At 70.4% G+C, this 57671-nt stretch carries 52 protein-coding genes, 3 tRNA genes and 2 pseudogenes (1 of these 57 running past the window's edge); 18 read left to right on the top strand and 39 right to left on the bottom strand.

The annotated features are described in order from the left end of the window. A protein-coding gene (locus tag JX575_RS00270) for an MMPL family transporter (RefSeq protein WP_241005271.1) crosses the window boundary here: on the top strand, positions 1 to 954 show its end. It extends 1218 nt beyond the left edge of the window; 954 of the gene's 2172 nt are visible here — the last part of the coding sequence; its start codon lies off the left edge, out of view; the stop codon is at positions 952 to 954. Positions 955 to 1253: 299 nt separating this feature from the next. On the opposite strand, the gene JX575_RS00265 is transcribed toward JX575_RS00270, so the two are convergent. Next, positions 1254 to 2633, bottom strand: coding sequence for an NAD-dependent malic enzyme (locus JX575_RS00265; protein WP_186339729.1), 1380 nt, complete (start codon positions 2631 to 2633; stop codon positions 1254 to 1256). A 154-nt stretch (positions 2634 to 2787) separates the two neighbouring features. Here JX575_RS00265 and JX575_RS00260 point away from each other — a divergent pair, with 154 nt between their 5' ends. The 4 genes from JX575_RS00260 to JX575_RS00245 all read left to right on the top strand — a co-directional run bounded on the left by JX575_RS00260 (position 2788) and on the right by JX575_RS00245 (position 5554). Continuing rightward, positions 2788 to 3360: a potassium channel family protein gene (locus tag JX575_RS00260; protein WP_206054464.1), complete on the top strand. Its 573-nt coding sequence runs from the start codon at positions 2788 to 2790 to the stop codon at positions 3358 to 3360. Beyond that, positions 3357 to 3740, top strand: coding sequence for a hypothetical protein (locus JX575_RS00255; RefSeq protein ID WP_186339728.1), 384 nt, complete (start codon positions 3357 to 3359; stop codon positions 3738 to 3740). Before JX575_RS00260 ends, JX575_RS00255 begins: the two co-directional genes overlap by 4 nt. A gap of 71 nt (positions 3741 to 3811) precedes the next feature. Continuing rightward, entirely contained in the window at positions 3812 to 4270 is a 459-nt protein-coding gene (locus JX575_RS00250) for a DUF350 domain-containing protein (RefSeq protein WP_186339727.1), read from the top strand. Between the two features lie 18 nt (positions 4271 to 4288). After that, entirely contained in the window at positions 4289 to 5554 is a 1266-nt protein-coding gene (locus tag JX575_RS00245; protein WP_186339726.1) for a glutathionylspermidine synthase family protein, read from the top strand. Between the two features lie 9 nt (positions 5555 to 5563). On the opposite strand, the gene JX575_RS00240 is transcribed toward JX575_RS00245, so the two are convergent. From JX575_RS00240 to JX575_RS00205, 8 genes are all read right to left on the bottom strand, one after another. After that, positions 5564 to 6556, bottom strand: a complete 993-nt coding sequence (locus JX575_RS00240) for a right-handed parallel beta-helix repeat-containing protein (protein ID WP_186339725.1) — start codon at positions 6554 to 6556, stop codon at positions 5564 to 5566. Then, entirely contained in the window at positions 6553 to 7053 is a 501-nt protein-coding gene (locus JX575_RS00235) for a glutathione peroxidase (protein WP_186339724.1), read from the bottom strand. The genes JX575_RS00240 and JX575_RS00235 overlap by 4 nt, the downstream gene beginning before the upstream one ends. A 39-nt stretch (positions 7054 to 7092) precedes the next feature. After that, complete coding sequence (locus JX575_RS00230; protein ID WP_186339723.1) at positions 7093 to 7401, bottom strand: biopolymer transporter Tol; 309 nt, start codon at positions 7399 to 7401, stop codon at positions 7093 to 7095. A gap of 46 nt (positions 7402 to 7447) precedes the next feature. Continuing rightward, positions 7448 to 10318: a cation-translocating P-type ATPase gene (locus JX575_RS00225; protein ID WP_186339722.1), complete on the bottom strand. Its 2871-nt coding sequence runs from the start codon at positions 10316 to 10318 to the stop codon at positions 7448 to 7450. Between the two features lie 321 nt (positions 10319 to 10639). Then, complete coding sequence (locus JX575_RS00220; protein ID WP_186339721.1) at positions 10640 to 11119, bottom strand: hypothetical protein; 480 nt, start codon at positions 11117 to 11119, stop codon at positions 10640 to 10642. A 123-nt stretch (positions 11120 to 11242) separates the two neighbouring features. Beyond that, on the bottom strand, positions 11243 to 11851 hold the full coding sequence (locus JX575_RS00215; RefSeq protein WP_186339720.1) for a signal peptidase I: 609 nt from the start codon (positions 11849 to 11851) through the stop codon (positions 11243 to 11245). Between the two features lie 4 nt (positions 11852 to 11855). Further along, positions 11856 to 12401, bottom strand: a complete 546-nt coding sequence (locus JX575_RS00210; protein WP_186339719.1) for a hypothetical protein — start codon at positions 12399 to 12401, stop codon at positions 11856 to 11858. Positions 12402 to 12668: 267 nt separating this feature from the next. Further along, positions 12669 to 13559 (bottom strand): LysR family transcriptional regulator, encoded by an 891-nt coding sequence (locus JX575_RS00205; RefSeq protein ID WP_186339718.1) that lies wholly within the window; start codon positions 13557 to 13559, stop codon positions 12669 to 12671. 72 nt (positions 13560 to 13631) lie between these two features. Between JX575_RS00205 and JX575_RS00200 the strand changes: the two genes are divergently transcribed. Beyond that, entirely contained in the window at positions 13632 to 14534 is a 903-nt protein-coding gene (locus tag JX575_RS00200) for an EamA family transporter (protein ID WP_186339717.1), read from the top strand. Positions 14535 to 14674: 140 nt separating this feature from the next. Here the strand turns inward: JX575_RS00200 and JX575_RS00195 are convergent. Continuing rightward, positions 14675 to 14761, bottom strand: a tRNA-Leu gene (locus tag JX575_RS00195). A 207-nt stretch (positions 14762 to 14968) separates the two neighbouring features. On the opposite strand from JX575_RS00195, the gene JX575_RS00190 reads away from it, so the two are divergent. The 7 genes from JX575_RS00190 to pknB are packed head-to-tail and all read left to right on the top strand — an operon-like array spanning position 14969 to position 23696. After that, entirely contained in the window at positions 14969 to 15688 is a 720-nt protein-coding gene (locus JX575_RS00190; RefSeq protein WP_186339716.1) for a DUF3662 and FHA domain-containing protein, read from the top strand. Further along, positions 15681 to 16169 (top strand): FHA domain-containing protein, encoded by a 489-nt coding sequence (locus JX575_RS00185; RefSeq protein WP_186339715.1) that lies wholly within the window; start codon positions 15681 to 15683, stop codon positions 16167 to 16169. Before JX575_RS00190 ends, JX575_RS00185 begins: the two co-directional genes overlap by 8 nt. Next, on the top strand, positions 16169 to 17416 hold the full coding sequence (locus tag JX575_RS00180) for a protein phosphatase 2C domain-containing protein (protein WP_186339714.1): 1248 nt from the start codon (positions 16169 to 16171) through the stop codon (positions 17414 to 17416). The genes JX575_RS00185 and JX575_RS00180 overlap by 1 nt, the downstream gene beginning before the upstream one ends. A gap of 13 nt (positions 17417 to 17429) precedes the next feature. After that, positions 17430 to 18836, top strand: a complete 1407-nt coding sequence (locus tag JX575_RS00175; protein ID WP_186339713.1) for an FtsW/RodA/SpoVE family cell cycle protein — start codon at positions 17430 to 17432, stop codon at positions 18834 to 18836. After that, positions 18833 to 20293, top strand: coding sequence for a penicillin-binding protein 2 (locus tag JX575_RS00170; protein WP_186339712.1), 1461 nt, complete (start codon positions 18833 to 18835; stop codon positions 20291 to 20293). Before JX575_RS00175 ends, JX575_RS00170 begins: the two co-directional genes overlap by 4 nt. Beyond that, positions 20290 to 21867 (top strand): serine/threonine protein kinase, encoded by a 1578-nt coding sequence (locus JX575_RS00165; protein ID WP_186339711.1) that lies wholly within the window; start codon positions 20290 to 20292, stop codon positions 21865 to 21867. The genes JX575_RS00170 and JX575_RS00165 overlap by 4 nt, the downstream gene beginning before the upstream one ends. Continuing rightward, entirely contained in the window at positions 21864 to 23696 is a 1833-nt protein-coding gene (pknB, locus tag JX575_RS00160; protein ID WP_186339710.1) for a Stk1 family PASTA domain-containing Ser/Thr kinase, read from the top strand. The genes JX575_RS00165 and pknB overlap by 4 nt, the downstream gene beginning before the upstream one ends. Positions 23697 to 23745: 49 nt before the next feature. Here the strand turns inward: pknB and JX575_RS00155 are convergent, their stop codons facing one another. Beyond that, the gene (locus tag JX575_RS00155) at positions 23746 to 24498 is read right to left on the bottom strand and encodes a DUF881 domain-containing protein (protein WP_186339709.1); all 753 of its coding nucleotides are present in this window, start codon (positions 24496 to 24498) and stop codon (positions 23746 to 23748) included. A gap of 90 nt (positions 24499 to 24588) precedes the next feature. Between JX575_RS00155 and JX575_RS00150 the strand changes: the two genes are divergently transcribed. After that, positions 24589 to 25041 carry a cell division protein CrgA gene (locus JX575_RS00150; RefSeq protein ID WP_186339708.1) on the top strand — a complete coding sequence of 151 codons (453 nt, stop codon included), beginning with the start codon at positions 24589 to 24591 and terminating at the stop codon, positions 25039 to 25041. A 279-nt stretch (positions 25042 to 25320) separates the two neighbouring features. On the opposite strand, the gene JX575_RS00145 is transcribed toward JX575_RS00150, so the two are convergent. Then, positions 25321 to 26265 (bottom strand): rhomboid family intramembrane serine protease, encoded by a 945-nt coding sequence (locus tag JX575_RS00145; protein WP_186339707.1) that lies wholly within the window; start codon positions 26263 to 26265, stop codon positions 25321 to 25323. Between the two features lie 51 nt (positions 26266 to 26316). Continuing rightward, positions 26317 to 26829: a peptidylprolyl isomerase gene (locus JX575_RS00140; protein ID WP_186339706.1), complete on the bottom strand. Its 513-nt coding sequence runs from the start codon at positions 26827 to 26829 to the stop codon at positions 26317 to 26319. A 203-nt stretch (positions 26830 to 27032) separates the two neighbouring features. On the opposite strand from JX575_RS00140, the gene JX575_RS00135 reads away from it, so the two are divergent. Further along, positions 27033 to 27845, top strand: coding sequence for a hypothetical protein (locus JX575_RS00135; protein WP_186339705.1), 813 nt, complete (start codon positions 27033 to 27035; stop codon positions 27843 to 27845). Positions 27846 to 27962: 117 nt separating this feature from the next. On the opposite strand, the gene JX575_RS00130 is transcribed toward JX575_RS00135, so the two are convergent. From JX575_RS00130 to JX575_RS00095, 8 genes are all read right to left on the bottom strand, one after another. Continuing rightward, entirely contained in the window at positions 27963 to 28979 is a 1017-nt protein-coding gene (locus JX575_RS00130) for a 1-acyl-sn-glycerol-3-phosphate acyltransferase (RefSeq protein WP_241005270.1), read from the bottom strand. Then, on the bottom strand, positions 28976 to 29806 hold the full coding sequence (locus JX575_RS00125; protein ID WP_186339704.1) for a patatin-like phospholipase family protein: 831 nt from the start codon (positions 29804 to 29806) through the stop codon (positions 28976 to 28978). Before JX575_RS00125 ends, JX575_RS00130 begins: the two co-directional genes overlap by 4 nt. A gap of 19 nt (positions 29807 to 29825) precedes the next feature. Beyond that, on the bottom strand, positions 29826 to 30206 hold the full coding sequence (locus JX575_RS00120) for a DUF3817 domain-containing protein (protein WP_206054463.1): 381 nt from the start codon (positions 30204 to 30206) through the stop codon (positions 29826 to 29828). A gap of 10 nt (positions 30207 to 30216) precedes the next feature. Next, positions 30217 to 30945 carry an SURF1 family protein gene (locus JX575_RS00115; RefSeq protein WP_186339703.1) on the bottom strand — a complete coding sequence of 243 codons (729 nt, stop codon included), beginning with the start codon at positions 30943 to 30945 and terminating at the stop codon, positions 30217 to 30219. 25 nt (positions 30946 to 30970) lie between these two features. Continuing rightward, positions 30971 to 32164, bottom strand: a complete 1194-nt coding sequence (locus tag JX575_RS00110; protein WP_241005464.1) for a sigma-70 family RNA polymerase sigma factor — start codon at positions 32162 to 32164, stop codon at positions 30971 to 30973. 93 nt (positions 32165 to 32257) lie between these two features. Further along, on the bottom strand, positions 32258 to 32590 hold the full coding sequence (locus tag JX575_RS00105; RefSeq protein ID WP_186339701.1) for a YciI family protein: 333 nt from the start codon (positions 32588 to 32590) through the stop codon (positions 32258 to 32260). Between the two features lie 118 nt (positions 32591 to 32708). Continuing rightward, positions 32709 to 33380: a leucine efflux protein LeuE gene (gene leuE / locus JX575_RS00100; protein WP_186339700.1), complete on the bottom strand. Its 672-nt coding sequence runs from the start codon at positions 33378 to 33380 to the stop codon at positions 32709 to 32711. A gap of 280 nt (positions 33381 to 33660) precedes the next feature. Further along, positions 33661 to 34206, bottom strand: a complete 546-nt coding sequence (locus JX575_RS00095) for a relaxase domain-containing protein (protein ID WP_241005269.1) — start codon at positions 34204 to 34206, stop codon at positions 33661 to 33663. 222 nt (positions 34207 to 34428) lie between these two features. On the opposite strand from JX575_RS00095, the gene JX575_RS00090 reads away from it, so the two are divergent. Together JX575_RS00090 and JX575_RS19535 are read left to right on the top strand one after the other, a co-directional pair. Continuing rightward, positions 34429 to 36066, top strand: a complete 1638-nt coding sequence (locus JX575_RS00090; RefSeq protein WP_186339699.1) for a hypothetical protein — start codon at positions 34429 to 34431, stop codon at positions 36064 to 36066. A gap of 715 nt (positions 36067 to 36781) precedes the next feature. Further along, a pseudogene (locus JX575_RS19535) lies at positions 36782 to 37102 on the top strand (very short patch repair endonuclease); the annotation flags it as partial. Between the two features lie 9 nt (positions 37103 to 37111). On the opposite strand, the gene JX575_RS19530 reads toward JX575_RS19535, so the two are convergent. Both JX575_RS19530 and JX575_RS19740 read right to left on the bottom strand, forming a co-directional pair. Beyond that, complete coding sequence (locus JX575_RS19530) at positions 37112 to 37381, bottom strand: hypothetical protein (protein ID WP_241005466.1); 270 nt, start codon at positions 37379 to 37381, stop codon at positions 37112 to 37114. A 323-nt stretch (positions 37382 to 37704) separates the two neighbouring features. Next, complete coding sequence (locus JX575_RS19740; protein ID WP_260988504.1) at positions 37705 to 37836, bottom strand: hypothetical protein; 132 nt, start codon at positions 37834 to 37836, stop codon at positions 37705 to 37707. A 262-nt stretch (positions 37837 to 38098) separates the two neighbouring features. On the opposite strand from JX575_RS19740, the gene JX575_RS00080 reads away from it, so the two are divergent. After that, positions 38099 to 39490, top strand: a complete 1392-nt coding sequence (locus JX575_RS00080) for a DNA cytosine methyltransferase (RefSeq protein WP_186339698.1) — start codon at positions 38099 to 38101, stop codon at positions 39488 to 39490. Positions 39491 to 39502: 12 nt separating this feature from the next. On the opposite strand, the gene JX575_RS00075 is transcribed toward JX575_RS00080, so the two are convergent. The 16 genes and pseudogenes from JX575_RS00075 to dnaA form a co-directional block, all read right to left on the bottom strand. Continuing rightward, positions 39503 to 39784, bottom strand: coding sequence for a hypothetical protein (locus JX575_RS00075; RefSeq protein WP_186339697.1), 282 nt, complete (start codon positions 39782 to 39784; stop codon positions 39503 to 39505). Further along, positions 39781 to 40656 carry a hypothetical protein gene (locus tag JX575_RS00070; RefSeq protein WP_186339696.1) on the bottom strand — a complete coding sequence of 292 codons (876 nt, stop codon included), beginning with the start codon at positions 40654 to 40656 and terminating at the stop codon, positions 39781 to 39783. The genes JX575_RS00075 and JX575_RS00070 overlap by 4 nt, the downstream gene beginning before the upstream one ends. A gap of 3 nt (positions 40657 to 40659) precedes the next feature. After that, the gene (locus JX575_RS00065) at positions 40660 to 41766 is read right to left on the bottom strand and encodes a hypothetical protein (RefSeq protein ID WP_186339695.1); all 1107 of its coding nucleotides are present in this window, start codon (positions 41764 to 41766) and stop codon (positions 40660 to 40662) included. After that, complete coding sequence (locus JX575_RS00060; protein ID WP_186339694.1) at positions 41759 to 43807, bottom strand: Z1 domain-containing protein; 2049 nt, start codon at positions 43805 to 43807, stop codon at positions 41759 to 41761. The genes JX575_RS00065 and JX575_RS00060 overlap by 8 nt, the downstream gene beginning before the upstream one ends. Beyond that, the gene (locus JX575_RS00055; RefSeq protein WP_186339693.1) at positions 43800 to 44843 is read right to left on the bottom strand and encodes a sigma factor-like helix-turn-helix DNA-binding protein; all 1044 of its coding nucleotides are present in this window, start codon (positions 44841 to 44843) and stop codon (positions 43800 to 43802) included. Before JX575_RS00055 ends, JX575_RS00060 begins: the two co-directional genes overlap by 8 nt. A gap of 324 nt (positions 44844 to 45167) precedes the next feature. Then, a tRNA-Ala gene (locus JX575_RS00050) sits at positions 45168 to 45243 on the bottom strand. A gap of 27 nt (positions 45244 to 45270) precedes the next feature. Beyond that, complete coding sequence (locus tag JX575_RS19525; RefSeq protein ID WP_222129345.1) at positions 45271 to 45396, bottom strand: DLW-39 family protein; 126 nt, start codon at positions 45394 to 45396, stop codon at positions 45271 to 45273. Positions 45397 to 45431: 35 nt separating this feature from the next. Continuing rightward, a tRNA-Ile gene (locus JX575_RS00045) sits at positions 45432 to 45505 on the bottom strand. A gap of 70 nt (positions 45506 to 45575) precedes the next feature. Continuing rightward, entirely contained in the window at positions 45576 to 46121 is a 546-nt protein-coding gene (locus JX575_RS00040) for a DUF3566 domain-containing protein (protein ID WP_186339692.1), read from the bottom strand. 3 nt (positions 46122 to 46124) lie between these two features. Continuing rightward, complete coding sequence (gene gyrA, locus JX575_RS00035; protein ID WP_186339691.1) at positions 46125 to 48875, bottom strand: DNA gyrase subunit A; 2751 nt, start codon at positions 48873 to 48875, stop codon at positions 46125 to 46127. Between the two features lie 60 nt (positions 48876 to 48935). Then, positions 48936 to 51020, bottom strand: coding sequence for a DNA topoisomerase (ATP-hydrolyzing) subunit B (gene gyrB / locus JX575_RS00030; protein WP_186340360.1), 2085 nt, complete (start codon positions 51018 to 51020; stop codon positions 48936 to 48938). A gap of 572 nt (positions 51021 to 51592) precedes the next feature. Then, positions 51593 to 52189 (bottom strand): DciA family protein, encoded by a 597-nt coding sequence (locus JX575_RS00025; protein ID WP_186339690.1) that lies wholly within the window; start codon positions 52187 to 52189, stop codon positions 51593 to 51595. Further along, positions 52179 to 53315, bottom strand: a complete 1137-nt coding sequence (recF, locus tag JX575_RS00020; protein ID WP_186339689.1) for a DNA replication/repair protein RecF — start codon at positions 53313 to 53315, stop codon at positions 52179 to 52181. The genes JX575_RS00025 and recF overlap by 11 nt, the downstream gene beginning before the upstream one ends. 6 nt (positions 53316 to 53321) lie before the next feature. Beyond that, positions 53322 to 54305 (bottom strand): annotated as a pseudogene (gnd, locus tag JX575_RS00015) (phosphogluconate dehydrogenase (NAD(+)-dependent, decarboxylating)); the annotation flags it as partial. Between the two features lie 66 nt (positions 54306 to 54371). Continuing rightward, the gene (gene dnaN, locus JX575_RS00010; RefSeq protein WP_186339687.1) at positions 54372 to 55505 is read right to left on the bottom strand and encodes a DNA polymerase III subunit beta; all 1134 of its coding nucleotides are present in this window, start codon (positions 55503 to 55505) and stop codon (positions 54372 to 54374) included. Positions 55506 to 55949: 444 nt separating this feature from the next. After that, positions 55950 to 57416, bottom strand: coding sequence for a chromosomal replication initiator protein DnaA (gene dnaA / locus JX575_RS00005; RefSeq protein ID WP_186339686.1), 1467 nt, complete (start codon positions 57414 to 57416; stop codon positions 55950 to 55952). Positions 57417 to 57671 lie beyond the last annotated feature (255 nt).

Here is a 57671-nt window from a genome sequence, read left to right as displayed (position 1 = left end):
TCGCGGCGCCCGCGCACCTTCGTCGTCGCCACCATCGCGGGCCTCGCGGTGCTGGCCACCGGCACGGCGTCCATCACCACGGGTCTCGACCCGGCCGACCAGTTCCTGCAGCGACCCGAGGCGATCTCGGCCGCCGAGCGGCTCGGCGAGTCGTTCCCGGCGGGCACGAGCGACCCGGTCCAGGTCATCACCCGCGACGAGCCCGACAAGGTGCTCGCGGCCGTCGAGGAGGTCGATGGTGTCGACTCCGCGCGCATCACCAACGACGCCGACGGGATCGCCCGCATCGACGCCGTCCCCGACGCCGCACCGGGCAGCGACGACACCCGCGACATCGTGCTCACGCTGCGCGACACGGTGGCCGACTTCGACGACACCTACGTGGGCGGCGGCGACGCCGAGGCCATCGACGCCAGCGACTACGCCGCGAGCGACCGGCTGCTCATCCTGCCGCTGATCCTGCTGCTGGTGCTGGGCGCGCTGCTCCTGCTGCTGCGCTCGATCGTGGCCCCGCTGCTGCTCGTCGCCACCGTCGTCGCGACCTACGCGGCCAGCATGGGTGCCTCGTGGTGGCTCTTCCGGACGGTGTTCGACTTCGACGCGATGGACACCGGGGTGCCACTCCTGGCGTTCCTGTTCCTCGTCGCGCTGGGCGTCGACTACAACATCTTCCTCGTCACCCGGGCCCGGGAGGAGGCGCGCGAGCACGGCACCCGCACCGGGATGCTGCGCGCGCTGACGGCCACCGGCGGCGTGATCACCAGCGCGGGCATCCTGCTCGCCGCGGTCTTCGCGGTGCTCGGCGTGCTGCCGCTGGTCGTGCTCGCCCAGCTCGGCGCGATCATCTGCGTCGGCGTGCTGCTCGACACCCTGGTCGTCCGCACCGTGCTGGTGCCCGCCCTCGCCCTCACCCTGGGCGACAAGTTCTGGTGGCCCCGCAAGGTGACCGCCTGACCGGGCGCTCTTCCGGCTCGCTCCGTGTCGGAGTCCCCGCTCGAGCGGGTCGTCGGAGTCCCCGCTCGAGCGGGGACTCCGACACCTGGAGGCCGTTGCAACCCCCACGAAGTGTCGGACTCCCCCACCAAGAGGGCGGTTATGTCACGCGCCGCCACCACGCGCCCGCTCCCGGCCCCGCTCCCGGCCCCCGCGCCCGGCCCCCCGCTCCCGGCCCCGCGCCCGGCGCCCCCGCCCCGCGCCCCGCGCCCGGCGCCCCCGCCCGGCGCGTACGACGCCGCAGCGTACGCCGCCCGGGCTCAGGCCTCGCGGCCGCTGATCGCCGAGGCGACGCGCTTGGTGACGTCGGGGTGGAAGACGCTCGGGATGATGAACGCCGCGTGCAGCTCCTCGGCGCTGACGGTGTCGGCGATGGCCTGGGCCGCGCGGAGCAGCATGTCGGTGGTGACCTCGTCGGCGCCGGCGTCGAGGAGGCCGCGGAAGACGCCGGGGAAGGCCAGCACGTTGTTGATCTGGTTGGGGTAGTCGGAGCGGCCGGACGCCACGACGGCGGCGTAGCGGTCGGCCTCGGCCGGGTCGACCTCCGGGTCGGGGTTGGCCAGCGCGAAGACCACCGGCTTGGGCGCCATCGTCGGGATCCACTCCGGGTCGAGGATGCCCGGGGCGGAGACGCCGATGAAGACGTCGGCGTCGACGAGGACCTCGCGCAGCGACCCGCGGGCGCGACGGGGGTTGGTCGCCGCGGCCAGCTCGGCGTGGGACGCGGACAGCGACTCGTCGCCGGCGGCGAGCGCACCCGCGCGGTCGACCACGACCACGTCGCGCGCGCCGGCGGCGAGCAGCAGGGTCACGATGGCGGTGCCCGCGGCCCCGCCGCCGGACACCACGATCCGCACGTCGGCGAGCTCCTTGTCCACGCAGCGCAGCGCGTTGGTCAGCGCGGCGAGGACGACGATCGCGGTGCCGTGCTGGTCGTCGTGGAACACCGGGATGTCGAGCGACTCCCGCAGCCGGGCCTCGATCTCGAAGCAGCGCGGCGCCGCGATGTCCTCGAGGTTGATGCCGCCGAAGCCGGGGGCGATCATCTCGACGGCCCGCACGATCTCGTCGGTGTCCTGGCTGGCCAGGCAGATCGGCCAGGCGTCGATGTCGGCGAAGCGCTTGAACAGCGCGGCCTTGCCCTCCATCACCGGCATCGCCGCACCGGGGCCGATGTTGCCGAGGCCGAGGACGGCGGAGCCGTCGGTGACCACCGCGACCGAGTTGCCCTTGATGGTCAGCTTGCGGACGTCCTCGGGGTTGTCGTGGATCGCCATCGACACCCGCCCCACTCCGGGCGTGTAGGCCATCGAGAGGTCGTCGCGGGTGCGCAGCGGCACCTTGGACTCGACGGAGATCTTGCCGCCGAGGTGCAGCAGGAAGGTGCGGTCGCTGACCTTGTGGACCCGCACGCCCTCCACCTCGGCCACCGCGGCGACGACCTCCTGGGAGTGCGTCGCGTCGGAGGCCGAGCAGGTCACGTCGACGGTGAGGCGGTCGTGGCGCGACTCCGCGACGTCGATCGCGGTGACCACCCCGCCGTTGCGGGCGATCGTGGTGGCGACGGAGCCGACGACACTGTGGTCGGCTGCGGTGTACAACCGCATGGTGATCGAGTACGACGACGCGGTTGCTGCCATGCCCAGACCCTCCCGCCCCGGCGGGGTTACCGGCAAGTCGGCGGCGTCCTGGGCTCGCCACGTGGACACCCGCGCGGTCCCGGGGGGTTTGGCCGCTCCGGCGCCGGGGAGGCCCTATAGTCGCCGCGACGGCGCGGGAGACCGGGGGGTGCGCATGGCCGAGGGGGCCACGGGTGTCGATGGTGCCGACCGGGCCATCGCGAGCCGGCTCGGGTTCGTGTCGCGACCCGTCCGCGGGCTGGTCAACGCGCCGCACCTGCTGGTCCTGGTCGTCCTCGGGATCTGGGTGGCCTGCTCGCTGGTCTACGCCCTGCTCGAGGGCAAGGGGCCGATCGAGGGTCTCTGGTGGGGCATCGTGACCGGCTCGACCGTCGGCTACGGCGACTTCTATCCCGCGTCCACCGCCGGGCGCGCCGTCGGGGCGGTCCTCATCGTCTCGATGCTCGTCCTGGTGCCCATCGCCATCGGCCACGTGATCGCCAACCTCGTCTTCGACAAGGAGTCGCTCGCCGTGGCGACGGTGCTCGAGGACGTCCACGAGCGGATCGACCGGCTCGAGCACCTCACCCTCGCCTCGCTCGAGGCGCAGCACGGCCGCGAGTGGCTCGAGCAGCGGCTCGCCGAGCACGAGGCCGCCGACGCGGCCACCACCGACGTCGCCGAGCAGATGCTTGCGATGTTCACCGACAAGAACGACGTCCAGGACCCGCCCGGAGGCCTCCGATGACCACGCCCGCGCGCCGCATGCGCTCGACCAGCATCTCGCTCGGCATCACCGCGCTGATGGCGAGCACGCTGACCGGGTGCTCCTCGAGCGCCGACTACGCCGCGGTGTGCGTCGACCCCGACACCAAGGAGCGCGTCGCCGACGACCAGTGCGACGACGACTCCGACTACAACGGCGGCGGCTCCGGCTTCTTCTGGTACTACCTCGGCGCCAGCTCGCGGATCCCGGCGGTCGGCCAGACGACGACGGGCGGCACCTTCAGCGGCAGCTCGCTCAACGGCACGGTGCAGCGCGGCGGCCTGCCGACCACCGGCGGCTCCAGCGTCAAGTCCGCCACCACAAAGGGCGGCTTCGGCGGCAGCTCCCGCGGCTTCGGCTGAGCCGAGCCCCCATCACCCACCCACCGTCCACCGCCCCGACAGCCCGACAGCCCCGCTCCCAGGAGACACCCGTGACCGACCTGATCGACGCCCTGCTCCACGCCGTCGCGTACGCCCTCGTGGGCGGCGCGATGCTCGTCGCGGCCTACTACGTCCTCGACCTGGCGACCCCGGGCCACCTCGGGACCCACCTGCGCGGGGTCGACGAGAACGGCAACGAGTCGGTGCACGCCCACTCCAAGGGCGCCGGCCTGGTCACCTCCGCGTGGCTGGTGTCCAACGCGGCGGTGCTGTTCACCGCGATCTGGACCAACGGGGAGACCTCGCTCGGTTGGGCCCTGGCCTGGACCGTGTGCTTCGGGGTGGTCGGCATCGCCCTCAACACGCTGATGTTCTTCGCCGTCGAGGCGATCACGCCGGGCGACCTGCGCTCCATCGTCACCGCCCCGGGGCCGGTCCGCCCGCTGGCCCACGTCGCCGCCGCCGTCGCCCTCTCCGTCGGCGCCATCGTGTGCGCCAGCATCGCCTGAGCGGCGGGGCACGCACCGATGTGGCGACACCGGTCGCGGGCGCGTGAGGGCTGGCGCGACACCGTCGTGGAGCAGGGCCTGGTCTTCCCGACCACGAAGATGCCCGACGGCTCCGAGCTGCCCTACTGGAACGAGGACGCCTGGTACGAGGTGACGATGGAGGAGGTGGAGGCCCTCGAGGCGGCCACCGAGGAGCTGTGGGCGATGTGCCTGCAGGCCGTCACCCACATGGCCACGACGATGACCGACGAGCGGCTCGGCCTGCCGCCCGGCTCGCTGGGCGTCGTACGCCGCTCGATCGAGGCCGGCGACCCCGCCCTCTACGCCCGCTTCGACCTGGCCTACGGCGCGGACGGCTCGATCAAGATGCTCGAGATCAACGGCGACACCCCGACCGGCCTCGTCGAGACCGGGATCATCCAGTGGAACTGGATGGAGGACGTGATGCCGGAGATGGACCAGTGGAACTCCGTCCACGACCGCCTCGTCGCCGGCTGGCGCACCCTGCGGCGCTCGGGACACTTCGACGGCGACCGGATGCACTTCCTCTACGACCTCGGCGAGGAGGACTCCTACGACGGCGGCGAGATGGAGATGACGGTCCACTACCTGATGGACACCGCCGTCCAGGCCGGCTGGATGACGATGGCGCACCCGATGGCGGAGGTCGGCTGGAACCCCGAGACCCGCGACTACCGCGACGTGCACGACGAGCCGCTGCGCAACGCCTTCAAGCTCTACGCCTGGGAGGAGATGCTGGCCGAGCCGTTCGGCCGCCACGTCGTCGAGCAGGCCGAGGCGCGGCCCACGCGATGGATCGAGCCGGCCTGGAAGGTGCTGCTCAGCACCAAGGCGCTGCTGCCGGTGCTCTGGGAGCTGTTCCCCCGCCACCGGCTGCTGCTGCCGGCCTACTTCGACGAGCCGCGCGACCTCCAGCGTTGGGTCGCCAAGCCGCTGCACGGGCGCGAGGGCGACAACATCCGCGTCCACCTCGACGACATGCTGGAGGACGTCGTGATGCCCGGCGGCTACGGCGCCGAGGGCTGGGTCTACCAGGCCTACACCGAGCTGCCGAGCTTCGAGGGCAACCGCGTGGTGCTCGGGTCGTGGATCGTCGACGGCGAGGCCGCGGGGATGCTCGTGCGGGAGTCGGACGACCTGGTCACCGACTACTACTCCCGCGTGGCGCCCCACGTGATCAGCGACGGCCTCGCGCCGTCGGAGGAGCAGGTGGCGCAGTGGCTGGCCGAGCGCGTCGGGCCGGACGCGCCCACGCCGGCCTGAGCCGCCGGGTCAGCGCACGACCGAGTCGGTGATCGTGCGGCTCGCGCCGAGGAAGAAGATGCCCGGCAGGGTCTCGAAGCCGTCGCTGGGGTTGTCGGTGAGCCGCGAGCCGCGGACGGTCAACGTGCCGGTGCGGTCGTTGGAGACGAAGAAGATCGCCCCGCCTCCCTCGCGGGCCCGGTTGCCGCTGATCGTCGAGTCGTCCACCGTGAGGTGGATGTCGTTGCCGTCGAGGTAGACCGCCCCGCCCGACCCGCCGCCGGGCGTGCCCGGCCGCGCCGGGTTGGCGCCCCGGCCGACCGCCCGGTTGCCGGTGAACGTCGAGCGGCTGATCCGCCACGAGACGCCGATGCTGCTCAGCGCCGAGCCGTTGCTGCAGCGTCCGCCGGTGAAGGTGGAGCGGCGTACGACGACCGGGCGGTCGCGGTGCTGGTCGAGCACGCGCACCGCGGCGCCGCCGACGTCGGGACCGGTGCGGTCGCAGCGGTTGTCGGCGAAGGTCGAGTCGACGATCCGCAGCCGGCCGCCGCGCACGAAGATCGCGCCGCCGCCCCCGCCGTCGGTCGACTCCCCAACGCTGCTGCCGCGGACCAGGCTCATTCGCTTCACCACCAGCCGAGGCTCGGCCTGGTCGTTGCAGTGCGAGGTCGTCCAGACCTGCGCCCGGTCGCAGGTGTTCATATAGAGGATCCGCCGCTGGCCCGCACCGCTCAGGGTGACCAGGCCGCCGCCGTCGAGGACGACGCGGGCCGAGGTGTTGACCACCTTGGCCGTGCGAGTCATCTCGATCGTCACCGGCGCCGGACCGCAGTCGAACGTGATCACGCCGCCCTTCGCGACCGCGCGGACCACGGCGCGCGAGGTGCACGACGCCGGCGTGCCCGTGCCGACGACCACGTCGGCGCGCGCCGCTGCCCGCGTCGTGGGGGCGTCCGCCGTGGCCGGGGGTGCCGGCACCACCACTGCGGCGAGCACCGCCGCGGCGACGCCGGCGCGCCTCACGACGCCTGCCCGGGCGCGTCCTGCAGGGCCTTCTCGATGTCGCCGGCGAGCTTCTCGGGCTCGGTCTGCGGGGCGAAGCGGTCGATCACGTGGCCGTCGCGGCCGACGAGGAACTTGGTGAAGTTCCACTTGATCTTGCTGCCGAGCAGGCCGCCCTTGGAGGCCTTGAGCCAGTCGAAGAGCGGGTGCGCGTCGTCGCCGTTGACGTCGACCTTGGCGAACATGGGGAACGTGACGCCGTAGTTGCGCTCGCAGAAGTCGGAGATCTCCGCCTCGTCGCCGGGCTCCTGGTGGCCGAACTGGTCGCAGGGGAAGCCCAGCACGACCAGGCCCTGGTCGGCGTAGGTGTCCTGCAGCTCCTGCAGGCCCTGGTACTGCCCGGTCAGCCCGCACTGGGAGGCGGTGTTGACGACCAGCACCACCTTGCCGTCGTACTGGCCGAGATCGGTGTCGGTGCCGTCGATGGCGGTGGCCGAGAAGTCGGAGAGAGTGGTCATGGCCCGAGTGTGCCAGCGGTGCCGGCACGACCGCTCCCCTCAGGTGTCGAGGGCGTCGAGCTCCACCAGCGCCGACTCCCACCGCTCACGGCGCTCGGCGTCGGTCTGCTCCCACCACGGGGTGCCGCGCTCGCCGAGGCCGACCTTGGCCAGCCGGGTACGCCGTCGCGTCGCCGCGAGCTCGTCGTCCCCGCGGGCCGAGCGGACGCCCGCGCGTCCCCTGCCGAGGTGGGAGGTCAGGCGTTCGCGCTCGGCCGCCGGGATCGCGGGATCCGTGCGCCGCCACCGCCGGCCGTCGACGACCAGCCACTTCTCCGCATCGGTCGGGGAGTCGGTCGGCTCGGCCACGTGGCCAGTCTGCCCCGGTCGACCAGCAGCGGCTGGTGGTGCGCCGCTACCTGCGCTGACCCGACGCCGCCCCCGCCATCCGGTCCGCCGGTGCGTCCTCGACCGCGGGCGACGAGGCGGACCGTGCCCGGATGATCGCCTTGCGGACCTCGTCGTACCAGAGCACCACCGACGCCAGGGCCACGCACGCGCCCCAGTGGGCGAGGTCGAGGGAGTGGGTGCCGAAGGCGACCTGGAGGAAGGGCACCTCCACCACGGCGAGCTGGAGGACCGCGCCCAGCGCGATCGACGCCCACAGCCACGGGTTGGCGAACAGGCCGTGGAACGCGCTGGTGGTCTCCGAGCGGGCGTTGAGCGCGTTGAAGAGCTGGGCCAGCACCAGGGTGGTGAAGCCGGCCGTCCGGGCGACCTCGAACGTGTCGCTGCCCTCGACCAGGCCGCCGGGCAGGAACAGGTCGATCGCGAAGAGGGCCACCAGCGCCATCACCAGGCCGACCGTCACGATGCCCCCCCACATGCGCCCGTCGATCGCCCGCTCGGTCAGCCGGCGCGGCCGGCGGGCCATCACGTCGTCGATCTCGGGGTCGACGCCCATGGCGAGCGCCGGCGTGGAGTCGGTGACCAGGTTGATCCAGAGGATCTGCGTGGCGAGCAGCGGCAGCACGATCGCCTCGTCGCTCGCCGCGCTGAGGCCGAGCATCCCGGCGAAAACCACACCGAGGAACACGGTGAGCACCTCGCCCATGTTGGACGACAGCAGGTAGCGCAGGAACTTCTTGATGTTGTCGAAGATGACGCGGCCCTGCCGCACGGCCGCGACGATCGTGGCGAAGTTGTCGTCGGCCAGGATCATCCGCGACGCCTCCTTGGTCACCTCGGTGCCGGTGATGCCCATCGCGACCCCGATGTCGGCCGACTTCAGCGCCGGGGCGTCGTTGACGCCGTCGCCGGTCATCGCCACGATCTCCCCGTCGTCCTGCAGCGCGTCGACGAGCATGAGCTTGTGCTGCGGCGCCACCCGGGCGTAGACCGACACCTCCCGGATGACCTCGCGCAGCGCGTCGCCCTCGAGGCCGTCGAGCTCGGTCCCGGTCACCGCCCGCGCGCCCGGTCCGACGATGCCGAGGTCGGTGGCGATGCGCCGAGCCGTGGTCGGGTGGTCGCCGGTGATCATGATGACCCTGATCCCGGCGCGGTGCGCCTCGGCGATCGCCGCGGCCACCTCGACCCGCGGCGGGTCGATGATGCCGACCACCCCGACGTAGACGAGGTCGTGCTCCAGCCTCGTGTCGAGGTCGTCCGCGCCTGCCGATCCGTCGGGCGGCGCCTCGTCCGGGTCGTCGACGACGCGGTAGGCGACGCCGAGGGTGCGGAACGCCTCGCCCGAGAGGGCCTCGACCTCGGCGAGGCGCTCGGCCCTGGCCGCGTCGGTGAGGGGGACCGTCGTCGCACCCACCTGCTGGCGGGTGCAGTTGGCGAGCAGGACGTCAGGCGCCCCCTTGCTGAACAGCAGGCGGGTGCCGTCGGGGCGCTCCTCGTGCAGCGTCGACATCATCTTGCGCTCGGAGGTGAACGGGATCTCGGTGCGGCGCTCGAAGCGTTCCAACCGCTCGGTGACGCCCTCGAGCTTGCGCGCGGCCACCAGGAACGCCGCCTCGGTGGGGTCGCCCTGGATGGTCCACTCGCCGTCGCGCTCGCTCAGCTGGGCGTTGTTGGCGAGCGAGCCGGCGCCCAGCAGCAGCCGCGCCTCGGCCAGCTGTTGCTCGCTCAGGTCGCCACCGCCGGCCGTCACCGCCCCGTCGGGGCGATAGCCGACGCCGCTGACGTCCGCGCGGCCCGACGCCGTGACCAGGCGCTCGATCGTCATCTCGTTGCGGGTCAGGGTGCCGGTCTTGTCGGTGCAGATCACCGACGCCGAGCCGAGGGCCTCGACCGAGTCGAGCCGCTTCACCACGGCGTTGCGCCGCGCCATCCGCTGGACGCCGATCGCCAGGACGACCGACAGGATCGCGGGCAGGCCCTCGGGCACCGCGGCGACCGCGAGCGACACGCCGAGGAGCAGGACGACGACGAAGTCGCTCGCCGTGCTGACGCCCTGCACCACCACGATCACGGCCATCACGACGACGGCGATGACGACCACGATGATGCCGAGCATCCGGCCGATCCGGCCGACCTCGGTCTGCAGCGGGGTGGGCTCCTCCACGGTCGCGTCGAGCATCTCGGCGATCGCGCCGACCTCGGTCGACATGCCCACCCCGGTGACCACGGCGCGACCGACGCCCTGCGCCACCGCCGTGCCCTTGTAGACCATGTCCACCCGGTCACCGAGGGGGACGAGCCGCTCCAGCGTGGCCGGGGACTTCGTGACGGCCTCGCTCTCGCCGGTCAGCGACGCCTCCTGGACGCGCAACGCGGTCGCGCTCAGCAGTCGCCCGTCGGCGCCCACTGCGTCGCCCTCGTTGAGGACGAGCACGTCGCCGCGCACCAGCTCGGCCGACGGCACCACCTGGAGCCGCCCGTCGCGCAGCACCGTCGAGGAGGCCGCGGTCATGGTGCTCAACGCCGCGACGGCGTCCTCGGCCCTGGCCTCCTGGGTGTAGCCGAGCACCGCGTTCATCACCACGATCGCGGCGATCACGATGGCGTCGACCGGCACCCCCTCGCCGCCCTCGACGAACCACGAGATCGTCGAGATCGCGATGGCGGCCAGCAGCAGGTAGACCAGCGGGTCCTCGAACTGCGCCAGGATCTTGCGCCAGGTCGGGACCGGCTTCTTGGCCCGCAGCTCGTTGGGCCCGTCGCGGCGCAGGCGGCGCTGTGCCTCCTCGGTCGAGAGGCCGGTCGCCGGATCCACCTCGAGCCGGCCGAGCAGCACCTCGGCGTCGACCTGGGACGGATCGACCGGCTCCGGCATCACGACACCACTCGGCTCATCCGTCCATCATGCGCCTCCGGCGGCCGTCCCGGACGTGCCGGACGCCTCGGGGCGCACCCCGGACGGACGCGGATCGTCTGTCGAGTCGTCGCGTCCTGACACGGCTGACGCCAAGATGAGCCGACTCGACGGGTTCGGGCGGTCAGGATGCGCCGACTCGGCCTCGCTGCCGCCGGCTACGGGCGGTGCGGCTCCGGAGCCAGGCCGAGGTAGCCGCCGAACAGCCGCCGGAGCACGGCCAGCGCCTCGTCGGGGGTGAGCGGCGCCTCGGCCGGCGTGCCCAGGCCGCGCGCCAGGGTGTCAGGTGGGGTGGTTGTAGGTGCCGCTGAAGGGCGGGGCGCCCCACGGGTAGGTCGTGAAGGTGATGACGGGCGCCGACCAGGTGACGTCCTGGCCGCTGTCCATCTGCGCGAATCCTCGGGTGAAGTCCCAGTCGGAGCTGTGCTCCGACAGGTCGACGCTGACCCGGGCCACCCTGTCGCTGCTCGGCTGGAAGCCACCAACGGTCACGTAGAACCTGGTGCCGTTCTCCCACCCGGCGTCGAACCTCACGTCGTCGACGGTGCAGGTCCCGACGACCTCGCCGGTGGCGTTGTCCAACACCTCGCACGAGTCGCCGCCGGCGGTGGCCCAGGTGCCGGACGTGGCCCGGGTGGCGAACACCGCTCCGTCACTCCACGCCGCGACCGTCCGGTCCGCGGTCGTGGCGACGATCAGGGCGACCGCCACGAGGGTGCCCATCGCGGCGAGCAGACGCCGTCGCGTGGCGGGCCAGGTCATGCTGTGGCTCCTTCTCTCTCATCAGGTTGGCAGGGGTCTCGGCAGGGTCGTGGCAGGGTCGTGGCAGGGCAAGGGGTGGGACTGGGCGCGGTCGGGCCTGCGCCGGCCGCGCCCAGCAGGGCCCTAGCGGGCGTCGTGCGACGAGGCGGCGACCAGGTCGCGTGTCGCCTCGTCGTCGTGCGGGTCGCGTGCCGCGTCCTGCCGCCTCCCCGCCGGGACAGGGCCGGGGCGGGGCATCAGGCTGAGCGCGAGGATCGCCGCGACCGCGATCACGAGCGGCACGGCGACGCTCGGCTGGGTCAGCCGCAGCCAGGCATCACCCACGCCAGCGAACTGCCAGCGCGGGGACAGCACCGTGTCGTCGGTGACGACGTACTCCCCGGCGTCCGGGCTGTCGTTGGCGTCGCCCTGCATGCGGACGTGCCATGACCCGTCGTCGTGCTGCGCCACGTCGATGACGCGGTGCGTGACGAGCCGGTCCGAGACGTCGTTGTGCAGGGACAGCACGTCCCCGACCTCGACGTCCTCGATCGGCACCGGGGTGGCGACCACCAGGTCGCCGGTCATGATCTCCGGCTCCATGGACCCGGAGACGACGATGAGCGGCTTGATCACACCCAGCGTGGTCGCGCACCACAGCCCCAGGCTGAGGACCCCGATGACGGCGAGGCCCCAGACGAGGACGTCAGCGGCCGTGCGCAGGACGCGCACGGCCACCGCGCGGCCCGCCATCTCGTCAGGACTCTCCGGTGAACTGCAGGGTCATCGTCCCCTCGGTGCCCTGGTAGTCCTCGGGCCAGTCGTCAGGGGTGGTGACCTGCAGGATCACCGTGTCCGTGGCACCGGCGTCGAGCTGGGACGACGACGGGTCGTGGATGGTGGCCGTCGCCGGCGCGGTCCCCTCGAACAGGGCACCCTCCGTGGTCAGGACGCCCTTGCCGAGGGTCAGCGGAACGCTGCCGGCGTTCTTCAGCTGCAGGCTGAAGGTCTTGTCGGCGCCCTGGTTGAGGTCCTTGAACGCGTCGGCAGGGATCGACACGGCCTGGTTCTCCGTGTCTGCGTCGTACCAGGTGGTGCCACCGTCGACGCTGGCCTGCAGCTCGACGCTCTCGACGGCGCTCGCGCCGCCGTCGAACCATGCGTCGTCGGTCCACGTGGCACTGGTCAGGGCCGCTCCGACGCCCAGCACGGCGACGCTGGCCAGCGCGAAGCGGACGATCGCTCCGCGGCGGCGGCGCTTGTCGCGGTCCTGGTCAACGGCTACGACGTCGGTCGTAGTCATGTCTGCTCCTTTCTTCGGTTCGGCGTTCGCCGGATGACGGTCGGCGCGCGCCAGGACGTCCGGGCACGACCCGTCGACCACCCGCCCGGGTTCGCAGGCGGTCCTCCGCCGGCACCACCGGGGGAGGGAACACGACCGGGGCGGCGGAGCCGCGACCCGACGGTCGTCGTGGACGCTCGCCGACGGGAAAATTCTGACGGCCACCGAGCGAGCGCCCAATGCCGGCGGACGTGACGTTGGTCATCCCGTGGGCGGCGCGGCCGCCTCTCAGGTGGCGCCGAGGGCGTCGACGACTGCGCGGACCGCGGGCGACTCGGCCATCGACGCGCGGTGCACGACGGTGATCTCGCGCGACGGCACCGGGCGGTGCGCGGCCACCGCGACGACGTCGTCGGGCAGCGCGGACCTCCCCAGCCGCGGCACGAGGGCGATGCCGAGCCCGGCCCCGACGAGGGCGAGGTGGGAGTCGAACTCCATCGCGACGTGGGCGATGCGGGGAGCGCGGCCGGTGCCGTCGTACATCCGCCGCAGCCACTGCCGGCAGATCGACCCCTCGGGCGTGGCCACCCACGCCTCGTCGACGAGGTCGCGCGGGGAGACGCGGGTACGCCCGGCGAGGCGGTGGTCGCGCGGCACGATCACGTCCGCGACGTCGCGGGCGATGGTCACGCTGACGAGGTGGTCGGGCAGGTGGAGGGGCACGTCGCCCCACTGGTGCACGATGCCCAGGTCCTGCTGACCGGCGGCGACGAGGTCGACGGTGTCCCACGGCTCGCGCTCGGTCAGCGTCAGGGACAGCTCCGGGTGGCGGTCGAGGAGGTCGCGCACCGACGCGGCCACCAGCCCGCGCATCGCCGTCGAGAACGCGGCGACGCGCAGCCGGCCGGTGACTCGGCCGGCATCGCGCTGGAGCCCGGACTCGATCCTCTCGAGCTCGGTGAGGAGACGCGAGCCGTCGTCGACGAGGCGGCGTCCGTGCGCGGTGAGCATCACCCCTCGCCCGACCCGTTCGAGCAGCGCGACCCCGGTCTGCTTCTCCAGTCGCTTCACCTGCTGCGACACCGCACTGGGCGTGAAGCCGAGGGCGTCCGCGGCGCCCGCGACGCTCCCGTGGGTGTCGACGGCCCGCAGGCTGGTGAGAGCGGCGAGATCGATCATGCAGGAACGCTACCGCGTGAGGTGAACGATCGTTCGCTGGTGCTTCATGATTGCGCACCGCAGACTGAGGACGTGAACCTCCGCGACTCCCTGCTGGCCGCCCTCGTCGCCACGATCTGGGGATTCAACTTCGTCGTCATCGACTGGGGCATGGCCGACGTGCCGCCCTTGCTGTTCGTGGCGATCCGGTTCGCTGCCGTCGTGCTCCCGGCGGTGCTCCTCGTCCCGCGGCCCGACGCGCCGTGGCGGATCATTGCGGCGGTCGGCGTGTTCATGTCGCTCGGCCAGTTCGGGTTCCTCTACCTCGCGATGGCGGCCGGGATGCCGCCCGGCCTCGCGGCCCTCGTCCTCCAGGCACAGGTGGTCTTCACGATCGTCATCGCGGCCGGTGCGCTGCGCGAGGTCCCGACGCCGCTCCAGGTCGGCGGCGTCGTGGTCGGCACCGCCGGGCTCGTCGTGGTCGGGCTCGGTCGCGGTGGCCAGGTCCCGCTCGCCGCCCTGGTGCTGTGCCTGCTCGGCGCGCTCTCGTGGGGCATCGGCAACGTCGTCGCCCGTGCCGCGAAGGTGCCCGGCGGGTTGTCGCTCACGGTGTGGTCGGCGCTCGTCGTGCCGCTCCCCCTCCTCGCGCTCTCCCTCGTCGTGGACGGGCCGTCCGCGGTGGCCACCGCGCTGGCCGGCTTCTCGTGGCAGGCGGCGGTGTCCACCGTCTACACCGCCGGCCTCGCCTCGTTGGTCGGCTACGGCATCTTCAACGGCCTGCTCGCCCGCTGGCCGTCGAGCGCAGTGGTGCCGTGGGTGCTGCTCGCCCCTGTCGTCGCCATGGCGTCGGCCTGGGCGCTGCTCGACCAGCGGCCCAACGCGGCTGAGCTCGGCGGCGGTGCGCTGCTGCTCGTCGGGGTGCTGGTGGCGCTGCGTCCGTCCCGGGGCCGAGGGGCCGCGCGTGAGGCGGACCCCGCCCCCGAGCTCGTGCGGTGAGGTGAGGTGAGGTGAGGTGCGGTGAGGTGGCGCCCGCCCGGACCCACGTTGGACCAGAAAGGGCTCCTGATCTCGATCGAGGTCAGGAGCCCTTCTGCCACATGAGCGATCCGGGCTTCGACCCGAACCGCTCCTGCTCGTGGTGCGCGAGGGGGGAGTTGAACCCCCACGTCCTTTCGGACACACGGACCTGAACCGTGCGCGTCTGCCTATTCCGCCACTCGCGCCAGAAGCGGGCTCAGGCTACCCCACGGCCGAGGCTGGCTCCCAATCGGCCGGGAGGTCGTGCCGGACCGGCGCGGCGATCCCGGGCCGACCGGGGCGGCACCGTGGCGAGGGGGCGGGCGGCCGGTACGCTCGGCCGCACCGGCCGGGCGGTGGGTCATGCCTGCCCGCCCACGACGATCCGACCGAGCGCGACGAGAGGAGGCCCGATGCCGAACCCGCTGCAGCGCTTCGAGCAGCGGCTCGAGACCGTGATCTCCGGTGTCTTCGCCCGGGCCTTCCGCAGCGCCGTCCAGCCCGTCGAGATCGCCGCGGCCCTCCAGCGCGAGTGCGACAACAACGCCCAGGTGCTCAGCCGCCAGCGCCGGCTCGTCCCCAACGACTTCCACGTCGAGCTGTCGGCCACCGACCTCGAGCGCATCGTCGGCCTGGGCCGCGCGCTCGAGCAGGACCTCGTCGACCAGCTCCAGGACCACGCGGACGCCCAGGGCTACGTGTTCACCGGTCCCATCGGCATCGCCTTCGAGACCGCCGACGACCTGACGACCGGCCGCTTCCGCATCCGCTCCAAGGCGCAGGCGAGCGTGACCGACAACGACCAGCGCACCCGTACGCGCTCCTCGCACGCCACCCTCGAGGTCAACGGCACCCGGCACCCGCTGCGGCCCCCAGGCCTGGTGATCGGCCGCGGCACCGAGGCCGACCTGCGCATCAACGATCCCGGCGTGAGCCGGCGCCACCTCGAGCTCGTGGTGAGCATCGACGGAGTCGAGGCCGTCGACCTCGGCTCGACCAACGGCATCCTCGTCGACGGGTCGAAGGTGACGCGGGCCCGGCTGCGCGACGGCTCCACGCTCCGCATCGGCCACACCGACATGACGGTCCGCATCGACGGCGGTCGCGACGAGGCCGGGGGCTGGAATGTCTGAGCTGACCCTGTTCCTGATCCGGATGGCGTTCCTCGCGATCCTCTGGATCTTCGTGCTGTCGGCGATCTCGGTCATCCGCTCCGACATGTTCGGCGCGCGCGTGCCCGAGACCGCGCGCAACGGCGCGCCGGCGCCGAGCCGCAAGGCCAAGGCCACCAAGACCAAGGCGCCCCGCAAGCCGCGCCGCGGAGCGCCCACCCATCTCATCGTGGTCGAGGGGGAGAACGCCGGCGTGCGCGCCGAGCTCGCCGACGCCCCGCTCCTCATCGGCCGCGGCAGCGACGCCGCGATCAAGCTCGACGACGACTACGTCTCCACCCGCCACGCCCGCGTCGCCGCGAGCGGCGACGAGTGGTTCGTGGAGGACCTCGGCTCCACCAACGGCACCTATGTCGGCCCCGTCCGCATCACCCAGCCCACCACCATCGGCCCCGGCGTCCAGGTCCGCGTCGGCAAGACGATCCTGGAGCTGAGGAAGTGATGTACCTCCACTACTCCGCGATCTCCGACGTGGGCCGGGTCCGCCGGGAGAACCAGGACAGCGGCTACGCCGGGCCCTGGCTGCTCACGGTGTGCGACGGCGTCGGCGGCGCGGTGCGCGGCGACCTCGCCTCCAGCACCGCCGTGCAGGCGCTGCGCAAGCTCGACCAGGAGCCCGACGACGACATCCTCGGCCAGGTGGCGGGCGCGGTGCACCGCGCCGACGACCGCATCGCCGAGCTCGTCGAGGAGGATCCCGGCCTCAACGGCACCTCGACCACCGCCACCGTCGCGCTCTTCGACGGCCACCGCTTCGGCATCGGCCACATCGGCGACAGCCGCGCCTACCTGCTGCGCGACGGCGAGCTGCGCCGGCTGACCCACGACCACACCTTCGTCCAGTCGCTCATCGACGAGGGGCGGATCACCGAGGAGCAGTCGCGCACCCACCCGCACCGCAACCTCATCCTCAAGGCGCTCGACGGCGTGCGCCACGAGGAGCCCGACCTCTTCGAGGTGCCCGCCGAGGCCGGTGACCGCATCTTCGTCTGCAGCGACGGCGCGTGCGGCACGCTCACCGACGAGCGGATGGCCGACATCCTCTCCACCGGCACGCCCGACTTCGCCGCCGTCGAGCTCGTCCGGGCGAGCCTCGAGGCCGGCAGCACCGACAACGTCACCTGCATCGTCGCCGACGTCCTCGACGAGGCGCCGCCCGAGGACCTCGCCCCGCTGCTCGTCGGCGCGGCCGCCGACCTGCCGCGACGGCTCCCGCTCAGCGGCGCGGTCGGCGGGCTGTTCCGCGGCCACCGCTCCGGCGACACCGGCGAGATCCCGCCCGTGCCCGACGACGTGCCCGAGGGCGCCTACGTCGCCGACCCCATCGACCCCGAGGCCGCGCGCTACGCGCCCCGCGACCCCGGCCGCTACGCCTTGCTGCGGCGGCTGCTGGTCGCGGCCGTGCTGCTCGGCCTGGGCTGGGTGGTGCTCGCCGCCGCCTGGTCGTGGAGCCAGCAGCAGTTCTACGTCGCCGAGGACGACGGCAGGGTGACGATCTTCCGCGGCATCGACGCCGACCTCCCGGGCATCTCGCTGTCCCACCCCTACGAGGTCACCGACGTCGAGCTCACCCGCCTCAGCGACATCGACGCCGAGACGGTGCGCGAGGGCATCGAGGCCGACGACCTCGAGGACGCCCACCTGACCGTGGACAACTACGCCGCACGCCAGGACGTCGACCCAGGGTGACGGGACGAGTGCGATGAGTCAGACCGGGACCCTGATGGGCTTCGTGCACCGGCGACGCCGGGGTGCGGAGCTGTTCCTGCTCGTGCTGGCGCTGGTGGTCGGCATCGGCGCCTACGCGGCCGTGGGCCTCGGTGTCGAGGGCGTCGTGCCCGCCGACCTCGTCGGCTACGGTGGCTGGCTGACCGCGCTGATCGTCGGGGCCCACATCACCGTGCGCCTGGTCGCGCCCTACGCCGACCCGGTGCTGCTGCCGCTCGTCGCGGCCCTCAACGGGCTCGGGCTCGCGGTGATCCACCGCCTCGACCTCACCTACGAGGCGCTGGGGCGCCCCAACTTCACCTTCGCGCGCCAGCAGCTGATCTGGATGACGCTGGGCGTCGCGCTCTTCGTCGCCACGCTCGTGCTCCTGCGCGACCACCGGGTGCTGCAGCGCTTCACCTACACCGCCGGCCTGCTCGGCATCGTGCTGCTGATCCTGCCCTTCCTGCCCGTCATCGGCAGTGGCAAGAACGGCGCCAACATCTGGATCAACGTGGCCGGCTTCAGCTTCCAGCCCGGCGAGGTCGCCAAGGTGCTGCTGGTGATCACCTTCGCCGGCTACCTCGTGCTGCACCGCGACGCCCTCGCGCTCGCGGGGCGGCGGGTGGTGTTCATCGACCTGCCGCGCGGGCGCGACCTGGGCCCGGTCCTGGCGATGTTCGGCGTCTCGATGATGATCCTGGTGCTGCAGAACGACCTCGGCTCCTCGCTCCTCTTCTTCGGCCTGTTCCTGGTGATGCTCTACGTCGCCACCGAGCGGCCCGGGTGGCTCGTGGTGGGCGGGCTGATGTTCGCCGTCGGCGCGCTCGCGGCCTACACGTTCGTCGGCAACGTGCAGAACCGCTTCAACTTCTGGCTGCACCCGATGGACTACTACGAGTCCTCGCCGGGCAGCTACCAGCCGGTCGAGGCGATGTTCGGCATGGGCTGGGGCGGCCTCATCGGCCGCGGCCTGGGCAACGGCTTCCCCGAGCGGATCACCTACGCCGAGTCCGACTACATCGTCGCCGCGATCGGTGAGGAGCTCGGCCTGACCGCCGTCATGGCGGTCATCCTCTGCTACGGCCTCATCGTGGAGCGTGCGCTGCGCACCGCGCTGATCTCGCGCGACGGCTTCGGCAAGCTGCTGGCCGTCGGCCTCGGTGCGATCGTCGCGCTCCAGGTCTTCGTCGTCGTCGGCGGCGTCACCGGCCTGATCCCGCTGACCGGCCTCACCACCCCGTTCCTGTCCTACGGAGGCTCCTCGCTGGTGGCCAACTGGGTCCTGATCGCGCTGCTGCTGCGCATCTCCGACCAGGCCCGCCGTCCCGCCCCGCGCCTCGACCCGGTGGACGACGCCGGCGCCGACAGCGAGAGCACGCAGGTGGTGAGGCTGCGGTGAACAAGCCCATCCGGGTCTTCTCGGTCTTCTGCCTGGTCCTGTTCCTCGCGCTGCTCGTCAACGCGACCTACCTGATGTACGTCCGGGCCGACAGCCTGTCCGACGACCCGCGCAACCGCCGGATCATCACCGCGGCGTTCTCCCGCGAGCGGGGCGCGATCCTCGTCGGCAAGGACGCGATCGCACGCAGCGTGCCCTCCGACGACAAGTACAAGTTCCAGCGCACCTACTCCCAGCCGTTCAAGTACGCCCCCATCACCGGCTACTTCTCGTGGTACGGCCAGACCGGGGTCGAGCGCTCCCAGAACGCCGTGCTCGCCGGCGACGACTCGCGCCTGTTCGTCACCCGCCTCGTCGACATGCTGAGCAACACCGACCCCAAGGGCGGCAACGTCCAGCTCACCGTCAACCCGGCGGCCCAGGACGCCGCCTGGACCGGCCTGGAGAACCTCCCCGGCGACGCGCAGGGCGCCGTGGTGGCGCTCGAGCCCACGACGGGCCGGGTCCTGGCGATGGCGTCCACCCCGACCTTCGACCCCAACAACTTCGCCTCCCACGACTTCGGCGCGGTCGCCGAGCTCAGCGAGGAGCTCAACGCCGACCCGCGCGAGCCGCTGGTCAACCGCGCGATCGGCACGACGCTGCCGCCGGGGTCGACGTTCAAGCTCGTCACCGCCGCCGCCGCGATCGAGTCGGGCAACTACGACGCCGACTCGCAGGTGCCGGGCGGCTTCCGGTTCAAGCTGCCGCAGTCCACCACGACCGTCGGCAACTACGACGGCGGCAACTGCGGCGGGCGCCGGATCACCCTGACGCAGGCGCTGCAGGTCTCCTGCAACGTCACCTTCCTCAGCCTCGCCAACGAGCTCGGGGTCGAGGCGATGGCCGACCAGGCCGAGGCGTTCGGCTTCAACTCCACGTCGCTGGAGGACCTCGGCGGGCAGGCCGAGTCGCTCTACCCGCGCGACATGGACCCGCCGCAGACCGCCCTGTCCGGCATCGGCCAGTCCAACGTCACCGCGACGCCGCTGCAGATGGCGATGGTCGCCGCGGCGATCGCCAACGACGGCGACGTGATGCGCCCCTACGTCGTCGACGAGGTGCGCGCGCCCAACCTGTCGGTCCTCGACCGCACCGACCCGCAGAGCATCAGCAAGGCCGTCTCCAGCACCACCGCCGACGAGCTGACCAAGATGCTCGTCGCCACCGTCGAGTCGGGCACCGCGACCCCCGCGCAGATCCCGGGCGTGGAGGTGGCCGGCAAGACCGGCACCGCCCAGTCCACGGCGGACCGCCCGCCCTACGCGTGGTTCGTCTCCTTCGCCCCCGCCAACGACCCCAAGGTCGCCGTCGCGGTGCTCGTGCAGTCGAGCGACACCTCCCGCTCCGAGATCGGAGGCGGCCGCCTCGGCGGCCCGATCGCCAAGTCGATCATGGAGGCGGTGATCACCCGATGACCGTGCTCGCCCCGGGTGGCCACGTCGACGACGCCCACCGCTACGTCCTCGAGTCGCGCATCGCGACCGGCGGCATGGGCGAGGTGTGGTCGGCGCGCGACACCGTGCTCGACCGCGCCGTCGCGGTCAAGGTGCTCAAGGCCGAGTACGCCGACGACCCGCTGTTCCGCAGCCGCTTCGAGACCGAGGCCCGCAACGCCGCCGCGCTGCACCACCCCGGCATCGCGTCGGTCTTCGACTACGGCCAGGGCGCGCCCGGCGACGGCTCCGGCACCCCGCGCCCCTACCTGGTGATGGAGCTCGTCGACGGCCAGCCGCTCTCGGCGCTGCTGCGCCCGGGCGCGCCGCTCGACCCCGCCGCCACCCAGGACCTGCTGGCCCAGGCGGCCGACGCCCTCGGCGCCGCCCACGCGGCCGGCATCGTGCACCGCGACGTCAAGCCCGCCAACCTCATCGTGACGCCCGACCGGCGGATCAAGGTCACCGACTTCGGCATCGCCCGCGCCGCCGAGGGCATGGCGCTCACCCAGACCGGCGAGGTGATGGGCACGCCCGCCTACATCTCCCCCGAGCAGGCCGAGGGCGAGACCGCCACGGCCGCGTCCGACGTCTACTCCCTCGGCGTCGTCGCCTTCGAGTGCCTCGCCGGCCGCAAGCCGTTCGTCGCCGACACCCCGGTCGCCACCGCGATCGCCCACGTGCGCCGCCCGGTGCCGGAGCTGCCCGACACCGTGCCCGCCGACCTCGCCGCGGTCGTACGCCGCTCGCTGGCCAAGTCGCCCGGCGACCGCTTCCCCGACGGCACGGCCTTCGCCCGCGCGCTGCGCTCCCCCGCCTCCTACGCCGGCTCCTCTCCCGCGACCTCCTCCGACGCCTCGACGCCCGACGAGGACGCCACCGTCGTGGCGCCCGTCGCCGCCCCCGACCCTGACCGCGACCCGGCCAGCGACGTCGCGGCCACCCGGGTCGCCCCGGCCGCACCGCCGCCGGCCCCCACGCCCGCCGAGCCCGCGCCCACCCCCGGCAGCCGACGCACGACGCCGTGGCCGACGATCGTCGGGATCGTCGCGGTGGTGCTGGCCCTGCTGGTGGCGTTCTGGCTCGGCACCCGCGACGACGACTCGCCGTCGCCCACCGACGAGCAGACGACCTCGGGCGACCGGTCCCCCTCGCAGCAGCCCAGCGACTCCCCGAGCGAGCAGTCCGAGTCGCCCACCAAGTCGCCCACCCGGACCCCGAGCCCGTCGCCCAGCGAGACGGAGTCGGAGACCCCGACCGAGACGCCCACCGAGACACCCACCGAGACGCCCACCGAGACCGAGGCCCCCACGGTCGAGGTCGACCCGGGCGCCTACGTCGGCCGCGACCACGGCGACGTCGAGCAGGAGCTGCGCGACCTCGGCCTCGAGCCGGTGCCCGTGGAGCTGGACAACCCCGGGGAGCAGCCGGAGGGCACCGTGGAGTCGGTCGAGCCGAGCGGCACGCTGCAGGAGGGCGACCGGGTCACGGTCAGCTACTGGGGCGCGGCCGCTGCCGGCCAACAGAAGGACGACGAAGGGAACGACGAGGGATGACGCAGCCGGAGCCGACGCTGATCGGCGGCCGCTACGAGCTCGGTGAGCTCCTGGGCCGAGGCGGCATGGCCGAGGTGCGCAAGGGCAAGGACCGCCGCCTGGGCCGCACCGTGGCGATCAAGCGCCTGCGCACCGACCTCGCCAGCGACCCGACGTTCCAGGCACGGTTCCGCCGGGAGGCGCAGTCGTCGGCGTCGCTCAACCACCCCGCGATCGTGGCGACCTACGACACCGGCGAGGAGATGGCCACCGACGGGTCGGGCGTCGCGCAGCCCTACATCGTGATGGAGTGCGTCGAGGGACGCACGCTGCGCGAGATCCTGCGCGAGGGCCGCAAGATCCTGCCGGAGCGGGCGCTGGAGATCACCGCGGGCGTGCTGTCGGCGCTCGACTACAGCCACCGCGCGGGGATCATCCACCGCGACATCAAGCCGGGCAACGTGATGCTCACGCCGTCCGGCGACGTCAAGGTGATGGACTTCGGCATCGCCCGCGCGATGTCCGACGCGTCGTCGACGATGACCCAGACGGCCGCCGTGGTCGGCACCGCGCAGTACCTCTCCCCCGAGCAGGCCCGCGGCGAGACGGTCGACTCGCGCTCCGACGTCTACTCCACCGGCTGCCTGCTCTACGAGCTCCTCACCGGCAGGCCGCCGTTCGTCGGCGACAGCCCGGTGGCGGTCGCCTACCAGCACGTGCGCGAGCCGGCGGCCCCGCCGTCCGACCTCGACGACCAGCTCGACCCCGAGATCGACGCCATCGTGATGAAGGCGCTCGCCAAGCGCGTCGAGGACCGCTACCAGAGCGCCGCCGCGATGCGCGCCGACATCGAGCGCTACCTCTCCGGCCACCCGATCCAGGCACCGGCCGTCGCGCCGGCCACGGCCGAGACGGCCTACGTCCCGCCGGCCCCGCCGGCCGACGCGACCTCCACGATGGCGGCCTCCCCGCCCCCTGGGCGCGACGAGCGGGGCCGCGGCCGGGCCGCGTGGTGGGTGCTCGGCGGGATCCTCGTCGTCGCGCTGCTCGCCGGTGGCGCCTACCTGGTCAACGGGATGCTCTTCGACGACGCACCGGAGCGGAAGCCCGTGCCCAACATCGTCGGCCTCACCGAGGACGAGGCGCGCATCGCCATCGGCGACGCGGGCTTCAGCGTGGGTCGCATCACCCGCGAGACCTCCGAGACCGTCCCGGCCGACACCGTGATCCAGCAGGACCCCAACCGCGACGTGTTCGCCGACCCCGACACCTCCGTCGACTTCGTGCTGTCGCTGGGCAAGCCCGAGGTGGAGGTGCCGTTCGTGGTGGGCACGCTCCGCAAGGAGGCACGCGCCGCGATGCTGGCGCAGAACCTCAAGGTGCGCTTCCAGGAGGAGGACTCCGACGAGCCGCGCTTCCAGGTGCTGCGCACCGAGCCGCCCGCCGGCACTGCCGTGGCCGAGGGCACCACGGTGACCCTGGTGTTCTCCGACGGGCCCGAGCAGGTGCCCGACGTCCGCGGGCTGCCCCAGCGCCGGGCCGAGCGGCAGATCACCGAGGCCGGCTTCGTGCCGAGCGTGCGCATCGACGCCTCGTCGACCGAGCCCAAGGGGACGGTCGTCGACCAGATCCCCGCCGGCGGCACGGCCGACCAGGGCAGCACCGTGACGCTCTTCGTCTCCGACTACGAGGAGCCGGTCGAGACGCCGACCGAGACCCCCGACACCGAGACGCCGACGCCCACGGAGACCCCGACGACGGAGCCCCCCACCGAGACCCCGGAGCCGCCGACCGAGACGCCCGACGGCCGTCCTGCGGCGCAACGCCCCGAGGCACCGCGGCGCGACTGAGCACCGCGACCCGGAGCGCGGGACGTACGCCGGCTGCCGGGCCGGTCGGCTACTCCTGCATCGGGGTGGCGTAGGTGAGGTCGAGCAGCCCCTCGTAGGCCGGCGCGACGGCCGCGTCGAGGGCAGCCATGTCCCAGGTGACGCCGCCGCCGGGGATCGCGGTGTAGTCGCGGTAGATCCCCAGGATCGGGTCGGTGGTCAGCTGGGCCTGCATCGCAGCCGGGTCGCCGATGCCGACGATGACGTAGGGCGGGGAGTAGGGGATGCCGTGCAGCGTCACCTGGTTGCCCTCGCACTTGATGCCCGTGGTCGAGATCAGGCGCTGGCCCTGGATGGTGACGGCGACGGCCCCGGCGTTCCACATGGCGTTGGCGACCGCCTGGATGTCCTGCTGGTGCACGACGAGGTCGTTGGGGTCGCCCTCGTAGGAGGCGCGCGCCTCCTCGGAGGCGTCGTCGAGGGTGACCCGCACCGCCGGTCCGGCCCTCTCCGTCAGCCCGGCGGGGTCGACCAGCGTGGCGATCTCGTCCTGGACGCGGCCGACCGAGCGGTCGCCGAGCTCGGCGCTGAGCGCCTCGACCTCCGTGTTGAGCGCGGCCGCCCGGGCGGTCAGCTCGGCCGCCTCGTCGCGCTCGGCGCGGACGACGGAGGCCAGGTCGGTGAGGCGCCCGCCGCGCAGGTCGAAGCCGTCGGCCTGCTCGGCGCTCACGGCGAACAGCGCCCCGCTGAGCAGCACGACCACCGGGGTCGCCACGCGCCACGCGCGCCGGCGCCCGGGGGACGACTGGGGCGGGGGCGGCATGCCGACTACGCTAACCCCCCGTCGGGCGCCTGCCGCCCGCGCCCGGCGTTCCCACTCGCCGCGACCCGCACACCAGCCCCAGGAGAAGCAGTGTCGAAGTCCCCCACGATCACCTCTGCGGAGAAGACCTCGCTCTTCACCCCCAGGTTCCTGATCGCCCTGCTCCTCGTCGTCGTCGGCATCGCGTGGCTGGTCTTCTACTACGTCGAGGGTCGCGGCAACCCGACCGCGTTCCCCCCGGTCGAGGGCAGCCCGAAGGCGATCGCCGACCTCGGCAAGTGGAACTACGCGATCGGCTTCGGCCTGCTGATGCTCGGCTTGATGATCTCCGCCCACCCCTCGACCCCGCTCGGCCGCGGCCGGGGCGTCGTGGTCGGCATGCTGGGCTGCTTCCTGGTGGGCCTGCTGTGGATCTGCACGTTCTACGTCTTCTCCGACGACCTCTCCAAGCTGTGGATCCTCAACGACCTCGGCCAGTGGAACCTCGTCGTCGGCATCGCCTTCATGGCGGTCGGGTTCAGCTTCGCGACCAAGTGGGAGTAGGTTCTCCCCTGGCCCGGTGATCCGGGCCCCACGGCATCCGTCGCCTCGAGCGGTGGGTGAGGCGCCTTCCTGGGGAAGGGGAGGCGTCTCTCCCACCGCTCGAGTCGTTTTCGGGTCCGCCCGGTTCTCCACACTGTGGAGAACCTCTGTGGAGAATTACATCGGTGTAGTTATCCACAGGTGTGTGCACACCTGTGCACGACCGACCGTCCCGCGCCCGCACGCAGACGGCCCCCGCCACCGTCGTACGACGAGGTGGCGGGGGCCGGAGGCCGGCGCTCAGGTGAAGGAGGCGGCCCGGGCGAGCGAGACGGCGACGAGGGCGACGGCGAGGATGCCGAGCCCGGTCCACTGCACGAGCGAGCGGTGTGACTTCGGCGCGTAGGCGATGATCGCGGCGGCCGCGATGCCGCCGAGGAGGCCGCCGAGGTGTCCCTGCCAGGAGATCATCCGCCAGCCGACGACCGTGATCACGACGCCGAGCACGAGGTTCTGCACGAGCCACTGGGAGTTGAGCCGCGCCTTGCGGGCCGTGACGAGCAGCGCACCCAGCAGCCCGAAGATCGCGCCCGAGGCACCGACCGTCGAGCCGTACTCGAAGCTCAGCCACATCACCATCGCCGAGGAGGCGAGCCCGCTGACGAGGTAGACCGCGAGGAAGCGGCTGCGCCCGACGATGCCCTCGAGCGTCGGGCCGAGGATGAAGACCGCGAACATGTTGAGCGCCACGTGCCAGATCTCGACGTGGGTGAACACGCTGGTGATCAGCTGCCACCAGGCGCCGTCGGCCACCCCCGGCACCTCCCGCGCGACGGCGCTGGTGCACGCCGGGTGGGTCTGGTCGTAGATGTAGCCGTCGCCGGGCGCGCAGTAGCCGTCGGGCCGCAGCGCCAGCAGGTCGACCAGCCGGGAGCGGCTGCCGCCGGTGACCGCGATCGCGAGCCAGACGAGCGCGTTGATGCCGATGATGACGTACGACGTCAGCCGCGGGTCGGCGCTGCGCTCGCCGCCGTACAGGGCGCGGTTCTGGCGCGAGCCCTGGGCGGCCTGCTTGACGCAGTCGGGGCACTGGAAGCCCACGGCGGCGTCGCGCATGCAGTCGGGACAGATCGGCCGTTCGCACCGCTGGCAGCGGATCCAGGTCTCGCGGTCGGGGTGCCGGTAGCAGGTGGGCACCCCGGCCGCGGACTGGTCCGCAGCCGGCCCCTGGGGCGGCTCCGTCATGGCTGGGTCATGGCTGGGTCGTGTCTCGCGTCGCGGGCGGCGGCGGGCGGGTCAGCGCTCGATGACGACCGACTCGATGACCACCGGCTCCTGCGGGCGGTCCATCGCGCCGGTGGGCGTGGTGGCGATCGCGTCGACCACGTCGCGGCTGGCCTGGTCGGCCACCTCGCCGAAGATCGTGTGCTTGCGGTTGAGCCACGGGGTCGCGGCCACGGTGATGAAGAACTGCGAGCCGTTGGTGCCCGGGCCGGCGTTGGCCATGGCGAGCAGGTAGGGCTTGTCGAAGACCAGCTCGGGGTGGATCTCGTCCTTGAACGTGTAGCCCGGGCCGCCGGTGCCCGTGCCGAGCGGGCAACCGCCCTGGATCATGAAGCCGTCGATGACGCGGTGGAAGCCGAGCCCGTCGTAGTACCTCTCACCCGACCGGCCGGCGTCGTCGCGGTAGTCCTTGGTGCCCTCGGCGAGGCCGATGAAGTTCTCGACGGTCTCGGGCGCGTGGTGGGGGAACAGGTTGACGACGATGTCGCCCCGGTTGGTCTTGAAGATCGCCTTGGGGTCGGCCATGGAAGTGCCTCTCAGCTGTGGGTCTGGTCCTTCTGTGGTGGCACGGCAGTCGGCTGCCGCCCGACTCGATCCTGCCACGACGGGCCCATCCGACGACGAGGCGGGCGACCCCTGACAGTGCGCGTTCCCGCCCACCCGGCCGGGGCTGGTCGCCTCAGGGTCCCCGTGGTGAGATGGACCCACACTGACAGAGGAGGTCACGCATGCCTTTCGGCCGCAAGAAGTCCCTGATGGACCGCGCGCACGACTACGTGGAGCAGCTCTCGGAGACCGTCAACGACACCGTCATCCCCCAGCTGGAGTCGACCTGGGAGCAGGCGATGGACAAGGCCGGGCCCGCGCTGGCCGAAGCGCGCGAGAAGGCCCAGCCGCTGGTCGAGGAGGGACGCACCCGCGCGAGCGAGGCGGCCGCCGCCGGCGCCGCGCTGGCCGCCGTGAAGGCCGCCGAGGCGCGGGAGAAGGCCGGCCCGCTGCTCGCCGAGGCCAAGGTGAGCGCTGCCGAGAAGGCGGCCGCCGCCGCGACGCTCGCCGCCGAGCGCGCCGCCGAGGGACGCGACCTGGCGATTGCCAAGGTCAACGAGCTGCGCGGCGTGGAGCCCGAGCCCAAGGGCGGCAAGCTGAAGAAGCTGCTGCTCGTCAGCGGGCTGCTCGCCGTCGGCGGCTTGGTCTTCAGCAAGCTGCGCGCCAAGAAGGACGCCGACGCCAACTGGCAGTCGACCTACGTGCCGCCCGCTCCGCCGAAGCCGGCCTCGACCACGATGGCGTCCCCGCCGCCGACGCCCGCCTCCCCGGCGAGCACGTCGGCCGCCCCCGGTGGCGACCCGCTCACCGACCCGCTGCCCGACGACGTCACGGCTGACGACGTGGTGACCGCCGAGCCCCCCGCGACCGACGACGTCGGCGGCGGCGCCCCGGGCGAGGCGATCAGCGACTCGGTCGAGGAGGCGCACAGCCCCTCCGACCCCGACAGCCCTGCCGAGGTCATCGACATCGACGACGTGCCCAGGAAGGGCTGACACCCAGCCACACCAGCGCCGCACGGGCGGTGCGTGAGCGGAGCCTCCGACCGGGGGAGCCGCCCCACGCACCGCCCGTACGCGTCTCCGGAGCCGGGAGGCTCGGGACCGGCCGGCTCAGACCGGCTCGGGGCGGTTGTCCTCGATCCAGTCGTCGATGCGCTCCCACCAGTGGTAGAGCCACTCGATGCGCGCGTCGCGGTCGGCCGGGATCTCCTCGCGCGCGACCCGCCACCAGCGCATGGTGATCTGCTTGTCCATCGGCAGCTCGCGCCAGACGTCGGCGACGGTGAGCATGTGGTCGAGCCCGGTGTGGGCCACCATCAGCACGTCGGCCTCGGGTGCGGCCTCCAGCGCCGCCAGCACGCCGCCGGGCCGCGGGGCGAGCACGTGGGTCATCTCCTCCGCGCGCACCGCCATCCGCTCCAGTCCGAGCCGGCGCAGCCGGGCGATGGCGCGGTCGCGGCGGGCGGGGGTGAAGTTGCCGCCCTCGGGGAAGATCACGAACGCGTCGTTGACGTCGAGGCCCGTGGCGAGCGAGGAGATCTGCGACTCGAGGTCCTCGCCGGCGACCGGGTCGGGCGAGATGAAGCGCGCCGGGACCCGGTTGAGGATCACGTCGATGGCGGGGTCCCAGGCGAGGGTGTTCTTCAGCACCACCCGCGGCTCGCGGTGGTACCAGTGCAGCAGGGCGTACATGAGGATGAACGAGTCGCCGGGCCCGGCGTGGCGACACATCACCAGCACCGGGGCGTCGGGCCAGCGCGACGGGTGCGGCCCGTCGGTGCGGATGCGCAGCGCCAGCACCCGCCGGGCCTCGCGGAAGAACACGATGAGCGTGCCCTGCACGAGGTCGTAGTGGATCCCCGAGAAGTAGGGCGAGCGGATCCGCCAGCCGAAGCCGCTGGCCAGCCACAGCCCGAGCAGCACGGCGAGCAGCAGCGTCTCGAACGTGAGGTAGAGCAGCGCCAGCCAGAGCACGCGCAGCGCCCGCCACCGTCCCGGCAGCGCGGGCGAGAGCACGGCCGCCACCAGCAGCCACCCCGGCAGCGTCACCCACATGAGGACCGTCAGGCCGATCACGGCCGGGGCCACGACCAGGCGGCGCAGCGCCCAGACGAGGGGGCGCCTCACGACGCGCCGAGCTCGGCGTCGAGGTAGGCCCGCGAGGCGGCGTACGTGGCGTCGATGCGCGCCTGGACGCGGGAGAAGTCGCGGTGGGCGAGCAGCGAGTCGTCGCGCGACGAGGTGCCGCCCGCCGGCAGCACGTGCGCCTCGACGCCCTCGGGGATGGTGGCCATGTCGCGCGTGAAGCGGTGCCGGCGGGCCACCTCGAAGCTCACCCGGGCGACCTCCCACGGCCGGGTCGGCACGCGCAGCGGCCGGTCGATGCGGCCCACCTGGAGCACGAAGACGCGCGTCGCGCCGAGCTCGACGGCCCGGCCGACCGGGATGGAGTTGACCAGCCCGCCGTCGAGGAAGTGCTCGCCGTCGACCTCCGCGGGCGGCAGCAGGCCGGGCACGGCGGCACTGGCGAGGATCGCGGGCACGAGGGGGCCGCTGGTGAACCAGTGCTCGGCGGCCCGCTCGATGCTGGCGGCGCACACCTCGAGGTGGACGGGCAGGTCCTCGAAGCGGAGGTCGCCGAGCTCCTCCTCGAGCCGCGCGCGCAGCGGCTCCGAGGAGTAGATGTGGGTGCCGCTGGAGACGGCCCGCCGCACGGTGCGCAGCGGGCGGTCGCCGTAGACGTCGCGCCCGCGCGCGGTGGCCGCCCACAGCTCGGTCAGCCGGTCGACGACCGCCGGCTCGGGGCGCCTGGCCACCATCGCGCCGTTGAGGGCGCCGACGCTGGTGCCGAGGACCAGGTCGGGGACGATGCCGCGCTCGAGCAGCGCGCGCAGCATGCCGACCTCGACCGCGCCGAGGACGCCGCCGCCGCCGAGCACGAACGCGGTGACCATGGCACGACCCTAGTGAGGATCAGGCGATCTCGGGGTGCTCGGCGCGCACCCGCTGGGTGGCGCGGTGCTCGGCCCAGAACGACAGCACGGGGATCGTGCCGCACACGAGCGTCACCAGGGTGAACGGCAGGTCCCACCCGGCGCGACGGGAGAGCAGGAACGCGCTGAAGAGGAAGATCATGTAGAGCCAGCCGTGGGCCACGCCGAGGTAGGTCGTGATCAGCTCGCCGACGTGCTGGGCGTCGGAGCCGGGGGTGACCCAGGCGGGCGTGCTGTCGAACAGGCCCCACATGGGGGAGCCGTCGAAGTTGGCCAGCGGGACGCCGACCAGGCAGAGCACCACGAGCAGGACCCCCACGATGGAGGCCATGACGCGGTAGACGGTGAGGTTGCGTGACACGGCGGTCAACCTATCCAGCGCTCGGTGAGCGCATCTCGGGAGCGGTGGCGTCGCGGCGCCAGCGCCACCAGATGTAGGCGGCGAAGGCACCGAAGACCCACCACTCGGCGGCGTACAGGAGATTGCGGATGCCGGTCGAGCGGCTCGGCGAGGGCAGCGACTCGAGCTCGGCCTCCTCGAGCCCGGGGCCGGGCTCGTCGCTGATGATGAAGGCGGACCAGAGGTCGACGTCGACGCGCTGGACGGCGTCGGCGACGCGGATCTCGGGGAAGACGTCGTCGTCGGGGTCGTCGTCGGTGACGATCGTCGCCTCGGGCGCCTGCAGCCACCCGGTCACCTCGGCCTCGCCGGACACGGCGAGCAGGTCGGGGTCGGGCTCGGGGGCCCACCCGCGGACGACGAGCACGGCGGCGTCGCCGGTCTGCAGCGGCGCCACGGCCCAGTAGCCGGGCTCGCCGGACCCCTCGCGGTCGGCGACCCAGAAGCCGCCGTCGAGCCACCGGCCCGACACCTCGACCGGGCGGCCGAGGTCGGAGGCGCGGAACGGGTCGTCGTTGCCCATCACGTCGGTCAGCGGCACCGGCGCGACGTCGGTCAGGTCGCGTGCCTCGGCGGCGCGGTCTGCCTCGAAGGCGTCGTACTGCCACTTGCCGAGCATCCCGGCGATCCCCACCAGCACCAGCGCCAACGCCGCAGCCGCGACGTCGATCAACAGGCTGGGTCGGCGGGGGGCGGTCACGGCCTCGATTGTCCCAGCCGTCCGGTCACCCTCCCGCGGCGCCTGCCAGCTCGTCCCGCCTGCGAGTGAGGTACGCCATCTCGGCGCGATTGCCGGCCAGCTCGATCGCCCGGTCGTAGGCCTGCCGCGCCTCCGCGCTGCGGCCCATCCGGCGCAGCAGGTCGGCGCGGGCGGCGTGGAGGGCGTGGTAGCCGGCGAGCGCCCCGGCCACGGCCTCGACCTCGGCGAGGGCGACGTGCGGGCCGTCGAGCTCGGCGAGCGCGATCGCCCGGTTGAGCCTGACGATCGGCGAGGGGTCGAGGCGGGCGAGCTGGTCGTAGAGCGCCACGACCTGCGACCAGTCGGTGTCGCGGGCGTCGGCGGCGTCGGTGTGCACGGCGTTGACGGCGGCCAGGAGCTGGTAGCGCCCGGGCGGGCGACCCGACGCGAGCCGCTCCCGCACGAGGGCGTGCCCCTCCTCGACGAGCGCCCGGTCCCACGCGCCGCGGTCCTGGCGGTCGAGGGGGACCAGCTCACCGCCGGCCGAGACCCGCGCCTCACGGCGAGCCTCGATGAGCAGCATGAGGGCGAGCAGCCCGGCCACCTCGCCGTCGTCGGGCAGCAGCTCGCGCACCAGCCGCGTCAGCCGGATCGCCTCCCCCGTGAGCTCGGCGCGCACCGGCTCGGCGTCGGCGGTGGTGGCGAGGTAGCCCTCGTTGAAGACGAGGTAGAGCACCGCCAGCACCCCGTCGACCCGGGCGGGCAGGTCGGCGGCGTCCGGCACCCGCCACGGGATGCGCGCGGCGCGGACCTTGCCCTTGGCGCGGGTGATGCGCTGGGCCACCGTCGTCTCCTGCACGAGGAAGGCGCGCGCGATCTCCGCGACGGTGAGCCCGCCCACCAGGCGCAGGGTGAGGGCGACGCGCGCCTCCGGAGCGAGCGCGGGGTGCGCGCAGGTGAACAGGAGCCGGAGTCGCTCGTCCGCGACGGCGCCCGTGTGCTCCGGGGGATCGGAGAGCTGGTCGGACAACATGTGGGCCTGCCTCTGCTTGGCCTCGCGCCTGCCCTCGCGGCGCAGGCGGTCGAGCGCCTTGTTGCCGGCCGTCGTGGTCAGCCACGCGCCCGGGCTCGGTGGTACGCCGTCGGCGCGCCACCGCTCGACGGCGGTCGCGAACGCCTCGGCGGCGGCCTCCTCCGCGACGTCGAGGTCGCCGAAGCGCCGCGCGAGGGCGGCCACCACCCGGGCCCACTCGTCCTGGTGGACCCGGGCGAGGACGCCGTCGGGGTCGTCGCCGCGGCCGGAGTCAGGGTCGACGTCGGGCGGCGTCACGGATCAGGCGACGCCGCCGAAGGGGCGGACCTCGACCTTGCGGTGGCAGGCGCGCGAGGCGTCGGCCGACAGCGCGAGGGCCACGTCGAGGTCGTCGGCGGTGAGCACCCAGAAGCCGGCGAGGAACTCCTTGGACTCCACGAACGGTCCGTCGCTGAACACCGGCTCGCCGTCGCGGCTGTCCGTCACGGTGGCGTCGTCGGGACCGGTCAGGCCGCCGGCGAAGACCCAGCGGCCCTCGGCGCGCAACCGGTCGTTGAACGCGTCGATCGCGCCGGGCGCGGAGTCGTCGGCGGGGTTGTCGGTGTCGCCGATGACGCTGAGGAGGTAGTGCATGTCGTTCTCCTGTGCTCGGTGGCCGCCCCTGTCGGGCGGCCTCTCACCCCTACCACGAACGGCGTGGCCGGGATACGACACCGCGCGACGACGTCTTTCCTCCGGTCCCCGCCTGGCGTCAGGCGGAGGCGAGGGCGAGCTTGACGGCGAACCCGACGAACACCGCGCCGACGGCCGACGTGGCGCCCGCCGACAGCGCCCGGCGACGGCGGAACGCGGCAGCGAGGTGGTTGCCGGCGAAGATCAGCACGCTGAGGTAGGTCGCGCTGGCGAGCGTCGCCAGCGAGCCGAGCACGAGGAACGACACCACCGGGTGGGGGTAGGCGGGGTCGACGAACTGCACGAAGAACGCGACGAAGAACAAGATGGCCTTGGGGTTGAGCAGGCTGATCACCAGCGCGCGGCGGTAGGGCCGCTCGCCCCGGCCCTGCGGCTCGACGCCGGCCTCCTGCGCCGCGTCGGCGATCTGCTCGGCGACGGGCACGCGCGAGCGCCACGTCGTCCACCCGGTGCGGAGCATCCCGATCGCCAGCCACAGCAGGTAGGACGCACCGGCCCACTTCACCACCGCGAACGCTGCCGGGTTGGCCTGGAGCAGCGAGGCGACCCCCGCCGCCGACAGCGTCATCAGCACCGCGTCCCCGGTCCACACGCCCGCCGCGCCGGCGTACCCGCTCCGCACCCCGCGACGCGCGGCGACGGAGAGGATGTAGATCGAGTTCGGCCCCGGCAGCAGGATGATGAGGATGAGCCCGACGAGGTAGGTCGGGAGGTCGGTGATGCCCAGCACGGCACCAGTGTGCGACCTGGCCGGCGGTCGCGCCCAGCGGATTCCGCGCGGTGGAAGCGACGTCACCCCGGGCTGGGCGCAGTCCCGGCTGGAGGGTCTGGTCTGGTGGAGCCTAGGGACTCGAACCGGTAACCCCCTGCTTGCAAATTGCCTCGAAGCAGGCGCACTATGGCTCTGACCTGCGGAAACGCTGGACACGAGTGGACAAGATTCCCCCACAGAGGCCATTCTTCCCCCACCAGTCCCCCACAGGGACTCCCGTTGATAACCCAGCAGGGGGTTAGTAAATCGCGTGCGGAAGAAGGGTGCGGATGGCCAGGCGACGCGGGTTCGGCGAGGTCGAGGTGTGGTGACGTACGACGGCGGCTTCGACTTTCTCAACCGGGACCTGCACCTGCCGGCCACGTGGCCCGACCCGCGTGGTGGCGTGCTCGGCAACCCAGCCGATCACCTCACCAGCCGCACGGTCCATTGCCGCGTCGTACGCCGTCGCGATGTCCGGATGGAGTGCGGCGACGAGCGACCAGGACTTCGGCCCATTCACGACGACCTCGACGAACCGCAGTGCGTGGGCGTCATCGCGCAGACGTCCCTTGGCCGCTCCGGTCTCGACGTCGTAGCCGGCGACCCACCTCTCGTAGGCGTCACCATGCAACGTCCCCCCGCCCTGGACTGCGGGAACACTGCGTCCCCCCGCCGGGAGAGGCGTGGCGACGTACCGCTCGGCCACCCCGGTGCCCTCGGTGAGGTAGTAGTCGTCGACTCGCGAGCGGTCCGCCTCCACGTACGAGCGCGCGGCGGCAGCGGACCCGCGGTAGAACTTCACTCCACCGTGCATCGGCCCCGTCACCGCCCGTCACTACTCGTCACCCAGCATTGAAATGACGCTCGGCCCGCCCCGAGGGGCGGACCGATCTACGGACCTTCGTAGTATGCGTGCCGCTGGGTTTGAAGGCATCGAAAGCGTCTGAGCCATGTCCACGGCATCCGAGCCTGATCGGTTGATGACCTAGTCAACCCGAGGGGCGGCACCGCGAAACTCTGGTAAGTGTCGGTTGTCGAGGCGAGCTCCACCTATTGTTCCGAGAGCGGACTGCAGTCGGCAGAGCTAGTCTCGAGCGGCCGGGCATTGGATTACTCAAGGGAGCGCGAAGTGGTTGACTTTTTGACACAGATGCAGACCGTTCACGATACGACAGGCGCACAGTTTCCCGTCCTTGTCGGGTTGATGGCCGCGAACGCGCTGGAGCCCCTGTGTGAGGTACCCGCCTTCCAGGACTCGACCGACCACAGCGCGATCGCGTCAAACATCCTGAGCAGCCCAGTCAAGGAGTGGCAGCGCCCCAAGATTGCGGGCAAAGTCGACGAGATCGCAGAGCGATACGGCCAACCTGGCGAGCTGATGCCTAACCCTGTTCTGCTTGCGGCTAAGGACGGGTCTCTGACCACGCGGGTCGTGTACACCCACAGTGACGGCACGCAGGTCCTCGAGGCTTCAATTACTCCCCCAGCTGACGGCTCCAGGCCGCTGCTAATACTCGACGGTCAGCACAGAGTTGTGGGCATGTCGCAGTCCGCAGTACCGAACAACCCGCTTCCGTTCGTCATCTTGGCCAACCAGGGGACGCCGGTGTACAGCGAGTCAACCTACGCCCAGATCTTTGCCGAGGTGACAACCAAGTCAACGCAGTTGGAGCAGCTCCACGACGAGTGGCTCAAGTTCGCCTTCCGTCTGGACACGTACGACATGCGCGGACGCACAACCGACACTCCAGCCGTACAGGCGATGAAGACCGTCGTGCATTTGTGCTCTTGGAGTCCCCAAGTCCCCAAGGTCAACGTCTTCCGCAACAAGATCCAATTCAACCCGAAGAAGCAGGCAGCGGCCGCCATCGGAGGCGGGTTCGCGTTTGATGCGACGAACTTGCGGAAGATCGTCGAGAAGGGCTACTTCGCCAACTCCACTCGCGCGACGAATTTGGTGCCAACCGACGTGGCGGAATCCTTGTCCGAAGCGCTCATCGCACTCTCGCAGGTGATCACGACGCCCCTCAGTCGCAGCGTCTTCTTCGGAGACCCCGGCTACAAGCAACTCCCTGCCCAATACGGGCTCATGCACGGCCTCCTCGAGTACCTGGCGGTTCATGGCGTGCCATCAGCCGGGTGGCAGCCGGTTTTCAGGGACCTCAAATTCGACACGTCCAACTGGGACTTCAAGAGTTGGGTGAATCAGTTGGACGGAAACGTCGGCAATCGCTCACGAGACGTGGCCGCCCTGATCTTCCGAGAGTTTTTCGCCGCAGGAAGCCTGCCCAGGGGCGTGCGCGATATTCCAAGTTATCTACGGGGAGATGATGCTCGGCTGTTGTTCGAAGTACGCGAGGTTGGGCCTGGGGGTCGCATGCGCCGGAGTGGCACTCCGCACGAACTCGTTGTCGGGCGGCTCGGATACATCGCCGACCTCAGCGACACCACCAAGCTCTTGTACAAGGGGTGCACATCTAGCATCGCCAGAGTGGAACTGAGGGACCGCTCCGCGCCGTTCTCAAACCACTATTCGGTCGCGAACGTGAAGCGGGGGGCAGCAACGCCTCGGCCCCAAGGCGATTCAGCTGAGCTTGGTGCGGAAGTGGAGTTCTACGGCGGTGTCACTCAAGAGTTCAGAATCGACTTGAGTTGGACATAATCGCCTCAGTTGGTCAGCGGACGGCAGTCGCCAGCGAGTATTACTCAGCCTTGAGTCGCGCGTTCGACGACGGCTGGCCGAGGACGCTGCAGCGCTTCCAGGACTCCCATGAGTGGACTGTCGGTCTGGCACTCGTTCATCCAGACTGGTTCAACGAACTCGACCTTGATCCGAGGTCTCTTACGGCCGTCTACGGGGCGAGAGATTTCACGGACAAGCCCCTGTCAAGCGCCCGCTGTGAAAGTCGCCTCATTTGGGGGTACGACTGCCCCCTCCGCCAGGAGCTGCAGATTGATCACCTCTTCCCGTACGCACTTGGCGGAGCGACGCTGCCAGGAAACCGCATTCACCTGTGCCGCAATCACAACAACCTCAAGGGCGTGGACGTTCACGTCTACCCATGGGAGACCGTTGCCGAGCGTTGTGGGCTCTGGTGGCCAGGGGTGTTTGAAGTACTCCGCTACCGCATTGACCGAGCGCATCCTGGATTGATCCCGAAGGGCTGACGTCGCTGTGCGGCGGAACCGCCGTGATCGTTTTGCAAGGATTGTCGTGCGACGACCGACGCCGGAGCCATCCCTGATCGGCTCCACCGACCGAGCCGCAGTGCTCGAGGTTCTGCGCGTGCGACTCCCGAAGGTCTCCAGTCAATCAAGGCATCGTCCTCCCGACGTGCCTCGTGCAGAGCGCTTGGCCCTGTCGGCTCACAGAGGCGATGCTAGGCGGCATGGCTGGGTACGAGAGTTGGGCGAGCAGCACCGCGTCTCGCAAGGTCATGCAGGGCAACAGGTCCCGAGACACCACGCCCGAACTCGCAGTCCGACGCCGACTCCACGCAGCCGGCCTCCGCTTCCGCGTCGCCCATCGGCCGGAGCCTGGTCTCAACCGCACGGCCGACATCGTCTTCACCAAGCAGCGCATCGCCGTCTTCATCGATGGCTGCTACTGGCACGCCTGCCCGAAGCATCGGACCGTGGCGCGGACGAACGCGTCCTACTGGTCGGCGAAGTTGGCTCGGAACGTCGCCCGTGACGCCGACACCACCTCACGGCTGCAGGACGCTGGATGGACCGTCCTTCGCTTCTGGGAGCATGAGGATCCCGAGACGGTCGCGACGGCCGTAGCCGTGGCCGTCCGGAGTCAGCATCCGACTGAGGGCAGCCCACGATAGGTGTCGGGCGTGCTGAGTCAACGGGCCTGGCAGCCGGTAGTAGCCGGTGTCCACCTTGCCGTAGCGATACACGCGCCACAGCCGGTATGCGGGCCCAAGATCGATGGACGCCTCGACTTCGGTTCCGGAGATGTAGAAGGGCACTTCCTTGCCATACCGCGTGGTATTGACCTCGTGAAGACCGGCTCATCGGTCAGGCCTTGGAAGGACCGAATGTCGTAACCAGTCCGTCGCCGTCGACTACAGAGACATGGCGGACCTCCGCTGCCAGATCTGGGCGGCCCGCGGCAGCCAGCCGCCCGCGCTCGCAAGCAAGCACGGATTCCTCGCCTGCACGCCCGAGGGCTCTGTTGGATGACTCAATCGCCGCGAAGTCGAGTCCCAGGACGCCGACACGTGCGCCCCGGCCCGCTGGCCAGCCGGCGTTCGGCGCGGCGACCTCTGCACCGAGCTCGGAGGGGGCGACGTCACCATCGGCCACTGCCTTCAGCATGAAGGCGATCGACGTCCCGCTCGACCTCGCGACGGAACTCAATCTTCGTGTAGCTCTCGCCAGCGAGCTCGAGTGTCAGCATGCGGAAGTAGACATCGACGGTCACGCCGATCTCGTCGTCACTCCAAGGTCCAGACGCCACGCGTCAGATCGTCCAGGAAGAGATCGTCGGCTATCAACGGGTCGCCGAAATGCCCGCCGCGCGTCCCAACTCATCCAGGCGGCGGCTCAACAATCCGTCGGTGGTGGCGTCTACCATCGAGGGTTGGCGACGTCAGTGAGTCGCACGCCGGGATCGGGGCAACGGACGGGAGAACACCATGCGAGAACGCGGGCACAAAGCTGAAGACTCAGCTAAGCTGGCTGACATGAGCTCGGCTCCGTTCACGTTCGTCGACCTGTTCGCAGGCGTTGGCGGGTTCCACGCTGCTCTCGGGGCCTTGGGTGGCGAGTGCGTCTACGCTGTCGAGAAGGACGTTGAGGCCGCTGCTGTCTATGAGCGGAACTGGGGCATCCAGGCTCACGGCGACATCATCAATGACACCGAGACCCACATGCGGGTGCCCAAGCACGATGTCTTGGCTGCCGGCTTTCCGTGCCAGCCGTTCTCGAAGTCTGGCCTCCAGCGGGGCATGGACGAGGCACGCGGAACGTTGTTCTGGAACATCCTCCGGATTCTTGAGGTGCGGAGGCCAACAGTCGTTCTGCTGGAGAACGTCCGGAACATCTACGGGCCGCGTCATAGGCACGAGTGGGACGTGATTGTCCGCTCGCTCCGGGAGCTCGGCTACCAGGTGTCGTCTCGGCCGATCGTGTTTTCGCCGCATCTGCTTCCGCCCGAGCGTGGAGGACGACCACAAGTTCGCGAGCGCGTCTTCATCATGGCGACGTATGTCGGAACCCGCGGCTCCCACATCGATGTCGATCCGTCGGTCCCTCACCTTCCAGTCGACGGTTGGTCACCATCCGAGTGGGACCTAGAGACACATCTGCCCGTCCAGCCCGATCCAGAGCTCCGAAATGAGTTGCGGCTGAATCTTGGACCTGCGGAGACGACTTGGGTGGAAGCGTGGAACGACTTCGTGGTCACGCTGCGATCCGCAGGTGTCGAGAAGCTGCCGGGCTTCCCGGTGTGGGTCGACGCGTTCATCCACGAGGACGACCTGGTGGTCCCTGTCGGGACCGCGGACTGGAAGGCCTCGTTCCTTCGCAAAAACGCGGCTTTCTACACCGAGCACCAGGACGTTCTAGAGGACTGGCTCTCCCGATGGAACTACCTCCGCGACTTCCCGTCGTCCCGAAGGAAGTTCGAATGGCAGGCGCAGGGCGCCAGTTCACTAGCCGAGACGGTAATGCACCTGCGACCGTCGGGCTTGCGAGTGAAGCAGGCGACTTACGTTCCAGCACTGGTGGCGATCACTCAAACGAGCATCCTTGGCGATCGGCTCCGCCGAATTTCCCCTCGCGAGGCTGCTCGGCTGCAGGGCCTGCCGGAGTGGTTCGACTTCGGTGACCAGCCCGACGCTGCCACCTATAAGCAGATGGGCAACGGTGTGAACGTCGGCGCCGCATACCACGTCTTCCGCGAGCACGTGCTTAGCTCATTGGCCGCCGTGCGACGCCGCGCGCCACGCCTCGCGCTAGCCGTCGAGGAATCGGCGATCAGCCCAGACGAGGCCCTTGAGCGTCATCGTGATTCGAGCCGCGAGGTCATCGTTAGGCGTCGTCGCTCGGCTGACGCTCGCCGTGTCGCCGGCTGATCAGCGACCCAATCAGGCAACAAAGTGCTCGACAGCCTCGAGCACTGCCGCAAGGCCCACCTTGGTCACCGTCCCGCCACTGGATTCGTAGTGGGCGTTCCAGGTCAAGCCTGCGGCCTCGACGATCTGGCGAGCCATGTCGGGTTTCGTGAGCCGGCTGTCGATGCCGAGTCCTAGGCGGTCGTTGACGATCTCGAAGATCTCTCGGGGCTCCGTCGATCCCGTGGACATCCTCGGAGGCTCCGCTCCGAGTTGCAGTGCGATGTCCCAGACGATGTCAGCCTTGGTGGTCACAGCTCTGACGCTCTCATGACTGCTTGCAACAACGAGGTCGTTCCGGTTACCCACGAATTGTCAACGTCCTTTGTGGGACCACGCCCGAGGAGTTCGAGCAGTCGAAGGCGATCAATGACCATGACCACGGTGGCCAGTTGTCTCCAATCTGGGCCGGCGGCCCGAATCGTCCCTGGAATGACCAGCAGGCTAAGGGGGTCGACGTCCATCGCGAGCCAACTTGCCCAGAGTCGAAGGTCTATGTCGGTGGTCTTGGTGAAGGTCTCTGCCTGGATCGTGCATTGGGCGAGTGCGACAGGAAAGCCCGGTCGGCGGTCCGCGAACTGACGCCAGGCGACGACGTCGACACCGCCGTCCTTTCGGCGTGGCGGGCGGTATCCCCGTCCCGGCTCAACGCCGATTCGTTTGGCGAGCCATCCCACAGCCTGATCAAATGACTCGGGACGGCCGTGCTTCGACGGGTATCCGAACGACACGGCGTTCCCGCCATCGCCCCAAAAATTTGCAAGCGCGGCCTCGCTGATCTCCTCGAGCAGCTCGCCCATCACGGCAGTATCGGACGCCCGCACCGTCTGACGCGCGACCGAACCTGGCGTGAGGTGAAGCAGTGCCGCATAGTGGCCGGCATGCGCGCCGTCTCGTCGCAGGACTGCGAGGTCGCTGACGACAAACGGGTAGGAGCTACCGAGCACGCTTGCCCGCTTGGCCATCGTGTCGAGCGCCATCGCGACCTTCATCGAGGAGGCGCCGATCTCGCTCTGCGCCAGGTCGTCCAGCTTGTCGCGTCCGAAGTGGCCTGAGCGGCTGACGAGCACACTGGTCTCGATCCAGTCTGCGATGGCTTCGGTGGTCGAGACCTCCAGGTCCGTCATTTGCTAGAGGTCGGTCTCTGCGGTGACGTCATCGAGGGTCGACCGAATGCTTCCAACCAGTGACTCGATGTCGTCGACGAGGCTTTGAACCTCGGCGTCGATCGCGAACTCGGCGACGTCGCCGCTGGCGGCGTTCAGCGAGTTCTTGGCAGCGTTGAGCTTCAGTGTCAGCGCCTTCAACGGGTCCAGGCCCTTCTCCTGTATCCGTTGCTTCGCCTCCTCGAGCGTCTTGCCCTCGCGTAGCGCTTCGAGTCCGACCTCAGAGGCGACGACGTTGCCGAGTTGCGACATCTGCCGCGAGTCAGAGATCAAGGACTCGTGCTCCTCGTCGCCGAACACCCACTGGATCACCTCTTTGAGCTCATCGAATCTGTCGGCGGGAACGGGATCCTGACCGATCACAGTCTGCGATCCCAACGGTGCGCCAACGTGGCCGCGGATCTTCGTGCTGCCCATGGCCACGGTGAGCACCGAGAAGGCACTCTCGACCTGCGAGGTCTCAAGCCCGAGGTTCGCAGCCTGTGTCAGCACGGCCTGGTCGCGGTACAGATCGGCAGCCTTGCTCTTGGGAATGCCGATCAGGTCAGCGACTTCCTGCAGTGTTCGTCCCTCTGCCACGCGAGCAGCGATGTACCGAGCCTGCATGAAGGGACGCCACCCGAGCTTGCCGACGACGTGAACTCGCGCGATCTCCGCATGCGTCGTCTCGCGCGTCTCGTGGACGACGATCGGGACCGCCATCTCGGGGCTGATCGAGCGGCTGGCGGCCAACTTCTCCCAACGATCGGGTGTCGCGAAGCCTGCTCGAATCTCGGGATAGGCCAGTCCGATGAGTGCGGTGAGCCGTCGGTTCCCCTCGACGACGATCCAGGCGTTCGCCTCATCAGGGCTGGGGATCACGATGAGTGGCTCGGCATTGAAGAAGCCCAGTTCGGCTATCGACTGCGCGACGGGATAGGCCTCGAAGCCCATCTCGAGCAGCGTCGCGAGCTCAGCGGTGTCCTTGGTGCGGTGCGTCTCGGGTATGCGCGGATTCTCCGGATCGAGACGCAGAGCTGACAGAGGGGCGCTCGACGGGCGACCCGCGCTGGCCGGGAGGTGTTCAGACATTCCGTTCCTTTCGAACTACGAGCCCTGATCCGAGGTAGACCGCGAGCGCCAGCACCTCGCCGTCGTCCTCGTGCTGCCGCACTTGAGTGCGATGAATCTGGATCACGATTTGGTTCGGCTCGTTCTCCAGGTTCTCCACGAGTCGGTCCCCGGGATAGAAGTCACCGTTCTGCTGTGGTTTCAGGTCGCGGCCCTGGAAGAGATTGACGAAGCCAAGCTCACCAGACCATCGGCGCTTGCGTGGAGCCTCGCCGTCCTCCATCAGCATGACGGTGGCGCTCTTCAGATGAGTGAAGCCGCGGGCGATGGCACCCGCGAACTCGTCGTGGAGCCATCCTGGGCTGTAGTCGGGACGAGCCCATTGTGTGAAGAGGCGCTCCAAGGGTTCGAGTGACTCGACCGTGAGGGTGCGAAATGCCAGGCGACCCTGGGAGACTCGCGGGGCGTCCAACAGGCCAAGCTCCTCGAGAAGTCCGTAGTTGTGAGACGTGTCGACAGCCTGGCGAGAGGGCGCGCGCATCTGGTGCCAGCCCAGCCCCATCGTCGACAGGGCTGAAACCACGCTCGATCGAGTAGGTGTCATCCCGTCCGGCAGCACGAGTCCGATCTCGCGCGCCCACGTGTGAACCGACCCACCGCTCTCGATGTGATCGTGCAGTCGCGCGCGTAGGTCCTCTTCGGTGTGCACGATCTCGGTAAGGGAGCGGATCGTCTTCTTGCTGGCGAAGAACTGGCAGTAGGGCAGAAAGTCCCCTCGGTAGCCGAAGGCTCGAGCACGTTGCTCAAGTGTGTCTACCTGCGGACTCGCAGGCCTGTTCATGTAGGTGACCGTGAGCCCTTCGACGGTGAATCCTCGATCGAGCTTGTTGCCGCCGACGAGGACGTGGACGGGCGATACGTGCCAGTCGACCTTATTGATGTCAGCCGCGCTGTTCACGAGCCAGGTCATTGCCTGTGCGAGTACGAACTTCAGCTTGTGAGCGAAGGTCTGATCGTCGACGTCTGAGGCACCGTTCTGCACGAGCCGTTCGCGTTCGTCGGTGATGGACTCTGGAATTGTTTCGGGGTCGTCGGGCACCAAGGCCTTGCGCCACTGGTCCAGCTGCCGGCGAATGAGGAACTCGTACCGCGCCTGAACGTCGTTGCGAGCCGTGGAGTGAACCAGCATGCTGATCGGCGGGCTCGCCGCGTCTTTGAGTAGAAGGAGTGCAGTGCCTGCTAGGAACGACGACAGGGCCTGATGCAGGCTCTTCTGTAGCTGTAGCGGTGGGCTCTTGGAGGCCTGCTCGTCCAACATGGGCACGTTGCGAACGACTCGATCGGCATGGTCGATGAAGAACTGCTTGCCGCCTGTATATCCCTCGCCCGGGGTCAGGAACTCCACGTGTTGGGGGCTCAGTATGTCGGCAGCGTCCAGCATGAGGGGCGCGTACGGCGTTGCCGTGTATTGCACATAGAGATGGCTCGGGACGGACGACCGCAGCTCGCGAATGGCAGCGTAGGTCTGACTTTCGGCGTCCTTGCCGGTGTTCAGCGACGCCTGGTCTGCCTCGTCGTCGATGACGAGCACGCGCAGCTCGTCCGGCAGCTTCGCCAGTTGCTTCGCAACGGCCCTGATGCGTCCTGCGTGCTTGAGCACAGGCACAAGACATACCCGGCCCATGTCGACGAAGCTGCGAAGCTTCTTGCCCGCAGCGTCGGTGGCTGGGTTCGTCTCGCTGATCCAGATGTAGTCGCTGCGAGTCGTGATCCCTAGGGACCCTTCGAGCCGCTGCTTGTTCTGATCGAGAAGCAGGTTAGTGGACCCAAGAAGAGCAACGATGACCTGATAGCCCTCGTCCGCGGCAGCGGCAGCAAGCGCGGTGATCGAGGTCGTCTTGCCGGACTGCACGTAGCCCAGCGCGAGCACGGTCGGATCGCTTGCCTGACCTGGGTTGGGACCATGCTTCAGGATGGCCGACGCTGACTCCCAGATTCCTTCCCGCGTGTTGTCGTCGATGGTCGTAGCCAGGATCCCGTCCAAGCGTGTGACTTCACTCATCCTCGGATCCCGTCGGCTTCAACGCTCGACGCTTCGCCTCAGTCCATGAACCGAACCGGTTGCGCACGGTCTGGAAGGATGGTCCGTCGGGCACGTTCACTCGCCTCCACTCGTCGAATCGGTGTGCGGAGTTCGGCGCGCTTGGGTCGAGCAGATACTGACGAACAATGTCCGCGATGTCCTTGTCGCTCCACTTCGACTGATAGTGACTGCGGACCGTTCGACCGGGTTCAACGCCCGCAGCCTCACAGGCGGCTGTCCAGGATCCATACCGCTGGCCGATCCTCGGGACTGAGGGGCCGGTGATCTGGCCCACCGCGAGGAGGGCTGTATAGGCCTTCGAAGTCAACGGGTACTCGTACACGGCGGCCGCCCTCATGGCGTCCATGATCTCCTCGTCCGACCAGCGGTTCTCGGGAGCCGTCGCCGCCCACAGCCGGAGATGCGCCAGATCGTCCGGCCAGCATCTGGCTATGTCCTCGCTGGCGATCCCGGTCAAAGTCGCGACTTCCTCGACGGACCTCGGATTCATGTCTGCGAGCACATCCCGGATGGCCGCCGAGACGGACATGCCGTGCGCATGCTCCTCGGACCGGTTCCGCTCGATCTGTGCCTGCCTCACCGATGCCGCGTCGGGGCCCCCGTGCTTGCGCATGAGTTGCCGCACGCGTTCCCGAGTGATCCCGAAGACCTTGCCGATCTCGTCCAAGGTTCGGCCACTTCGCCGCAACTCCATCATGGCGACGACTCGAGCCGGAGGCGGCGGTGGGGGCGGGGTTCCGTCTGGTGCCCACGCGTACGCGCCCTGGCCGACCCTGAAGAAGTTCTCTCGGGTTGTCACCAGAGCTCGGGCGGCCAAGCTCACGTCGTTCTCGGTGGGGACGAAGTCCACGAGGTCGAAGGCTGCCTCGTAGAGGGCAGCGAGTGGCAGCGGCTCGTCTGGGCGAGTACGCAACGCTGTCTCGACTGCCTCGGCGGTGGCCCGGCGGCGCTGGGAGGCGTTCGCGCGGGGTCCGCCAGCGGCCAAGTGCGTCATGCCGATAGACATATGGGTCTGATCGTCTGACTTTGGCCACGGGGACCTGGGCGTCATCCAATCGGCGTCGAAGGGGTCCGTCTGAGGAGGCGTGTCACCAGTGCTCTGCCCATGCACATGCGAAACCAACTGCGAGCCCCCGTACGCGACTGATCTATAGCGACGCTCACCATAGTTCGATCTTTGCGACCGACGGGGCGAAAGGTAAAAGTCGCAGCGGTGCCTGTTGGGTTAGATTCCCCCACCAGTCCCCCTAGAGCCCGATCCCGAAGTCGACCGGACACTCCGGAATCACAGAAACCGCAGGCTGACCTGCGGTTTCTCTGGTGGAGCCTAGGGGACTTGAACCCCTAACCCCCTGCTTGCAAAGCAGGTGCGCTACCAATTGCGCCAAGGCCCCGTGAGCGCTTGGCGCTCGGAGGTGGGCTCAGGCCTTCTCGACGGTGTCAGTGGCCTCGGCCCAGAGGGCCTGCTCGTTCTTGCCCTCGTCCATCTTCTTCTTCGCCAGGACCGCGCCGGCGGCAGCGAGGGCGACCAGCAGGAGCTTCTTCATGGACTCTCCTCGAGAGCGGAGCGAAGGGGATGGAGTGGGCCTAGGAGGACTTGAACCTCCGACCTCTTCCTTATCAGGGAAGCGCTCTAACCGTCTGAGCTATAGGCCCGTGCACGCCGCAAGCGGCGACGCCGAAGGTTACCTGACCGCGGTCAGGCCGTGCCAATCGAGGTCGCGACTCACTTCTCGTCCTCCGCGAGGGTCACCTCGATGCCGCCCAGGAGGGCGGCCGCGAGGTTGTAGAGGAAGGCGGTGAGGGTCGCGATCGCGGTCAGCAGGATGACGTCGACCACCGAGACGAGCAGCGTGAAGCCGAGCACCCGCGACATGCCGACGTAGTTGGTGACGTCGAAGGACGAGTTGCCGCTGTCGCCCTCGACGATGCTGCCGACGGCGGAGTTGATCGAGTCCCACACGCCGGCCGCGCCGAGCACCGACCACACCATGAAGATCGCGACGAACGTGACCACACCGAAGGCGACCGAGAGCAGGAACGCCGTCTTCATCACCGACCACGGGTCGATGCGGGTCAGCCGGAGGCGGGCGCGCCGCGGCTGGCGCCCGGACGTACGCCGGGCGCGGCTGCTCCGCCCAGACGACGGTCCGGCGTTGGCCCGGTGCTCCTCAGCGGCGCTGGACAGCGTGTCCTGGAGCCGACCGGTCAGCGACCTCTTGGCGGGCTCTCCGCCGGAGGTGCGGCGGGGCGTCGCGGTGCGTTCCGACATGGATCACTCCTCGGTGTCGTCGTCGGAGGGGGCTGCTTCCACAGCGTCCTGACCATCGATTGTTGCACCGTCGACCACGTCGGGCGATTCCGCAGCGGCCTCGCGGGCGGCTGCCTCGACCTCGGCGGCGCTCTCGGCGGCCAGCTCCTCGACCTCCTCGTCCTCGCGGGCCTCGACCGACCGGGCGACGACGGCGACGGTGTCGCCCTTCTTGGGCGTCACGAACTTCACGCCCTGGCTGTCGCGGCCGGTGGCCCGGAAGTTGGCGTCGATGGGGCTGCGGACGACCTGCCCGCCGCTGGTGATCGAGAGGACCTCGTCACCCTCCTCGACGATGAACGCGCCGACCAGGCCGCCGCGGTCCTCGTTGGCGAGCTTGACCGCGCGGATGCCGACGCCACCGCGGTTGGTGGTGCGGTAGTCGGTGATCCGGGTGCGCTTGGCGTAGCCGCCGTCGGTGATCGTGAAGACGTACTGCTCCTTCACCTCCGGCAGGTCGCCGGCCTCGATGGCCTCCGGCGACGCACCTTCCTGGACCAGGCGGGCCTCGGCGGCCTCCTCGGCCGCGACCTGGGCGGCGCGGATCACCGAGAGCGAGAGCACCGAGTCGTCGTCGTGCTTGAACTTCATGCCGCGCACGCCGCCGGTGGCGCGACCCATCGGCCGCAGCTGGTCGTCGTCGGCGCGGAACCGGATCGCCTGGCCCTTGCGGGAGACGAGCAGGATGTCGTCGTCGGCGTTGACCAGCTCGGCGCCGATGAGCTCGTCGTCGTCCTCGCGGAAGTTGATCGCGATCACGCCGGCCTGGCGCGGGCTGTTGTAGTCGCCGAGCTTGGTCTTCTTGACCAGGCCGGTGCGGGTGGCCAGGACGAGGTAGGGCGCCTGGTCGTAGTCGCGGATCGCCAGCACCTGGGCGATGTCCTCGTCGGGCTGGAAGCTCAGCAGGCCGGCGACGTGGCCGCCCTTGGCGTCGCGTGCGGCCTCGGGGAGGTTGTAGGCCTTGGTGCGGTAGACGCGACCGGCCGTGGTGAAGAACAGCAGCCAGTGGTGGTTGGTGGTGGCGATGAAGTGCTGGACGACGTCGTCGCCGCGCAGCGTCGCGCCACGCACGCCCTTGCCGCCGCGCTTCTGCAGCCGGTACTGGTCGGCGCGGGTGCGCTTGGCGTAGCCGCCGCGGGTGATGGAGACGACCAGGTCCTCGTCGGGGATCAGGTCCTCCATCGACAGGTCGCCGTCGGCCGCGATGATCTGCGTACGCCGGTCGTTGCCGTGCTTGTCGACGATCTCGGTCAGCTCGTCGGAGATGATCTGCCGCTGGCGGGCCTCGTTGGCCAGGATGTCCTCGAGGTCGGCGATCACGCGCTCGAGCTCGGTGAGGCGGTCCATGATCTTCTGCCGCTCCAGGGCGGCGAGGCGGCGCAGCTGCATCTCGAGGATGGCGTTGGCCTGCACCTCGTCGATCTCGAGCAGGCTCATCAGCCCGCTCCGCGCCTCCTCGACGTCAGGGCTGCGGCGGATGAGGGCGATGACCTCGTCGAGGGCGTCGAGCGCCTTGGCCAGGCCGCGGTAGATGTGCGCCTGGCGCTCGGCCTCCGCGAGGCGGAAGCGGGTGCGCCGCTGGATGACCTCGATCTGGTGGGTGACCCAGTGCGAGATGAACTGATCGATCGGCAGGGTGCGCGGCACCCCGTCGACCAGCGCCAGCATGTTGGCGGAGAAGTTGCTCTGCAGCTCGGTGTGCTTGAACAGGTTGTTGAGCACGACCCGGGCGACGGCGTCGCGCTTGAGGATGATGACCAGGCGCTGACCGGTGCGTGAGCTGGTGTCGTCGCGGACGTCGGAGATGCCCTGGATCCGGCCGGAGTCGGCGAGCTCGGCGATCTTGAGCGCGAGGTTGTCGGGGTTGACCATGTAGGGGAGCTCGCTGATGACCAGCATCACCCGGCCCTTGGCGTCCTCGTCGATCTCGACGACGGCCCGCTGGCTGATCGAGCCGCGCCCGGTGCGGTAGGCCTGCTCGATGCCCTGGCGGCCGACGATCAGCGCGCCGTTGGGGAAGTCGGGGCCCTTGATCCGCTCGAGGAGGGCGTCCAGCAGCTCCTCCTTGGTGGCCTCGGGGTGCTCGAGCGCCCAGATGGCTCCCTCGGCGACCTCACGCAGGTTGTGCGGCGGGATGTTGGTCGCCATGCCGACCGCGATGCCGGCCGAGCCGTTGACCAGCAGGTTGGGGAAGCGGCTGGGCAGGATGGTCGGCTCCTGGGAGCGACCGTCGTAGTTGGGCTGGAAGTCGACGGTGTCCTCGTCGATGTCACGCACCATCTCCATCGCCAGCGGCGCCATGCGGCACTCGGTGTATCGCATGGCGGCGGCGGAGTCGTTGCCCGGCGAGCCGAAGTTGCCCTGGCCGTTGATCAGCGGCGCGCGCAGCACCCAGGGCTGGGCGAGGCGGACCATGGTGTCGTAGATCGCCGAGTCGCCGTGGGGGTGGTACTGACCCATCACGTCGCCCACGACGCGCGAGCACTTGGAGAAGCCGCGGTCGGGGCGGTAGCCGCCGTCGTACATCGCGTAGAGGATGCGGCGGTGCACGGGCTTGAGCCCGTCGCGCACGTCGGGCAGCGCGCGCCCGACGATGACGGTCATCGCGTAGTCGATGTAGGACTGCTGCATGAGCGTCTGCAGCTCGATGGGCTGCACGCGGTCGGTGCCGCCGTCGCCGGGTCCGCCCGTGAGGTCGGTGGGGATCTCGGTCATCTCGTCTTCTCTCCTGCGTTCTATCGATGTCTAGGTCAGTTCTTAGATGTCTCTAGAGACCTAGATATCGAGGAATCGAACGTCCTTGGCGTTGCGCTGGATGAACGAACGGCGCTGCTCGACGTCCTCGCCCATGAGGATCGAGAAGATCTCGTCGGCCTGGGCGGCGTCCGCGAGGGTGACCTGCTTGAGCAGGCGCGCGTCGGGGTCCATCGTGGTCTCCCACAGCTCGTCGGCGTTCATCTCGCCGAGACCCTTGTAGCGCTGGACCGGGTTCTCCTTGGGGAGCTTCTTGCCCTGCGCCTGGCCGTCGGCGAGCAGCGCGTCGCGCTCGGCGTCGGAGTAGACGAACTCGTGCTCGGCCGGCTTGTTCCAGCGCAGCCGGTAGAGCGGGGGCTGGGCCATGTAGACGTAGCCGTGCTCGATCAGCGGCCTCATGAAGCGGAACAGCAGCGTGAGCAGCAGCGTGTTGATGTGGTGGCCGTCGACGTCGGCGTCGGCCATCATCACGACCTTGTGGTAGCGCAGCTTCTCGAGGCTGAACTCCTCCTGGATGCCCGTGCCGAGCGCGGAGATGATGGCCTGCACCTCGGCGTTGGCGAGCACCTTGTCTATCCGGGCCTTCTCGACGTTGAGGATCTTGCCGCGGATCGGCAGGATCGCCTGGATCCGCGGGTCGCGTCCCTGACGCGCCGAGCCGCCGGCGGAGTCGCCCTCGACGATGAACACCTCGCACTCGGCGGGGTTGGTCGACTGGCAGTCGCTGAGCTTGCCGGGCAGGCCGCCGCCGCCGAGGAGGCCCTTGCGGTTGCGAGCCAGCTCGCGGGCCTTGCGGGCGGCGAGGCGCGCGCTGGCCGCGGCCTGCGACTTGCGGACGATCTCGCGACCCTCGGCCGGGTTCTGCTCGAGCCAGGCGCCGAGCTGGTCGTTCATGACCCGCTGGGTGAAGCCCTTGGCCTCGGTGTTGCCGAGCTTGGTCTTGGTCTGCCCCTCGAACTGCGGCTCGCCGAGCTTGATCGAGATGATCGCGGTGAGGCCCTCGCGGATGTCGTCACCCGAGACGCGGTCCTCCTTCTTCTTGATCAGCCCCCACTCCTCGCCCCAGTTGTTGACCAGGGAGGTGAGCGCGGCGCGGAAGCCCTCCTCGTGGGTGCCGCCCTCGTGGGTGTTGATGTTGTTGGCGAAGGTGTGGACCGACTCGGTGTAGGAGGTGTTCCACTGCATCGCGACCTCGAGGCTCATGTGCTGCCCGCTCGCACCCTCAGCGGTCTCGGCCTCGAAGGAGATGACGGTCGGGTTGGCCACGGTCTTGCGGCGGTTGAGGTGCTCGACGTAGTCGACGAGGCCGCGGTCGTACTTGAAGACCTGCTCGAGGCCCCCGGTCTCCGCGCGCTTGATCGCGTCGTGGCCGGCGTCGACCTCGTCGGTGACGGTGTCGTCCTCGACCGCGTCGGCGCGCGCGTCGGCGTCGGGACGCTCGTCGCGCACGACGAACTCGACGCCCTTGTTGAGGAACGCCATCTCGCGCAGGCGCGAGGTGATCGTCTCGAGGCTGTAGGTGGTGTGCTCGAAGATGTCCTCCGAGGCGTACCAGGTGACCGTGGTGCCGGTCTGCTCGCCGGGCTCCATCGGGCGGACCTGCTCGAGGTCGCCCTCCGGCACGCCGAGGTGGAACGTCTGGCGCCACAGGTGGCCGCGGTTCTTGACCTCCGCGACCAGGCGGGAGGACAGCGCGTTGACGACCGAGACGCCGACGCCGTGCAGGCCGCCGGAGACCTTGTAGCCGCCGCCGCCGAACTTGCCTCCCGCGTGGAGCATGGTCAGCGCCATCGTGAGCGCCGGCATGTCCTGCCCGGGCGCGGTGTCGGTGGGGATGCCGCGGCCGTTGTCCTCGACCCGCACGCCGCCGTCGGCCTGCAGGGTGAGCACGATGCGGGTCGCGAAGCCGGCCAGCGCCTCGTCGACGCCGTTGTCCACGATCTCCCAGATCAGGTGGTGCAGGCCGCGCTCGCCCGTGGAGCCGATGTACATGCCGGGGCGCTTGCGCACCGCCTCGAGGCCCTCGAGCACCTGGATCGCGGACGCGTCATACTCCACGCCCTCGTCGACGGCCGTGGTGGACCGCTTCTCGACGGTGGCCTCCACGGCGGCGGCGAGGGCCTCGGCGCGCTCGGCCTCCGTGGGCTGGCCATCCGTGGGCTGGGCGTCGGACGGATCGGGAGCAGAAGCGGAGTCGGGGGTGGCCGGGGTGGACTCGTGGTTCTGTTCGCTCAAGGCACAGCCTTCTGCTCATCGCCCCGGACCTGGCCCGGGGGCGCTCGACATGAGTCGAGTCGCGGCGGTTGCGGGTGCAACACGATCTGCGACTCGTACGCCCATATTACCCGTCAGGGCGCCCGGACCGAAGGACCAACCCCCGGTTGGGGAGGGATCCGGTCGGAAAAAGCGCGTCAGCGGGCCCGTGGGGGCCTGTCAGGCGCGCGAACGGGGGGGTCGGTGGGTCCCCATGTGGTCCGACGGCTGCCAGATCGGCAGAACGCGGCTCCGGCGCTCGCGTCGGCGGCGGGCGCGCCCCCGCGCTGACGGTTCATCAAGGTATGTCGCCGAACCCGCACATCCCATGGCGAGCTGAGCGAGGGAAGTGACGGTTCGCCTGCATACCTTGATGAACCAGCGTCGCGGAGAGGGCTCCGGCCGGCGAGCGGCGGCCCGGGTGCTCAGCCGTAGGTGTCGCGCGGGCCGCGGCCGTCGCGGCTGGACAGCCGGCCCTTGGTCCAGGTCGGCAGGTGCGGGCCGACCACCTCGATCAGCGTGACCGTGCCGTGGCCGAGCTCCTCGTTGAGCCGGCGGACGATCGTCGGCGCCAGCAGCTTGAGCTGGGTGGCCCAGGCGGTGGAGTCGGTGCGCACCACCAGGCGTCCGTCGGTGAACGACTCGGGCGTGCAGTGGTCGGCCACCTCGGAGCCGACCAGCTCGGCCCAGCGGCCGAACACCCCCTGCACCTTGAGGTCGAGCTCCCACCCGTGGTTGGCGATCAGCCGGCCCATCGCCTGGTCGATCGGTTGGGGGTCGCGGTCGTCGGGCCGGGCGCCGGACGCCCGCGGGGTCGTACGACGGCGTGGTCCCCCGGAGCGGCGCCGCGCGGGCTTCGAGCCAGGGCTGGCGGCGGCAGCACGTGCGGCAGCGCGGGCGAGGTCGAGGCCGTCGGCGCGGTGCTCGGCCACCGGGGCGGGAGCGGGATCGGCGCCGTCGGTGGTGGCGGTGGTGTCGTCCCCCGCGGTCCCGGGGTCGCCGGGACGCTCGTCATCCGTCACGGGTCACCGCCCCGTCCGCGACGAGGTAGCGCACGCCCTGCAGCGACGCGGGCACGTCGGCGGCGACCGCGGCGGTGACCAGCACCTGCTCGGCTCCCGCGACGAGCTCGGCGAGCTGCTGGCGTCGTTCGGAGTCGAGCTCGGCGAACACGTCGTCGAGCACCAGGATCGGGTCGTCGCCGTCGGCGCGCAGCAGGTCGTAGGAGGCCAGGCGGAGCGCGAGCGCGTACGACCACGACTCGCCGTGCGAGGCGTAGCCCTTGACCGGCAGCCGCAGCTGCGGGTCGCCGAGGGTGAGCAGCAGCTCGTCGCGGTGCGGGCCGACGAGCGAGATGCCGCGGTCGAGCTCCTCCTTGCGGCGTGCCGCGACCGCGTCGAGCAGCGCCTGCTGGAGGTCGCCGGTCGAGGAGGTCACCTCGACGCTCGCGCGGTAGTCGAGGTCGGCGTCGTCGCGGCTCGCGCCGCGCGCGACCGCCTCGTAGGCCTTGCCGAGGTAGGGGCGCAGGTCGTCGACCAGCCGCAGTCGGGCGCCGAGGATCTCCGCGCCGACCCGCGCCAGGTTGTCGTCCCAGATCTCCAGCGTCGACATCGCCGCGTCGCGCGCGGACCCACGCGCCACCCCGGCGGTCTTGAGCAGGCTGTTGCGCTGCTTGAGCACCCGGTCGTAGTCGGAGCGAACGCCGGCCAGGCGCGGGGTGCGCAGCACCAGCAGGTCGTCGAGGAACCGGCGCCGGTCGGACGGGTCGCCCTTGACCAGGGTCAGGTCGTCGGGGGAGAACACGACCGTGCGCACCAGGCCGACGATCTCGCGGGGGCGGGGGAGGGGGGAGCGGTTGATCCGGGCGCGGTTGGCCCGACCCGGGTTGAGCTCGACCTCGAGCAGCGCCGTGCGCCCCTCCTTGACGACCGAGGCCCGCACGATCGCCTGCTCGGCTCCGGCGCGGACGAGGGGTGCGTCGCTCGCCACCCGGTGGGACGACAGCCGGGAGAGGTAGTCGATCGCCTCGACCAGGTTGGTCTTGCCCTGGCCGTTGCGTCCGATGAACGCCGTCGCCCCCGGCTCCAGCGCGACGTCGATGTCGGCGTAGGAGCGGAAGTTGTGCAGGGTCAGGTGCGCGACGTGCAAGGGGACCTAGCTCTCGCTCGGCTCCTGGCCGCTGCCGGCGCCGGCCTTCTGCGCGGTCTCGGACTGGTCGGGCCCGGTGGCGCCCTCGGCGTCGCCGCCCTTGGGGGCCGGGGTGCGCACCGCGTGCCCGCCGAACTGGTTGCGCATCGCGGCGACCGCCTTCATCGCCGGGCTGTCGTCCTGCCGCGAGACGAAGCGGGCGTAGAGGGCGGCGGTGATCGCGGGGGTCGCGACGGCGTTCTCGATGCCTGCCTCGACGGTCCACCGGCCCTCGCCGGAGTCCTCGGCGTAGCCGGCGACCTTGCTCAGACCCGGGTCGTCGTCGAGCGCGGCGACCATCAGGTCGAGCAGCCACGAACGGATGACGGTGCCCTCGCGCCACGAGCGGAACACCTCGGTGACGTTGTCGACCATGTCGACCTTCTCGAGCAGCTCCCAGCCCTCGGCGTAGGACTGCATGATCGCGTACTCGATGCCGTTGTGGACCATCTTGGAGAAGTGGCCGGCGCCCACCTTGCCCGCGTGGACGGAGCCGAAGTCGCCCTCGGGGGCGAGCGCGTCGAAGGCCGGCCGGACCTTGGCGATGTCGTCGCCGTCGCCGCCGTACATCAGGGCGTAGCCGTTGTCGAGGCCCCAGACGCCGCCGGAGACGCCGCAGTCGACATAGCCGATCTCCTTCTCCGCGAGCAGCTCGGCGTTGGTGATGTCGTCGGTCCAGCGCGAGTTGCCGCCGTCGACGACGACGTCGCCCGGACCGAGCAGGTCGGCGAGCTCGGCGATCGTCGCGCGGGTCGGGTCGCCGGCCGGGACCATGACCCACACGACCTTCGGGCTCGGCAGCGCCTCGACCAGCTCCTCGAGCGAGCCGACGTCGCTGACGTCGGGGTTGCGGTCGAAGCCCACGACCGTGAGTCCCGCGCGGCGCATGCGCTCGCGCATGTTGCCGCCCATCTTGCCGAGCCCGACGAGTCCGATGTCCATGTCGGTGAGCCTAGCCGCAGTCCGGTCCGGTCCGGCCGGTCCGGATCCTGTGGGATCCGACGGCCGGGCGCGCGATCAGCCGAGCAGGCGCCGGGGCATCAGCAGGTAGCGGAAGGAGCCGGTGTCGTCGGTGTCGGTGCCGGAGATGACGACCGGCTTGGTCGCCTGGGTGAACGCCAGGTCGACCATCTCGCCGTCGATCGCGCTCAGCCCGTCGAGCAGGAACTGTGGGTTGAAGCCGGTCGTGAGGTCGTCGCCGGTGATGTCGGCGTCGACCGCCTCGGTCGCCATCGCCTCGTCGCCGGAGCCGGCGTCGAGGACGATCTGGTTGTCGCCGAACTTCATCTGCACCGCGGTGTTGCGCTCGGCCACCAGCGCGACGCGCTTGACGGTCTCGATGAGCTCGGCCTTGTTGACCTTCGCCACCGTGAGGTGCTCGGACGGGAACAGCGAGCGCACCTTGGGGAACTCCCCGTCGAGCAGGCGCGTGGTGGTGCGGCGTACGCCGCCGAGCCCGGTGCCCTCGAACCCGATCAGGCCCTCGCCGGCGCCGCTGGCGCTCAGCGCGATGGTGATCTCCGCGCCCGAGGTCAGCGACTTGGCCGTGTCGCCGAGCACCTTGGCCGGGACGAGCGCGGCGACCGACACGTCGGGCGACTGCGGGTTCCAGGTGAGCTCGCGGTGCGAGAGCCGGAACCGGTCGGTGGCCAGCAGCGCCATCGTGGAGCCGTCGATCTCGATGCGGACGCCGGTGAGGACCGGGAGCATGTCGTCACGGCCCGCGGCCGTCACGGCCTGGGCGACGGCGTGGGCGAAGTCGGCGCTGGAGACGGTGCCGGTGGCCGACGGCATCTCGGGCAGCGTGGGGTAGTCGGAGACCGGCATGGTCTGGAGGCTGAAGCGCGCCGACCCGCAGGTGAGCGAGACGCGCGGACCCTCGAGGGTCAGCTCGACGGGCTTGGCCGGCAGGCTGCGGCAGATGTCGGCGAGCAGGCGGCCGCTGACCAGCGCACGGCCCTCGTCGTTGACCTCCGCGGAGAGGGTGGCGCGGGCCGAGGTCTCGTAGTCGAACGTCGAGAGCACCAGCCCGGCGTCGCTCGCCTCGATCAGCAGGCCGGCCAGGACCGGCGAGCTGGGACGGACCGGCAGGCTGCGGGCAGCCCAGGCAACGGCATCGGCGAAGACGTCGCGTTCGACGCGGAACTTCACAAGGGTCTCCTCGACGAGAGGTGGTGGTGCGGGCAACGAGTGACTGCACGCAGACGAGAACCACACGCGTGCACGTGGGAAGTGCATCCTGCCACGCGCTGTCGGCGCGGCGGCAGGGTTCTCCCCAGAGGGAGGGTTGTCATTCGTTGGTGGGTGATGAGTCCCATGGTGAGGTTCATAGTCGTCATAGGGTCCGTGGAAACTGTGGATGGGACGCGTTGGTGCAGGTCAGGGCGCCGGAACGCTGTGGATGACGGGTGTGGACGCCGGACCGACGACTCGCGGGGTGGTGTGGACGAGCCGGCGGTTCGTGTCGTTCGTCCCATGAAGTCCACAGGGGCTGGGGACGACGCGGCGGACCGAACCACAAGTTCTCCACACACCACCGACCTCCACGCGGGTGCGCCGGTGCGAGCCCGGTGTCGAGCCCGGTGTCGAGTCTGGTCAGCGCTGGCGGGCCTGCATCTTGATCCGGTTGGTGAGCTCGCTGACCTGGTTGAAGACCGCGCGCCGCTCGGCGAGGAGCTGACGGATCTTGCGGTCGGCGTACATCACCGTGGTGTGGTCGCGCCCGCCGAACTCGCGGCCGATCTGCGGCAGCGACATCGACGTGAGCTCGCGGCACAGGTACATCCCGATCTGGCGGGCCATGACCAGGTGCCGGCCGCGCGAGGGCCCGGTGAGGTCCTCGAGGCTGACCCCGAAGTAGGCCGCGGTCTGGGCGATGATCAGCGGGTGGGTGATCTCGGGCTCGCCACCCTCGGGGATCAGGTCCTTGAGCACGATCTCGGCCAGGGTCATGTCGACCTCCTGGCGGTTGAGGTTGGCGAAGGCCGTCACCCGGATCAGCGCGCCCTCGAGCTCGCGGATGTTGGTCTGGATCTTGGAGGCGATGAACTCCAGCACGTCGGGCGGCGCGGTGAGCCGGTCCATCGCCGCCTTCTTGCGCAGGATCGCGATGCGGGTCTCGAGGTCGGGCGGCTGGACGTCGGTGATCAGGCCCCACTCGAAGCGGTTGCGCAGGCGGTCCTCGAGCGCCTCGAGCCGCTTGGGAGCGCGGTCGGAGGTCAGCACGATCTGCTTGTTGGCGTTGTGGAGGGTGTTGAACGTGTGGAAGAACTCCTCCTGCGTCTGCGTCTTGCCCTCGAGGAACTGGATGTCATCGATCAACAGCACGTCGACGTCGCGGTAGCGCCGCTTGAACCTGTCCTGGCGGTCGTCGCGGATCGCGTTGATGAACTCGTTGGTGAACTCCTCGCTGGAGACGTAGCGCACCTTGGCGTTGCTGTAGAGGCTGCGCACGTAGTGGCCGATCGCGTGGAGCAGGTGGGTCTTGCCCAGGCCCGACTCGCCGTAGACCAGGAGCGGGTTGTAGGCCTTGCCGGGCGCCTCGGCGACGGCGACGGCGGCCGCGTGCGGGAACCGGTTGGACGAGCCGATGACGAATGTCTCGAACGTGTACTTGGGGTTGAGCCGGGTCTCCAGCGCGGAGGGGCGACGCTCGGCGGCCCCGCCGCCCATCGGCTCGTAGGCCTCCGGCGCTCGTGGCGCAGGCGGCTCGTAGACCGCCTGCGGGTTTGTCGACAAAGAGACAGATCGATCTGTCGATTCGTCGATCTGGGATGGCGTCTCGCCCTCGAGCGCGGGGTTGACCGTGACGAGCATGCGGATCTCGCGGCCGAAGCCCTCGGAGAGCGCGTCCTCGATGTGGTTGCGCAGCCGGCCCTCGAGCTGGTTGCGGGTGAAGTCGTTGGGGACCGCGATGATCGCGGTGTTCTCGTGGAGCGTCATCGGCACGCTCGGCCTCAGCCAGGCGCGCTGGTTGGGCTGGAGGTCCTCGACGATCTGCTGCCACGCCGTCCCGAGATCTACCTGCTGGTCGTCCACCCGGACCGCCTTCGCTTCCACCATGTCGTCATGCGCGTGTTGCTGCTCGAAAATCCCCCGCCTCGCACGGACGCGCCACCGATCCGACGGTGAGGCTTCCACAGAGTTGTCCACAAGCTGTGAACGGCCGGTCGCGACCCGGGGGGCCGGATCCCCGTGGCCTCCTCCTGCGTCGGGCCCCCACCATCGTCTCCGCAGGTCACGGGGGCTGTTGGCGGCCGTCGTGGCCCGGGTCGCACGACCTCGTGGACCCTGGGGGGACCGTGGCCGGACGAGACC

The organism is Nocardioides sp. zg-1228 (assembly GCF_017086465.1).
In the GTDB taxonomy this organism is placed as follows: domain Bacteria; phylum Actinomycetota; class Actinomycetes; order Propionibacteriales; family Nocardioidaceae; genus Nocardioides.
Note: the sequence above shows the minus strand (reverse complement) of the source record. Positions and strands in the feature narration are given on the sequence as shown.

Coding starts and splice junctions, on each gene's coding strand:
- JX575_RS00185 (WP_186339715.1), top strand. CDS start 15,681: ATGTCTGAGCTGACCCTGTTCCTGATCCGGATGGCGTTCCTCGCGATC.
- JX575_RS00070 (WP_186339696.1), bottom strand. CDS start 40,656: ATGACGGACCTGGAGGTCTCGACCACCGAAGCCATCGCAGACTGGATC.
- JX575_RS00105 (WP_186339701.1), bottom strand. CDS start 32,590: ATGCACTACCTCCTCAGCGTCATCGGCGACACCGACAACCCCGCCGAC.
- JX575_RS00060 (WP_186339694.1), bottom strand. CDS start 43,807: ATGAGTGAAGTCACACGCTTGGACGGGATCCTGGCTACGACCATCGAC.
- JX575_RS00180 (WP_186339714.1), top strand. CDS start 16,169: ATGTACCTCCACTACTCCGCGATCTCCGACGTGGGCCGGGTCCGCCGG.
- JX575_RS00205 (WP_186339718.1), bottom strand. CDS start 13,559: ATGATCGATCTCGCCGCTCTCACCAGCCTGCGGGCCGTCGACACCCAC.
- JX575_RS00225 (WP_186339722.1), bottom strand. CDS start 10,318: ATGCCGGAGCCGGTCGATCCGTCCCAGGTCGACGCCGAGGTGCTGCTC.
- JX575_RS00065 (WP_186339695.1), bottom strand. CDS start 41,766: ATGTCTGAACACCTCCCGGCCAGCGCGGGTCGCCCGTCGAGCGCCCCT.
- JX575_RS00220 (WP_186339721.1), bottom strand. CDS start 11,119: ATGACCTGGCCCGCCACGCGACGGCGTCTGCTCGCCGCGATGGGCACC.
- pknB (WP_186339710.1), top strand. CDS start 21,864: ATGACGCAGCCGGAGCCGACGCTGATCGGCGGCCGCTACGAGCTCGGT.
- JX575_RS00040 (WP_186339692.1), bottom strand. CDS start 46,121: ATGTCGGAACGCACCGCGACGCCCCGCCGCACCTCCGGCGGAGAGCCC.
- JX575_RS00140 (WP_186339706.1), bottom strand. CDS start 26,829: ATGGCCGACCCCAAGGCGATCTTCAAGACCAACCGGGGCGACATCGTC.
- JX575_RS00165 (WP_186339711.1), top strand. CDS start 20,290: ATGACCGTGCTCGCCCCGGGTGGCCACGTCGACGACGCCCACCGCTAC.
- gyrA (WP_186339691.1), bottom strand. CDS start 48,875: ATGACCGAGATCCCCACCGACCTCACGGGCGGACCCGGCGACGGCGGC.
- JX575_RS00155 (WP_186339709.1), bottom strand. CDS start 24,498: ATGCCGCCCCCGCCCCAGTCGTCCCCCGGGCGCCGGCGCGCGTGGCGC.
- JX575_RS00190 (WP_186339716.1), top strand. CDS start 14,969: ATGCCGAACCCGCTGCAGCGCTTCGAGCAGCGGCTCGAGACCGTGATC.
- JX575_RS00145 (WP_186339707.1), bottom strand. CDS start 26,265: ATGACGGAGCCGCCCCAGGGGCCGGCTGCGGACCAGTCCGCGGCCGGG.
- JX575_RS00215 (WP_186339720.1), bottom strand. CDS start 11,851: ATGGCGGGCCGCGCGGTGGCCGTGCGCGTCCTGCGCACGGCCGCTGAC.
- JX575_RS00125 (WP_186339704.1), bottom strand. CDS start 29,806: ATGGTCACCGCGTTCGTGCTCGGCGGCGGCGGCGTCCTCGGCGCGGTC.
- JX575_RS00135 (WP_186339705.1), top strand. CDS start 27,033: ATGCCTTTCGGCCGCAAGAAGTCCCTGATGGACCGCGCGCACGACTAC.
- JX575_RS00235 (WP_186339724.1), bottom strand. CDS start 7,053: ATGACCACTCTCTCCGACTTCTCGGCCACCGCCATCGACGGCACCGAC.
- JX575_RS00080 (WP_186339698.1), top strand. CDS start 38,099: ATGAGCTCGGCTCCGTTCACGTTCGTCGACCTGTTCGCAGGCGTTGGC.
- JX575_RS00265 (WP_186339729.1), bottom strand. CDS start 2,633: ATGGCAGCAACCGCGTCGTCGTACTCGATCACCATGCGGTTGTACACC.
- JX575_RS00260 (WP_206054464.1), top strand. CDS start 2,788: ATGGCCGAGGGGGCCACGGGTGTCGATGGTGCCGACCGGGCCATCGCG.
- JX575_RS19525 (WP_222129345.1), bottom strand. CDS start 45,396: ATGAAGAAGCTCCTGCTGGTCGCCCTCGCTGCCGCCGGCGCGGTCCTG.
- JX575_RS00255 (WP_186339728.1), top strand. CDS start 3,357: ATGACCACGCCCGCGCGCCGCATGCGCTCGACCAGCATCTCGCTCGGC.
- dnaA (WP_186339686.1), bottom strand. CDS start 57,416: ATGGTGGAAGCGAAGGCGGTCCGGGTGGACGACCAGCAGGTAGATCTC.
- JX575_RS00210 (WP_186339719.1), bottom strand. CDS start 12,401: ATGACTACGACCGACGTCGTAGCCGTTGACCAGGACCGCGACAAGCGC.
- JX575_RS00055 (WP_186339693.1), bottom strand. CDS start 44,843: ATGACGCACTTGGCCGCTGGCGGACCCCGCGCGAACGCCTCCCAGCGC.
- JX575_RS00175 (WP_186339713.1), top strand. CDS start 17,430: ATGAGTCAGACCGGGACCCTGATGGGCTTCGTGCACCGGCGACGCCGG.
- JX575_RS00245 (WP_186339726.1), top strand. CDS start 4,289: ATGTGGCGACACCGGTCGCGGGCGCGTGAGGGCTGGCGCGACACCGTC.